Source organism: Derxia gummosa DSM 723, from assembly GCF_000482785.1.
Taxonomy (GTDB): domain Bacteria; phylum Pseudomonadota; class Gammaproteobacteria; order Burkholderiales; family Burkholderiaceae_E; genus Derxia; species Derxia gummosa.
Window position 1 is genome coordinate 753,902 of the sequence record NZ_KI519499.1, and the last position, 56,980, is coordinate 810,881.

At 67.8% G+C, this 56,980-nt stretch carries 52 protein-coding genes and 3 tRNA genes (2 of these 55 cut by a window edge); 18 read left to right on the top strand and 37 right to left on the bottom strand.

The window, feature by feature from the left end:
- The 6 genes from H566_RS0120630 to purT all read left to right on the top strand — a co-directional run.
- Positions 1-1,001 carry the 3' portion of a formate dehydrogenase beta subunit gene (locus tag H566_RS0120630; protein ID WP_034412323.1) on the top strand. Its footprint begins 595 nt before the window's first position, so 1,001 of the gene's 1,596 nt are visible here — the last part of the coding sequence; its start codon lies beyond the left edge, outside the window; its stop codon occupies positions 999-1,001.
- Between the two features lie 86 nt (positions 1,002-1,087).
- Positions 1,088-3,961 carry a formate dehydrogenase subunit alpha gene (gene fdhF, locus H566_RS0120635; RefSeq protein ID WP_028312926.1) on the top strand — a complete coding sequence of 958 codons (2,874 nt, stop codon included), beginning with the start codon at positions 1,088-1,090 and terminating at the stop codon, positions 3,959-3,961.
- The gene (gene fdhD, locus H566_RS26755; protein ID WP_245591418.1) at positions 3,961-4,938 is read left to right on the top strand and encodes a formate dehydrogenase accessory sulfurtransferase FdhD; all 978 of its coding nucleotides are present in this window, start codon (positions 3,961-3,963) and stop codon (positions 4,936-4,938) included. Before fdhF ends, fdhD begins: the two co-directional genes overlap by 1 nt.
- 17 nt (positions 4,939-4,955) lie before the next feature.
- On the top strand, positions 4,956-5,183 hold the full coding sequence (locus H566_RS0120645) for a formate dehydrogenase subunit delta (protein WP_028312927.1): 228 nt from the start codon (positions 4,956-4,958) through the stop codon (positions 5,181-5,183).
- Between the two features lie 281 nt (positions 5,184-5,464).
- Entirely contained in the window at positions 5,465-5,842 is a 378-nt protein-coding gene (locus tag H566_RS0120650) for a thioredoxin family protein (RefSeq protein ID WP_028312928.1), read from the top strand.
- A complete protein-coding gene (gene purT / locus H566_RS0120655) occupies positions 5,839-7,107 on the top strand; it encodes a formate-dependent phosphoribosylglycinamide formyltransferase (protein WP_028312929.1) in 1,269 nt (422 codons plus the stop codon). Before H566_RS0120650 ends, purT begins: the two co-directional genes overlap by 4 nt.
- Before the next feature lie 11 nt (positions 7,108-7,118).
- Here the strand turns inward: purT and H566_RS0120660 are convergent, their stop codons facing one another.
- From H566_RS0120660 to H566_RS0120690, 7 genes are all read right to left on the bottom strand, one after another.
- A complete protein-coding gene (locus tag H566_RS0120660) occupies positions 7,119-7,868 on the bottom strand; it encodes an HAD family hydrolase (RefSeq protein ID WP_156924531.1) in 750 nt (249 codons plus the stop codon).
- A tRNA-Arg gene (locus H566_RS0120665) sits at positions 7,841-7,917 on the bottom strand. The genes H566_RS0120660 and H566_RS0120665 overlap by 28 nt, the downstream gene beginning before the upstream one ends.
- Before the next feature lie 89 nt (positions 7,918-8,006).
- On the bottom strand, positions 8,007-8,600 hold the full coding sequence (locus tag H566_RS26760; protein ID WP_051379078.1) for a TetR/AcrR family transcriptional regulator: 594 nt from the start codon (positions 8,598-8,600) through the stop codon (positions 8,007-8,009).
- Positions 8,601-8,991: 391 nt separating this feature from the next.
- Positions 8,992-9,084: transfer RNA gene (locus tag H566_RS0120675), tRNA-Ser, on the bottom strand.
- Between the two features lie 43 nt (positions 9,085-9,127).
- On the bottom strand, positions 9,128-10,384 hold the full coding sequence (locus tag H566_RS0120680) for an aspartate kinase (RefSeq protein ID WP_028312931.1): 1,257 nt from the start codon (positions 10,382-10,384) through the stop codon (positions 9,128-9,130).
- A gap of 202 nt (positions 10,385-10,586) precedes the next feature.
- The gene (locus H566_RS0120685) at positions 10,587-10,937 is read right to left on the bottom strand and encodes a DUF4144 family protein (protein WP_028312932.1); all 351 of its coding nucleotides are present in this window, start codon (positions 10,935-10,937) and stop codon (positions 10,587-10,589) included.
- The gene (locus tag H566_RS0120690; protein WP_028312933.1) at positions 10,934-13,354 is read right to left on the bottom strand and encodes a heavy metal translocating P-type ATPase; all 2,421 of its coding nucleotides are present in this window, start codon (positions 13,352-13,354) and stop codon (positions 10,934-10,936) included. The genes H566_RS0120685 and H566_RS0120690 overlap by 4 nt, the downstream gene beginning before the upstream one ends.
- Before the next feature lie 178 nt (positions 13,355-13,532).
- Here H566_RS0120690 and H566_RS0120695 point away from each other — a divergent pair, with 178 nt between their 5' ends.
- On the top strand, positions 13,533-13,787 hold the full coding sequence (locus tag H566_RS0120695; protein WP_028312934.1) for a hypothetical protein: 255 nt from the start codon (positions 13,533-13,535) through the stop codon (positions 13,785-13,787).
- Between the two features lie 46 nt (positions 13,788-13,833).
- On the opposite strand, the gene H566_RS0120700 is transcribed toward H566_RS0120695, so the two are convergent.
- From H566_RS0120700 to uvrC, 3 genes are all read right to left on the bottom strand, one after another.
- Positions 13,834-13,909 (bottom strand) — tRNA-Gly (locus H566_RS0120700).
- A gap of 117 nt (positions 13,910-14,026) precedes the next feature.
- Positions 14,027-14,620 carry a CDP-diacylglycerol--glycerol-3-phosphate 3-phosphatidyltransferase gene (gene pgsA, locus H566_RS0120705; RefSeq protein WP_028312935.1) on the bottom strand — a complete coding sequence of 198 codons (594 nt, stop codon included), beginning with the start codon at positions 14,618-14,620 and terminating at the stop codon, positions 14,027-14,029.
- A 155-nt stretch (positions 14,621-14,775) separates the two neighbouring features.
- Positions 14,776-16,656, bottom strand: a complete 1,881-nt coding sequence (gene uvrC / locus H566_RS0120710) for an excinuclease ABC subunit UvrC (RefSeq protein WP_028312936.1) — start codon at positions 16,654-16,656, stop codon at positions 14,776-14,778.
- A gap of 31 nt (positions 16,657-16,687) precedes the next feature.
- Between uvrC and earP the strand changes: the two genes are divergently transcribed.
- Both earP and efp read left to right on the top strand, forming a co-directional pair.
- Positions 16,688-17,779, top strand: coding sequence for an elongation factor P maturation arginine rhamnosyltransferase EarP (gene earP / locus H566_RS26765; protein ID WP_034412666.1), 1,092 nt, complete (start codon positions 16,688-16,690; stop codon positions 17,777-17,779).
- Between the two features lie 71 nt (positions 17,780-17,850).
- Positions 17,851-18,411: an elongation factor P gene (gene efp, locus H566_RS0120720; protein ID WP_028312937.1), complete on the top strand. Its 561-nt coding sequence runs from the start codon at positions 17,851-17,853 to the stop codon at positions 18,409-18,411.
- 179 nt (positions 18,412-18,590) lie between these two features.
- Here efp and nagZ read toward each other — a convergent pair whose 3' ends face one another.
- The 19 genes from nagZ to H566_RS26770 form a co-directional block, all read right to left on the bottom strand.
- Positions 18,591-19,634, bottom strand: a complete 1,044-nt coding sequence (nagZ, locus tag H566_RS0120725; RefSeq protein WP_034412326.1) for a beta-N-acetylhexosaminidase — start codon at positions 19,632-19,634, stop codon at positions 18,591-18,593.
- Positions 19,635-19,840: 206 nt separating this feature from the next.
- Complete coding sequence (gene pdxJ, locus H566_RS0120730) at positions 19,841-20,593, bottom strand: pyridoxine 5'-phosphate synthase (protein ID WP_034412328.1); 753 nt, start codon at positions 20,591-20,593, stop codon at positions 19,841-19,843.
- Entirely contained in the window at positions 20,590-21,414 is an 825-nt protein-coding gene (recO, locus tag H566_RS0120735) for a DNA repair protein RecO (RefSeq protein ID WP_051379080.1), read from the bottom strand. Before recO ends, pdxJ begins: the two co-directional genes overlap by 4 nt.
- Before the next feature lie 88 nt (positions 21,415-21,502).
- Positions 21,503-22,411 (bottom strand): GTPase Era, encoded by a 909-nt coding sequence (gene era / locus H566_RS0120740; RefSeq protein WP_051379081.1) that lies wholly within the window; start codon positions 22,409-22,411, stop codon positions 21,503-21,505.
- Entirely contained in the window at positions 22,408-23,142 is a 735-nt protein-coding gene (rnc, locus tag H566_RS0120745) for a ribonuclease III (protein ID WP_034412329.1), read from the bottom strand. Before rnc ends, era begins: the two co-directional genes overlap by 4 nt.
- 10 nt (positions 23,143-23,152) lie before the next feature.
- Positions 23,153-23,509 carry a DUF4845 domain-containing protein gene (locus tag H566_RS0120750; RefSeq protein WP_028312942.1) on the bottom strand — a complete coding sequence of 119 codons (357 nt, stop codon included), beginning with the start codon at positions 23,507-23,509 and terminating at the stop codon, positions 23,153-23,155.
- Between the two features lie 2 nt (positions 23,510-23,511).
- On the bottom strand, positions 23,512-24,396 hold the full coding sequence (lepB, locus tag H566_RS0120755; protein ID WP_028312943.1) for a signal peptidase I: 885 nt from the start codon (positions 24,394-24,396) through the stop codon (positions 23,512-23,514).
- Between the two features lie 4 nt (positions 24,397-24,400).
- Positions 24,401-26,194, bottom strand: coding sequence for a translation elongation factor 4 (lepA, locus tag H566_RS0120760; RefSeq protein WP_028312944.1), 1,794 nt, complete (start codon positions 26,192-26,194; stop codon positions 24,401-24,403).
- A gap of 108 nt (positions 26,195-26,302) precedes the next feature.
- Positions 26,303-26,695: an RseA family anti-sigma factor gene (locus H566_RS0120765; protein WP_028312945.1), complete on the bottom strand. Its 393-nt coding sequence runs from the start codon at positions 26,693-26,695 to the stop codon at positions 26,303-26,305.
- Positions 26,692-27,312: an RNA polymerase sigma factor RpoE gene (gene rpoE, locus H566_RS0120770; protein WP_028312946.1), complete on the bottom strand. Its 621-nt coding sequence runs from the start codon at positions 27,310-27,312 to the stop codon at positions 26,692-26,694. The genes H566_RS0120765 and rpoE overlap by 4 nt, the downstream gene beginning before the upstream one ends.
- Positions 27,313-27,554: 242 nt before the next feature.
- Complete coding sequence (locus H566_RS0120775) at positions 27,555-28,055, bottom strand: hypothetical protein (protein ID WP_028312947.1); 501 nt, start codon at positions 28,053-28,055, stop codon at positions 27,555-27,557.
- 3 nt (positions 28,056-28,058) lie between these two features.
- A complete protein-coding gene (gene fabF / locus H566_RS0120780; RefSeq protein ID WP_028312948.1) occupies positions 28,059-29,291 on the bottom strand; it encodes a beta-ketoacyl-ACP synthase II in 1,233 nt (410 codons plus the stop codon).
- Between the two features lie 157 nt (positions 29,292-29,448).
- The gene (gene acpP, locus H566_RS0120785; RefSeq protein ID WP_028312949.1) at positions 29,449-29,691 is read right to left on the bottom strand and encodes an acyl carrier protein; all 243 of its coding nucleotides are present in this window, start codon (positions 29,689-29,691) and stop codon (positions 29,449-29,451) included.
- A gap of 141 nt (positions 29,692-29,832) precedes the next feature.
- Positions 29,833-30,597, bottom strand: coding sequence for a 3-oxoacyl-ACP reductase FabG (fabG, locus tag H566_RS0120790; RefSeq protein WP_028312950.1), 765 nt, complete (start codon positions 30,595-30,597; stop codon positions 29,833-29,835).
- Positions 30,598-30,613: 16 nt separating this feature from the next.
- Positions 30,614-31,543: an ACP S-malonyltransferase gene (gene fabD, locus H566_RS0120795; RefSeq protein ID WP_028312951.1), complete on the bottom strand. Its 930-nt coding sequence runs from the start codon at positions 31,541-31,543 to the stop codon at positions 30,614-30,616.
- Between the two features lie 31 nt (positions 31,544-31,574).
- Positions 31,575-32,552: a beta-ketoacyl-ACP synthase III gene (locus H566_RS0120800; protein ID WP_034412331.1), complete on the bottom strand. Its 978-nt coding sequence runs from the start codon at positions 32,550-32,552 to the stop codon at positions 31,575-31,577.
- A 22-nt stretch (positions 32,553-32,574) separates the two neighbouring features.
- Positions 32,575-33,711 (bottom strand): phosphate acyltransferase PlsX, encoded by a 1,137-nt coding sequence (gene plsX, locus H566_RS0120805; RefSeq protein WP_028312953.1) that lies wholly within the window; start codon positions 33,709-33,711, stop codon positions 32,575-32,577.
- Between the two features lie 53 nt (positions 33,712-33,764).
- Positions 33,765-33,941 (bottom strand): 50S ribosomal protein L32, encoded by a 177-nt coding sequence (gene rpmF / locus H566_RS0120810; RefSeq protein WP_028312954.1) that lies wholly within the window; start codon positions 33,939-33,941, stop codon positions 33,765-33,767.
- 207 nt (positions 33,942-34,148) lie between these two features.
- Entirely contained in the window at positions 34,149-34,703 is a 555-nt protein-coding gene (locus H566_RS26770) for a YceD family protein (protein ID WP_084545344.1), read from the bottom strand.
- Positions 34,704-34,717: 14 nt separating this feature from the next.
- On the opposite strand from H566_RS26770, the gene H566_RS0120820 reads away from it, so the two are divergent.
- Positions 34,718-35,329 (top strand): Maf-like protein, encoded by a 612-nt coding sequence (locus H566_RS0120820; RefSeq protein ID WP_028312955.1) that lies wholly within the window; start codon positions 34,718-34,720, stop codon positions 35,327-35,329.
- A complete protein-coding gene (locus H566_RS0120825) occupies positions 35,326-36,069 on the top strand; it encodes an SAM-dependent methyltransferase (RefSeq protein WP_028312956.1) in 744 nt (247 codons plus the stop codon). The genes H566_RS0120820 and H566_RS0120825 overlap by 4 nt, the downstream gene beginning before the upstream one ends.
- A gap of 31 nt (positions 36,070-36,100) precedes the next feature.
- On the opposite strand, the gene H566_RS0120830 is transcribed toward H566_RS0120825, so the two are convergent.
- From H566_RS0120830 to H566_RS26775, 4 genes are read right to left on the bottom strand one after another with little or no spacing between them, the layout of a single operon-like run.
- Positions 36,101-37,093, bottom strand: a complete 993-nt coding sequence (locus tag H566_RS0120830) for a S49 family peptidase (protein WP_028312957.1) — start codon at positions 37,091-37,093, stop codon at positions 36,101-36,103.
- Entirely contained in the window at positions 37,086-37,490 is a 405-nt protein-coding gene (locus H566_RS0120835; RefSeq protein ID WP_084545345.1) for a Rieske (2Fe-2S) protein, read from the bottom strand. The genes H566_RS0120830 and H566_RS0120835 overlap by 8 nt, the downstream gene beginning before the upstream one ends.
- Entirely contained in the window at positions 37,487-38,164 is a 678-nt protein-coding gene (locus H566_RS0120840) for an HAD family hydrolase (protein WP_028312959.1), read from the bottom strand. Before H566_RS0120840 ends, H566_RS0120835 begins: the two co-directional genes overlap by 4 nt.
- The gene (locus tag H566_RS26775) at positions 38,157-39,173 is read right to left on the bottom strand and encodes an RluA family pseudouridine synthase (protein WP_084545346.1); all 1,017 of its coding nucleotides are present in this window, start codon (positions 39,171-39,173) and stop codon (positions 38,157-38,159) included. The genes H566_RS0120840 and H566_RS26775 overlap by 8 nt, the downstream gene beginning before the upstream one ends.
- A gap of 711 nt (positions 39,174-39,884) precedes the next feature.
- Between H566_RS26775 and H566_RS0120850 the strand changes: the two genes are divergently transcribed.
- On the top strand, positions 39,885-43,238 hold the full coding sequence (locus H566_RS0120850) for an Rne/Rng family ribonuclease (RefSeq protein ID WP_028312960.1): 3,354 nt from the start codon (positions 39,885-39,887) through the stop codon (positions 43,236-43,238).
- 127 nt (positions 43,239-43,365) lie between these two features.
- On the opposite strand, the gene fumC is transcribed toward H566_RS0120850, so the two are convergent.
- Positions 43,366-44,763 (bottom strand): class II fumarate hydratase, encoded by a 1,398-nt coding sequence (fumC, locus tag H566_RS0120855; RefSeq protein ID WP_028312961.1) that lies wholly within the window; start codon positions 44,761-44,763, stop codon positions 43,366-43,368.
- A gap of 156 nt (positions 44,764-44,919) precedes the next feature.
- Between fumC and moaA the strand changes: the two genes are divergently transcribed.
- Entirely contained in the window at positions 44,920-46,107 is a 1,188-nt protein-coding gene (gene moaA / locus H566_RS0120860; protein ID WP_084545347.1) for a GTP 3',8-cyclase MoaA, read from the top strand.
- A gap of 80 nt (positions 46,108-46,187) precedes the next feature.
- Here the strand turns inward: moaA and H566_RS26780 are convergent, their stop codons facing one another.
- Positions 46,188-47,114 carry a transglutaminase-like domain-containing protein gene (locus tag H566_RS26780; protein ID WP_084545348.1) on the bottom strand — a complete coding sequence of 309 codons (927 nt, stop codon included), beginning with the start codon at positions 47,112-47,114 and terminating at the stop codon, positions 46,188-46,190.
- Positions 47,115-47,403: 289 nt separating this feature from the next.
- On the opposite strand from H566_RS26780, the gene moeA reads away from it, so the two are divergent.
- Positions 47,404-48,729 (top strand): molybdopterin molybdotransferase MoeA, encoded by a 1,326-nt coding sequence (moeA, locus tag H566_RS0120870; protein WP_028312963.1) that lies wholly within the window; start codon positions 47,404-47,406, stop codon positions 48,727-48,729.
- On the opposite strand, the gene rraA is transcribed toward moeA, so the two are convergent.
- Together rraA and H566_RS0120880 are read right to left on the bottom strand one after the other, a co-directional pair.
- On the bottom strand, positions 48,730-49,227 hold the full coding sequence (gene rraA, locus H566_RS0120875) for a ribonuclease E activity regulator RraA (RefSeq protein ID WP_028312964.1): 498 nt from the start codon (positions 49,225-49,227) through the stop codon (positions 48,730-48,732).
- 182 nt (positions 49,228-49,409) lie between these two features.
- The gene (locus H566_RS0120880) at positions 49,410-50,726 is read right to left on the bottom strand and encodes an MFS transporter (protein ID WP_028312965.1); all 1,317 of its coding nucleotides are present in this window, start codon (positions 50,724-50,726) and stop codon (positions 49,410-49,412) included.
- Between the two features lie 169 nt (positions 50,727-50,895).
- Here H566_RS0120880 and H566_RS26785 point away from each other — a divergent pair, with 169 nt between their 5' ends.
- The 4 genes from H566_RS26785 to H566_RS30265 all read left to right on the top strand — a co-directional run.
- Positions 50,896-53,124 (top strand): ABC transporter substrate-binding protein, encoded by a 2,229-nt coding sequence (locus H566_RS26785; RefSeq protein WP_034412681.1) that lies wholly within the window; start codon positions 50,896-50,898, stop codon positions 53,122-53,124.
- Positions 53,125-53,128: 4 nt separating this feature from the next.
- A complete protein-coding gene (locus tag H566_RS0120890) occupies positions 53,129-54,106 on the top strand; it encodes an ABC transporter permease (protein ID WP_028312966.1) in 978 nt (325 codons plus the stop codon).
- A gap of 7 nt (positions 54,107-54,113) precedes the next feature.
- A complete protein-coding gene (locus H566_RS0120895; protein WP_028312967.1) occupies positions 54,114-55,526 on the top strand; it encodes an ABC transporter permease in 1,413 nt (470 codons plus the stop codon).
- A gap of 65 nt (positions 55,527-55,591) precedes the next feature.
- A protein-coding gene (locus tag H566_RS30265) for an ABC transporter ATP-binding protein (protein ID WP_051379083.1) crosses the window boundary here: on the top strand, positions 55,592-56,980 show its 5' portion. 618 nt of this gene lie beyond the right edge of the window; the window shows 1,389 of its 2,007 coding nt (coding positions 1-1,389); the start codon lies at positions 55,592-55,594; its stop codon lies off the right edge, out of view.

Here is a 56,980-nt window from a genome sequence, read left to right on the forward strand (position 1 = left end):
GCGACCGCATGACGATGGAGGGCGACCCCTTCATGCTCATCGAGGGCGTGGCGATCGCCGGCCTCGCGGTGGGCGCGACGCGCGGCTACATCTACATCCGCTCCGAGTACCCGCACGCGCTCGCCACCATGGACGAGGCGATCCGCCGCGCCGAGGAATGCGGCTGGCTCGGCGAGAACGTCGCCGGCTCGGGCCGCGCCTTCCGGCTCGAAACCCGCAAGGCCGCCGGCGCCTATGTGTGCGGCGAGGAAACCGCGATGCTCGAAAGCATCGAGGGCAAGCGCGGCGTGGTGCGCGCCAAGCCGCCGATCCCGGCGCTCGTGGGCCTGTTCGGCCAGCCGACCGTCATCAACAACGTCATCAGCCTCGCCTCGGTGCCGATCATCCTGGCGAAGGGCGCGCAGTTCTACCGCGACTACGGCATGGGCCGCTCGCACGGCACGCTGCCCTTCCAGCTGGCGGGCAACATCCGGCACGGCGGGCTGATCGAGAAGGCCTTCGGCATCACGTTGCGCGAACTGATGTTCGACTTCGGCGGCGGCAGCGCGAGCGGCCGGCCGATCAAGGCGGTGCAGGTGGGCGGCCCGCTCGGCGCCTATCTGCCCGAGTCGCAGTGGGACATCCCGCTCGACTACGAGCAGTACGCGGCGGTCGGCGCCGTCGTCGGCCACGGCGGCATCGTCGTGCATGACGACCGCGCCGACATGAGCCGGCTCGCGCGCTACGCGATGGAATTCTGCGTGGCCGAGAGCTGCGGCAAGTGCACGCCCTGCCGCATCGGCTCGACGCGCGGCGTCGAGGTCATCGACCGCCTCAAGGCCGCCGATACGCCCGAGAAGCACGAGCAGCAGACCGAGCTGCTGCGCGACCTCTGCGACACGATGCTTGCCGGCTCGCTGTGCGCGATGGGCGGCATGACGCCCTACCCCGTGCTGTCGGCGCTCAAGCACTTTCCGGCCGATTTCGCGGCCCAACCGGCGCAGGCCAAGCAGCCCGCCTGATGCGACGCGGGCCGCGCCGGCGCGCGCGGCCTCACCCCATTGCCCGGCATGACGGCCGCCGAAGCGCCGTCGGAGGAGACAGAACCATGTCCACCGTTTTCCGCGAAATCGAGATCGACTACGGCACGCCGAAGCGCGTGTCCGACAAGACCGTCACCCTCGACATCGACGGCGTGAGCGTGACCGTGCCCGAGGGCACGTCCGTGATGCGCGCCGCCGCCGAGGCCGGCATCAGCATTCCCAAGCTGTGCGCGACCGACACGCTCGAAGCCTTCGGCTCCTGCCGGCTCTGTCTGGTGGAGATCGAAGGCCGGCGCGGCACGCCCGCGTCCTGCACCACGCCGGCCGAGGCCGGCATGAAGGTCAAGACGCAAACCGACCGCCTCGCCAAACTGCGCCGCGGCGTGATGGAGCTGTACATCTCCGACCATCCGCTCGACTGCCTGACCTGCCCCACCAACGGCGATTGCGAATTGCAGGACATGGCCGGCGCCGTGGGCCTGCGCAACGTGCGCTACGGCTACGAGGGCGACAACCACCTCAAGGCGCAGAAGGACGAGTCGAACCCGTACTTCACCTATGACGCCTCGAAATGCATCGTCTGCAACCGCTGCGTGCGCGCCTGCGAGGAGCAGCAGGGCACCTTCGCGCTGACGATCAGCGGTCGCGGCTTCGAGTCGCGCGTGTCGCCGGGCCAGGACCAGCCGTTCATGGAGTCGGAATGCGTGAGCTGCGGCGCCTGCGTCAACGCCTGCCCGACCGCCACGCTGGAGGAAAAGACCGTCATCCGCATCGGCCAGCCCGAGCACAGCGCGATCACCACCTGCGCCTATTGCGGCGTGGGCTGCGGCTTCAAGGCCGAGATGAAGGGCAACACTGTCGTGCGCATGACGCCGTGGAAGGACGGCCAGGCCAACGAGGGCCACAGCTGCATCAAGGGCCGCTTCGCCTGGGGTTACGCCACGCACAAGGACCGCATCACCAAGCCGATGATCCGCAAGAGCATCAGCGATCCGTGGCGCGAGGTGAGCTGGGAAGAAGCCTTCGCCTACACGGCGAGCGAGTTCCGCCGCATCCAGGCCAAGTACGGCCGCGACAGCGTGGGCGGCATCGTCTCCAGCCGTTGCACGAATGAAGAGGGCTATCTCGTGCAGAAGCTGGTGCGCGCGGCCTTCGGCAACAACAACGTCGATACCTGCGCCCGCGTCTGCCATTCGCCCACGGGCTATGGCCTGGGCCAGACCTTCGGCACCTCGGCCGGCACCCAGACCTTCAAGTCGGTCGAGCAGAGCGACGTGATCCTCGTGATCGGCGCCAACCCGACCGACGGCCATCCGGTGTTCGGCTCGCGCATGAAGAAGCGGCTGCGCGAGGGCGCGCGCCTCATCGTCATCGACCCGCGCCGCATCGACATGGTCAAGTCGCCGCACGTGAAAGCCGACTTTCATTTGCAACTTAAGCCCGGCACCAACGTGGCGGTGCTGACGGCGCTGGCGCATGTGATCGTGACCGAGGGCCTGCTCGCCGACGAGTACATCGCCGAACGCTGCGACCCCAAGGCCTTCGGCGAGTGGAAGGCATTCGTCGCCCGCGCCGACAACTCGCCCGAGGCGATGGCCGACACCACCGGCGTGCCGGCCGAACTCGTGCGCGGCGCCGCGCGGCTGTACGCGACCGGCGGCAATGCTGCCATCTACTACGGCCTCGGCGTGACCGAGCACAGCCAGGGCAGCACGGCCGTCATGGCGATCGCCAATCTCGCGATGGCCACCGGCAACGTCGGCCGCGAAGGCGTGGGCGTGAACCCGCTGCGCGGCCAGAACAACGTGCAGGGCTCCTGCGACATGGGCTCCTTCCCGCACGAGCTGCCGGGCTATCGCCACATCAGCGACAGCACGACGCGCGCGCTGTTCGAGGACGCCTGGGGCGTGACGCTCAACCCCGAGCCGGGCCTGCGCATTCCCAACATGTTCGAGGCGGCGATCGGCGGCAGCTTCAAGGCGCTGTACTGCGAGGGTGAGGACATCGTCCAGAGCGACCCCAACACCCAGCATGTGGCCGAAGCGCTCATGAGCATGGAGTGCATCGTCGTGCAGGACCTGTTCCTGAACGAGACCGCCAAGTACGCGCATGTCTTCCTGCCGGGCTCGTCCTTCCTGGAAAAGGACGGCACCTTCACCAACGCCGAGCGCCGCATCTCGCGCGTGCGCAAGGTGATGCCGCCGCTCGGTGGCTATTCCGACTGGGAAGTGACCTGCAAGCTGGCCGAGGCGCTCGGCTATCCGATGCCCTATCGCAACCCGGAAGAGATCATGGACGAGATCGCGCGCCTGACGCCGACCTTCCATGGCGTGAGCTACCGCAAGATCGACGAGCTGGGCAGCGTGCAATGGCCCTGCAACGAGAGCGCGCCCGAGGGCACGCCGACGATGCACATCGGCGGCTTCGTGCGCGGCAAGGGGCGCTTCATCATCACGCAGTACATCGGCACCGACGAGAAGGTGACGCGCATGTACCCGCTGCTGCTCACGACCGGCCGCATCCTCAGCCAGTACAACGTCGGCGCCCAGACCCGCCGCACCGACAACAACCAGTGGCACGAGGAAGACCGGCTCGAAATCCATCCGCATGACGCCGAGGACCGCGGCATCAACGACGGCGACTGGGTCGGCATCAAGAGCCGCGCCGGCGAGACGGTGCTGCGCGCCGTCGTGAGCGAACGGATGCAGCCGGGCGTCGTGTACACGACCTTCCACTTCCCCGAATCGGGCGCCAACGTCATCACGACCGACAACTCCGATTGGGCCACCAACTGCCCCGAGTACAAGGTGACCGCCGTGCAGGTGATGCCGGTGACGCAGCCGTCCGAATGGCAGCAGGGCTATACGCGCTTCAACAAGCTGCAGGAGCAGCTGCTGCGCGAACGCGAGTCGGCCGACGCCGCCGCGACGGTGAAGTGATGCCCGACGGGCTCGACGCGATGGTGCCGGCCGGCGGCGTTGCAAGCGATTGCAATGCCGTGGGCGGTGCGTCGGCGGGCGGCGGCTCGTCGGCCTTGCCGGTCGGCGACGACCGGGCGGCCTGCGTCGTCACCGGCGCCCGTGACGAGGCTGTGCCGCCGCGCTGCGAGGCCGTGATCGACGCCACGCCGTCGCGCACGGTGACGGTCGGCGGCTGGCGCGGCGACGCGGCCTTCGCGGGCTATGACACCGTCGTGGAAGAAGTGCCGGTCGCCCTGGAGTTCAACGGCATCTCGCATGCGGTGATGCTCGCGACGCCGGCCGACCTGGAGGATTTCGCGCTCGGCTTCGCGCTCACCGAAGGCATCGTGCGCGACGCGACCGAGGTGCGCGACATCGAAGTCGAGCCGCGTTGCGAAGGCATCGCCGTCAAGCTCGACATCGCGTCGGAGCGCTTCGCTGGCCTGAAGGAACGCCGCCGCAGCATGACCGGCCGCACCGGCTGCGGCCTGTGCGGCACCGAAAGCCTGGCCCACGCGGTGCGCTCGCTGCCTGCGGTCGCGTCGCGCGCCGTCACCTCGCGCGCGGCGATTGCAAGCGCTCTCAACACCCTGCCCGCTCGCCAGCCGCTGCAACGCGCGACTGGCGGCGCCCACGCCGCCGCCTGGTGCGATACCGACGGCCGCGTGCTGCTCGTGCGCGAGGACGTCGGCCGGCACAACGCGCTCGACAAGCTCGCCGGCGCACTCGCGCGCGGCGGCTTCGACGCCGATGCCGGCTTCGCGCTCGTGACCAGCCGCGCCAGCGTCGAGATGGTGCAGAAGGCGCAGGCGCTCGGCATCGGCATCCTCGTCGCAGTGTCGGCGCCGACCGCGCTCGCCATCGACATCGCCACGCGCGCCGGCATCTGCCTGGCCGGCTTCGCGCGCGGCCGCAATCTCAACCTCTACAGCGGCGCCGCGCGCATCCGCGCCTGAGCGCCACGGAGACAGCAATGGACAACAGCAAGCTCGTGCGCATGGCCAACCAGATCGGCGCCTTCTTCGCCGCCATGCCCGACCGCGCCGAGGCGCTCCAGGGCATCGCCCAGCACATCCACCGCTTCTGGGAACCGCGCATGCGGCGCGACCTGTTCGCGCACATCGACGCCACCAACGGCGACGGGCTCGACGAGATCGTCACCGTCGCGCTGCGCGAGCACCGCGAGGAACTCGCGGCCTGATGTCTTGCCGCCCGCGCTCGCCGCCCGGCGAGTACGGGCCTTCAACCGCGAGCCGCGAACTGCGGCGCGGCAATCCCGCCACCGCATTCACCCCGCGCCGACTGCCCGCCGCGACCGATCGCCCTGCCTCGCGACCGGTCGCGGCAGACGGGGGCAGCCCTCGCCTCTCCTCCCACCACAAGCATCGGCGGCGCCACACCGGGCGACCGCTGGTCAGGGGCCTTGCCGCGACGCGGCCCGGCAATGCGCCAGAATCGGGGCTTCAACAGAACGGAGCGCCCATGGCCACCATCGAAGTCACCGACGACAGCTTCAAGGACGTCATCGACAACAATCCCATCGTCATCCTCGATTTCTGGGCGACGTGGTGCGGGCCGTGCAAGGGTTTCGCGCCGGTGTTCGAGGCCGCGTCCGAGAAGCATCCGGACATCGTGTTCGGCAAGATCGACACCGACCAGCAGCAGGAGCTGTCGAGCGGCTTCCAGATCCGTTCGGTGCCCACGCTCATGATCCTTCGCGACCGGATCATGATCTACCGCGAGGCGGGCGCGCTCGGCGCCGGCGCGCTCGAAAAGCTCATCGAGGAAGCGCGCGCGCTCGACATGGACGCGATCCGCGCCGAACTGGCCGAGCTGCAGAAGAAGGAAGGCCAGGCATGACGAAACCGCTCGGTACGCCGCTGTCGCCCTCGGCCACGCGGGTCATGCTTCTCGGCTCCGGCGAGCTGGGCAAGGAAGTGCTGATCGCGCTGCAACGTCTGGGCGTCGAGACGATCGCGGTCGATCGCTACGACAACGCGCCGGGCCATCAGGTCGCGCACCGCGCACACACGATCGCGATGACCAACGGCGCCCAGCTCAAGGCGCTGATCGAAGCCGAGAAGCCCGACCTCGTCGTGCCCGAGATCGAAGCCATCGCCACGCCGATGCTCCAGGAACTGGAAGCCGCCGGCGTCGTGCGCGTCGTGCCCAACGCCCGCGCCGCGCGCCTGACGATGGACCGCGAAGGCATCCGCCGCCTCGCCGCCGAGACGCTCGGCCTGCCGACCAGCCCCTACGCCTTCGCCGACACGCTCGAACAGCTCCAGGCCGCGATCGACGGCGGCATCGGCTATCCGTGCATGGTCAAACCGGTGATGAGTTCGTCGGGCAAGGGCCAGAGCAAGCTCGACGGCCCCGACGACGTGAAGAAGGCTTGGGAGTACGCACAGGCCGGCGGCCGCGTGGGTGCGGGCCGCGTCATCGTCGAAGGCTTCATCGACTTCGATTACGAGATCACGCTGCTCACGGTACGCGCGCATGCGGCACCGGCGGTGGACGGCGCAGACGGCAGCACGCCGGCCAACACTGGCTTGACTCGGCCCATCGACACGCATTTCTGCGAGCCGATCGGCCATGTGCAGGTCCACGGTGACTACGTCGAAAGCTGGCAGCCCTGCGCAATGGCGCCGCTCGCGCTGCAACGCGCGCAGGACATCGCGAGGGCGGTCACCGCCGCGCTCGGCGGCGACGGCGGCTGCGGCATCTACGGCGTCGAGCTGTTCGTGAAGGGCGACGCGGTGTGGTTCAGCGAAGTGTCGCCGCGCCCGCACGACACCGGACTCGTCACGCTCGTCACGCAATGGCAAAACGAGTTCGAACTGCATGCACGCGCCATCCTCGGCCTGCCGGTGGATACATCCCTACGCAGCCCGGGGGCATCGGCCGTCATCTACGGCGGTGTCGAGGCAAAGGAGATCGTCTTTGACGGTGTCGCCGAAGCGCTCGCCGTGCCGGGCACGGAACTGCGCCTGTTCGGCAAACCGGAGAGCTTTGTTCGCCGGCGCATGGGCGTGGCACTCGCACATGCCACGGCTGTCGAGGCGGCCCGCATCAACGCAAAGACTGCGGCCAGCCATGTGAAGCCACGCAGGCCGCTCGTCTGACGCGCCACCGCTCAGGCGAGATCGAGGATCCGCCAGCCGCGCTCGATTGCCACCGCGCGCAATCGAGCGTCCGGCGTGACGGCCACCGGGTGACTCACGTACTCAAGCAACGGCAGATCATTGAACGAATCGCTGTAGAAGACGCTTTCGTCAAAACTCGACCAATCCAGTCCCTGGGCCAGCAACCAGTCGCGCACATTCGCTATCTTGCCTTCGCGATAGTTGAGCAAACCCTCGACTTCCCCTGAAATGAAACTGCCTTGCGGGCCTTCAGCCATCGCAATCCGGGTAGCGACCATGTGCTCGAAGCCGAAAATTTCGCGATAGGCGGACGCGATGAACTCGCTGGTCGCCGTCACCAGGCAGCAAAGATCTCCGCTTGCATGATGCGAATGCACGAGACGCATTGCAGCAGCAGAAACATGCTTGCCGCTTTCCTCACGCCATTCATTTCGCCACGCAGTCAATGATTCGACCGGATAACGCATTAGCAGGGCGTAGTACTCACGGTTCAACTGCCTGAGATCGACCCGGCCCGCAACGTATTCGATGCAGTGCTCGGTATAACGGTCGACAAAGCCAGCATCGACCAACTCTCGGGCAACGAGAAAACGGAGGAGATCAGCGCCGCTGTCATAGGAGATCAGCGTGTGATCTAGGTCGAAGAGTGCAAGTCTGCGTTTCATGCCAAAAACAAAAGGTCCATTCAGATAATCTGAATGGACCTTGAATTTGGTGCGGCTGGCAGGATTCGAACCCACGACCCCCTGGTTCGTAGCCAGGTACTCTATCCAACTGAGCTACAGCCGCTCAAGAATTAAATTGTAGCATGAAAATTTGTTTTCAAACTACATTTTTTGCTTTGCTTTGTTTCGCACGCCGCAAAGCAGAAAACGAGATCATACGCATTCGCGGTGATTTTGCAAGTCCTCAGCGGCATAAATTTTCAAGAACGCGTCTGCTGCAGCCAACGTCGTCCGTTCCAACTCCCGACTCTTGACGTTCAAACCCAGCAGAAGTCGGGTCAGCGCATTGTCCCGCACCATTCCTATGAACTGGCTTGCGGCCATTCCTGGATCTTGGACCGACAGGCGCCCCTCCTGCCCGAGCTTTTCGAGCAACTTGGTCAGACGTACCTTGGCTGACTGAAAGGGGCTGTTCCGATGAAACGCCTCGGCAAGCTGTGGAAATCGCGGACTCTCCGCAATCACATTGCGCATCAACGACAGTGACTCCGGATCCGACAAGGCCTGCAGCAGGTTTCGCCCGATCGTTTCGAAGGTGCGACGGAGATCGCTGCTGTCGTCAGGGATGAGTCCATCCTCCGCAGCACGGCGACGCGCCGTTTGTGATACTGCGAGTTCATACAACTGCTCCTTCGAACTCACGAACTTGTAAACCGTGGTTTTCGATACACGCGCCTCTCGTGCAACGCGCTCAATCGTGACGGGGCCGTAGCCCTCGGAAATGAACAGCCTGGAGGCAATCTCCATGATTCGGATGCGCGACTGCTCCAGTGGCGCGGACGACTTTCGGATTTCAGTCCTGACTGACGACTTTCGAGGGAGTTCCAGTGACTCCGCTTTTCCAAGACTTTTTGGCATGCGTACCTCAATAGAAGGTCGCAAGAAAGTACCCGAAGCATTGCTTGGCGATACTGGCTGCGAAGCAAAGCAGCGCAAGGTTTCACACATGCCACCATCAGGTGATGCCAAGTCACTACAGACTGCAACTCACAAGGTCGGAATTATCCTTGCAAAGACATGTTGCGCCATTCGAATTGCGACCGTCCGGAGCTTGGATTGATTCGAAGTGAATGCAAAATGAAAAACCCCCGAAACTCGACGGACTGCATGTCGGATTCGGGGGTTTTTTACTGATCATTGGCGGAGACGAAGGGATTCGAACCCTTGATGCAGCTCTTCACCGCATACTCCCTTAGCAGGGGAGCACCTTCGGCCTCTCGGTCACGTCTCCAGCTGAGCGCGTGACTATAGCCGCTTACAGACTCGCTGGCAAATCAGGCGGCTGTGGTTTCGAGGCCGAAAGCCTTGTGCAGCGCGCGAACCGCCAGCTCCATGTACTTGTCGGCGATGACGACCGAGATCTTGATTTCCGACGTCGAGATCATCTGGATGTTGATGCCCTCGTTGAAGAGCGTCTCGAACATCTTGCTGGCGATGCCCACATGCGAGCGCATGCCGATCCCGACCGCGCTCACCTTGCACACCGCCGGATCGCCGACGATTTCCTTCGCGCCGATCTCCGGCTTGACCTTGGTGTTGAGCACGTCGAGCGCCTTGGCCAGCTCGCCACGCGCGACCGTGAACGAGAAGTCGGTGAAGCCTTCCACCGACTGGTTCTGGATGATCACGTCGACATCGATGTTGGCCTCGGCGATCGGGCCGAGGATCTTGAACGCCACACCCGGCTTGTCGGGCACGCCGAGCACGGTGACCTTGGCTTCATCGCGGCTGAAGGCGATGCCGGAGATGACAGCGGTTTCCATCTTTTCGTCTTCCTCGAAGGTGATCAGGGTGCCCGAAATCATTTCGTCTTCGAGCGGCATGAGCGGGTCGGTCAGGCTCGACAGCACGCGGGTACGCACGCGGTACTTGCCGGCGAATTCGACCGAGCGGATTTGCAGGACCTTGGAGCCGAGCGAGGCCATCTCCAGCATTTCTTCGAAGCTGATGACCTTGAGGCGGCGGGCTTCCGGCACGACGCGCGGATCGGTCGTGTAGACGCCGTCCACGTCGGTATAGATGAGGCATTCCTCGGCCTTGAGCGCGGCGGCGACCGCGACGGCGGAGGTGTCGGAGCCACCACGGCCGAGCGTGGTGATGCTGCCGAGTTCGTCGATGCCCTGGAAGCCGGTGATGACGACGACCTTGCCCGCGTCGAGATCGGCGCGCACTCGCGTGTCGTCGATCGAGCTGATGCGTGCCTTGGTGTAGGCGGAGTCGGTCCTGACCGGTACCTGCCAACCGGCATAGCTGACGGCCGGCACGCCTTCGGCCTGGAGCGCCAGCGCGAGCAGACCAACCGAGACCTGTTCGCCGGTCGACGCGATCATGTCGAGTTCGCGCGGATCGGGATTGCTCGTCAGTTCCTTCGCGAGGCCGAGCAGGCGGTTGGTTTCGCCCGACATCGCGGAAGGGACGACGACGATCTGATGCCCGGCGCGCACCCATTTGGCGACGCGGCGCGCGACATTGCGGATGCGTTCCGTCGAGCCCATCGACGTGCCGCCGTACTTGTGAACGATCAAAGCCATGATGTTGCCGAGTGAAAGGTGATCGACGCACCAATCGAAGCCACGAGGGCAAGGCAGACCGGCGCGTCACACAAAAAGCCTTTGATTATAAGACGGCCGCGTGATGCGTCTTTTCGGGCTTGCGCCTGCGGGCCGCAAGGCGTCAGCGCGGGCACGAACATCGGCGCGCTCATGCATTCGCGGCGAATCGATCCCGCAGGGCTCAGTCGGCGGTTTGCGCAACAAGCGCGATGCCTTCCGCAAAGCTCGCAAGTTCGATCTTGCTAACGCAGCACTGCCCCGCCATCGACAGGTGGCGCCGCACCAGTTCGGAAAATTTGCCCAGCGACATGAGGGACCCGTCGCCACGCGGCACGATGGCCGGCGGACATGCCGACACAGGCAGTACCGCATCGAACACGACGCCGTTCGAGTCGATGACACAGTCGCCGTCATGCGGTCGCCAATGCCGGAAATCGAGATCGCTCGTCCAGTGACCGACATCCCTGACGGGCAGAAGCTCGTCGATGCCGCGCTGTCGCAGCACGCCGGGCCAGCAGGGCGTCCGCGTCATTTCGTCCCCTTCCAGCGCCGCAGCGTCAGGGCGTTCGTCACGACGCTCACGCTGCTGAAGGCCATTGCCGCGCCGGCGACCACCGGACTCAGCAAGCCCGCCGCGGCAAGCGGGATCCCGATGACGTTGTAGGCGAAGGCCCAGAACAGGTTCTGGCGGATCTTGGTGTAGGTACGCCGCGAAATGTCGATTGCGTCGGCGACGAGGGCCGGATCGCCGTGCATGAGCGTGATGCCCGCGGCATGCATGGCGACATCGGTACCGGTGGACATCGCAATTCCCACGTCGGCGGCCGCGAGTGCCGGCGCATCGTTGATGCCATCGCCCACCATTGCGACCCGGCCGCCGGCCGAGCGCAGTTCGCCGATGATGCGCGCCTTGTCCTCGGGAAGTACCTCGGCGCGCACATCGTCGATGCCGAGCGTGCGCGCGACCGCGCCGGCGCTACGCGCGTTGTCGCCGCTGATCAGCACGGTGCGCACGTCGATGGCATGCAATGCGCGGATCGCACCGGCGGCCTCGGGCTTGATCTCGTCGCCGAAGGCCAGCAAGCCGAGCGGACACCGAGCCGCGCCGTCCTCGGCCAGCCATGACACGGTGCGCCCAGCCGCTTCATGCGGCCCCGCAAGCGCTTGCATCGTCATCGCGTCGATGCCGGTTTCGATCATCCAGCGCGTGCTGCCAAGACGCAGGACACGGCCCGCGACCACGGCCGACATGCCGCGTCCGGGCAGGGCGCGCAGGTCACTCGCTCCAGTCACCGGCGCGCCACCGCGTCGCGCTGCCTCGGCGACGGCGCGCGCCAGCGGATGCTCGCTGCCGGACTGGATCGCAGCCGCGAGACCGAGTAGTTCCCCCGCGCTCGTGGCCGCATCGACCGGCTCGCAGGCGAGCAGTTCCGGATGGCCGCGCGTGAGCGTGCCGGTCTTGTCGAAGGCGACGATGCGCAGCTCGTGCGCGAGTTCGAGCGCCTCGGCGTCCTTGATGAGGATGCCGCGCCGCGCCGCCGCGCCCGTGCCGACCATGATTGCCGTCGGTGTCGCGAGACCCAGCGCGCAGGGGCAGGCAATCACCAGCACGCCGACCGCGTTGAGGATCGCGCGCTCCCAGTCGCCACCGGCCAAGCCCCAGCCCAGCAGCGTGAGCAGCGCGATGCCCATCACCACCGGTACGAACACCGCCGCCACCCGATCGACCAGCTGCTGGATCGGCGCCTTGGCGGCCTGGGCGTTCTCGACCAGTCGGACGATGCGCGCGAGCGTCGTCTCGGCGCCAACGGCGGTTACCGTCACCAGCAGCAGGCCGTCGCCGTTGACCGCGCCGCCCGTGACCCGATCGCCGACAGCCCGCGCGACCGGCAGGCTTTCGCCCGTCACCAGCGACTCGTCAACCTGGCTCTCGCCTTCGAGCACCGTGCCGTCCGCCGGCAGGCGCTCGCCCGGCCGCACGACCAGCGTGTCGCCCGTGCGCAGTTGCGCGAGCGAAATCTCGACATCGCCATCCGGCCGCCGCACCCGCGCCGTGTCGGGCCGCAGCGCGTTGAGCGCCCGGATCGCCTCGGTCGTCTGACGCTTGGCGCGCGTCTCCAGCCACTTGCCGAGCCGCACCAGCGTGATCACGACCGCCGACGCCTCGAAGTACAGATGCGGCATCGCCTCGCGCGACGCGGCCAGCTGCCACAGGCTGAGCCCGAACGCCGCCGACGTACCCAGCGCGACCAGCAGATCCATGTTGCCGGCCCCCGCGCGCAAGGCCTTCCAGCCCGCACGGTAAAAGCGCGCGCCCAGCCAAAACTGCACCGGCGCGGCCAGCGCGAATTGCAGCCAGCCATCGAGCATCCAGTGCCTGCCGGCGAGTTCCGCGAGCATCGGCAGCACGAGCGGCAAGCTCAGCGCCGCGCTGATCGCGACCCGCGCGCCCTCGCCGATCGCAATCCCGGCGGCCGGAGGCGGCGCATCCGCGGGCGACTCGGCGGCCAGCAGCTCGTAGCCCGCGCGCTTCACCGCCGCCATCAGCTCCGACGACGACGACTGCCCGGGCACGAGACGGATCTCCGCAATTTCCGTCGCGAGATTCACCGTCGCCGACACGACGCCGGGCTGGCGCATCAGCACCTTCTCGATACGTGCGGCACAAGATGCGCAGGTCATGCCACGCACGGCGAAGCGCAGCTCCTGCTCGCCCACGCGGAATCCGGCCTTCTCCACCGCGCCGCGCAAGGCATCGAACCCGACATCGCCCGCCGTGCGCACTGCGGCCGACTCCATGGCCAGATTGATGCTCGCCGACTCGACGCCCGGCACACGGCGCAGCACCTTCTCGATGCGCGTCGCGCAGGCGGCACAGGTCATGCCCTCGACCGGAAAGCTCCAGTCGCGCGACGCGGAAGCGGGCTTGCTGTCGGTAAGGCTGTCCATGCGGGCGCTCCGTGTTGCCAGTCGGCATTGCTGGCGGAAACGACATTGTGCGGCGCGCGAAAACCGGACGCTCGACAAGCAGCGTCACCGCGGGTGCTGACGAATCGTCACTGTGAAGGCGATATCCCGCAGGCAGCTTGGCACATCGGCGAGGTCGTCACACGCGGCGAGGAGTGGCATGCAAGCAACCCTGAATCTGCTGCAATGGCCTGCGATGGCCGTCACGCTGCTCGCGGCATGGCTCGTCGCATCGGCATCACAGCAGCGCCGCAGGATCGGCTTCTGGTGTTACCTGGGCAGCAATGCGCTGTGGGTGACATGGGGCGTGACCACGGGTTCGTGGGCGCTGGTCCTGCTCCAGTTCGGTCTGGCAGCCATGAACTTGCGGGGCATGCGCAAGAACTCGCGCAGCTCGAAGCAAACAAAAGACTAGGCACAAAGCAAAAGAGGGAAGCGGAAGCTTCCCTTTTTGCCGAACTTGGAGCGGGAGACGAGTCTCGAACTCGCGACCTCAACCTTGGCAAGGTTGCGCTCTACCAACTGAGCTACTCCCGCATTGCTCCGCAACTTTTGGTTGCTTGCCGAATTGGCGCTCGGCGTTGAGCAGAGATTGCGATTATAGAACGCATTCTCGACTTGTCAAACCTATGCGCTTTTGAAGATCAATCAGTGTCATTTATGCGACTGCGTACGCTCGGCGATCTGAGGCCAAGCGCGGCGCAGGTAATACAGCATGCTGATCACGGTCAGCACCGCCGCAAGCCAGGCAAGCGCATCGCCGACGCGTCCGGTATCGATCGACTCACCGGCAATCACCAATGGGTCGTAGTACAGCAGCATCGGGATCGCGACCATCTGCGCGGCGGTCTTTACCTTGCCGATCATGTTCACGGCCACCGCCTTCGAGGCGCCGATCTGCGCCATCCATTCGCGCAGCGCGCTGATGGTGATCTCGCGGCCGATGATGATCAGCGCGATCAGCTCGTGCACGCGCTGGAGCTTGAGCAGCATGAGCAGCGCCGCCGCGACCATGAGCTTGTCCGCGACCGGATCGAGGAAGGCGCCGAACTGCGAAGTCTGGTTCCAGCGCCGCGCCAGATAGCCATCGAACCAGTCGGTGAGCGCGGCCGCCGCGAACATGGCGGTCGCGACGAGGTTCTGCATCTGCCGCGAAAGCAGGTCTTCGGGCAAATAGAAGATTCCGACGATGAGCGGAATCAGCACGATGCGCGCCCAGGTCAGAAAGATGGGGAAGTTGAATGGCATAGGGGCGCGATTCTAGCGACGGGCCGCTTGCGGCAATCCGTCGTTGCGTCGTGGCGAAAATGCGGCACGCGCAGCGAGCGGGCAGCAGCAGGCCGCCCGACGAGGATGCGGCCAACCGCTTGCTCGCGGCGCCCCCTGCCGCGGGCTCTCGCCGCTCAATGCAGCCGCCGATAGATCTCCTCGGCCAGCGTGCGCGAGATGCCGTCCACCGACGCGAGGTCGTCGATGCTCGCGTTGGCCACGCCGCGCAGCCCGCCGAAGCGCGTCAGCAACCGCTGGCGCCGCTTGGCGCCGACGCCCTCGATCTCCTCCAGCGCCGACACCTGCCGCGCCTTTGCGCGCTTGCTGCGCATGCCCGTGATCGCGAAGCGGTGCGCCTCGTCGCGGATCTGGGCGACGAGCATGAGCGCCGCGCTCCCGCCGCCGAGCAGCAGCTCGGGCCGGCCGTCGGCGAAGACGAGCGTCTCTAGCCCCACCTTGCGGTTCTCGCCCTTCTTCACGCCGACCAGCACCGACATGTCGAGCCCGAGTTCGGCGAACACCTGGCGCGCCATCTCCACCTGCCCCGTGCCGCCGTCGATGAGCACGATGTCTGGCAGTTCCATCTCGCCGTCGGCCACCTTCGTGTAGCGGCGCATGAGCACTTGGCGCATCGCGGCGTAATCGTCGCCGGGCGTGATGCCGGTGATGTTGAAGCGCCGGTACTCGGCGTTCTGCATCGCGTGATGGCAATACACGACGCAGGACGCCTGCGTGGCCTCGCCCGCCGTGTGGCTGATGTCGAAGCATTCGATGCGCAGGTTTTCGAGGTCGTCGGCGCCGAGTTCCATGCCGAGCGTCTCGGCGAGCGCGGCGGTGCGCGCCTGGGCCGAGCCCTGCTCCGCGAGGTTGCGCGCAAGCGCGATTTCGGCGTTGCGCGTGCATTGCTCCAGCCAGGAGCGGCGCTGGCCTTGCGGCTGCTTCAGCCAGCTCACGCGGCGCTGGGCCACTTCGGTGAGCGCGTCCTGCACGGCCTGCATCGCGGGCGTGAACTCGGCGATGACGACGGCGGGCAGCGGCTGGTCGGCGTAGTGCTGGACCATGAAGGCTTCGAGCACGCGCTCGGCGAGCGGGCGGTCGTCGTCGAGCGCGTCGGCATCGACGATGTGCTTCGGGAAGTAGGCGCGGTCGCCCAGATGCCGGCCGCCGCGCACCATCGCGAGATTGACGCAAGCACGCCCGCCGCCCACCGCCACCGCGAGGATGTCGATGTCGGCCTCGTCGGCCACTTCCATCGACTGCTGGTGCAGCACCTTGCCGAGCGCCGACAGCCGGTTGCGCACCACCGCCGCCTCCTCGAAGCGCAGCTCGTCTGCAAACGCTGTCATGCGCTGCTCAAGCTCGCGCATCACCTCGGCATGGTCGCCGCGCAGGAAGCGCATCGCCTCCCGCACGTCGCGCGAGTACTCGTCGGCACTGATCTTGTCGACGCAGGGCGCGGTGCAGCGCGCGATCTGGTGCAGCAGGCAGGGCCGCGTGCGGTTGCTGTAGACCGAGTCCTCGCAGGTACGCAGCTGGAACACCTTCTGGAGGATCTGGATCGACTGCTTGACCGCCCAGGCGCTCGGATAGGGACCGAAGTACTGGTTCTTCTTGTCCACCGAGCCGCGGTAGTAGGCCATGCGCGGGAAGCGGTGCGCCGTGAGCTTCAGGTAGGGATAGCTCTTGTCGTCGCGGAACAGGATGTTGAAGCGCGGCGCGAGCGTCTTGATGAGGTTGTTTTCGAGCAGCAGCGCCTCGGCCTCGGAGCGCGTGACCGTGGTCTCGATGCGCGCGATGCGCTCGACCATGCGCGCGATGCGTTCGCTGCTCGGCCGCTTCTGGAAGTAGCTCGACACACGCTTCTTCAGGTCGCGCGCCTTGCCCACGTAGAGCGCGGTGCCGGCCTCGTCGAAGTAGCGGTACACGCCCGGCAGGTGCGGCAGGCTGCGCACGACCGGCTTCGGGTCGAAGGCGGGCGCGGATTCGGGCAGTTCGGTGGGAGCGGAATCGGACATGGACAATGACGCGAAAGGACTGCCGCCGATTATGACCACCGCCCTGCCCCCCGTTCCGCCCGCGCGTTGCGACCTGTTCTGCCGCGTCATCGACAACCTCGGCGACGCGGGCGTGTGCTGGCGGCTCGCGCGCAATCTCGCGCATGACCACGGCGTGGCGGTGCGGCTCGTCATCGATGATCTGGCGAGCCTCGCCTTCATCGCGCCGGACGTGCGCGCGGAGCGGGCAGTGCAGCGCGTGCGCGGCATCACGGTCGAGCGCTGGCATGACGGCGTGCTGCCCGATGCCGGGGTGAGGCTCGTGATCGAGGCCTTCGCCTGCGAGCTGCCGGCGGACTATGTCGAGGCGCTCGCCCGCCTGCCCGCGCCGCCGCGCTGGATCAATCTCGAATACCTCACCGCCGAGCCCTTCGCGCGCGACTGGCACGGGCTGCCGAGCCCGCATCCGTGGCTGCCGCTGGTGAAGCACTTTCACTTTCCGGGCTTCGAGGCGGGCGGGGGCGGGCTGATCGTCGAGCCGGGGTTGCGAAGGTCGTGCGCCGTTGCGGTCGAATCCGCGCCGCCGGATGCCGGAGCCCCGGCCGCAAGCCGGGCGCTGAAGCTGTTCGTCTTCTGCTACCCGACGGCCGCGCTCGACAGCCTCGCCCGCGCGATCGACCACGACGCGCGCCCGGTGGAAGTCACACTCGCGCCGGGCCGCGCGCAATGGCCGACGACATCGCGGCTCGACGTCATCCGCCCCGCGCCCGTGGCCCAGGAAGCCTTCGACGACTGGCTGCGCGCCGCCGACCTCAGCATCGTGCGCGGCGAGGATTCGGTGGTGCGCGCCCAGCTGCTCGGCCGGCCCTTCGTCTGGCACATCTATGCCCAGGACGACGGTGCGCACTGGGCCAAGCTCGAAGCCTTCGAGGCGCTGTATTCGCGCGGCCTGCCGCCGACCGCCGCGTCGGCGTGGATCGGCTTCCAGCACGCCTGGAATGCCGGTGCCGATGTCGGCGCGCACTGGCCGGCGCTGCGCGCCGCCCTGCCCGACCTCGCGCGCCATGCGCTCGTCTGGCGCGACCGCCTGCTCGCCCTGCCCGACCTCGGGCGCCAACTCGCGGCCGACATTGCCGCAGGTTAGAATCGCGGGCTTTGTCAACTCTGGCGCCGACGCGTTTCCTGCGGGCGCCCTACCCGCAAGGTTTCCCCCGTATGAAGACCGCTCAGGAACTGCGCGCCGGCAACGTGATCATGGTCGGCACCGAGCCGATGGTCGTGCAAAAGGCCGAGTACAACAAATCCGGCCGCAATGCCGCCGTCGTCAAGCTCAAGATGAAGGGCCTGCTGTCGGGCTCCGGCGCCGAAACCGTCTACAAGGCCGACGACAAGTTCGACGTGCTGGTGCTCGACCGTAAGGAAGTCACCTACTCGTACTTCGCCGATCCGATGTACGTCTGGATGGACGCCGAGTACAACCAGTACGAGATCGAGGCCGAGAACATGGGCGACGCCCTGAGCTACCTCGAAGAAGGCATGCCGGCCGAAGTCGTGTTCTACAACGACCGCGCCATCTCGGTCGAACTGCCGACCTCGCTCGTGCGTGAAGTCACCTACACCGAACCCGCCGTCAAGGGCGATACCTCGGGCAAGGTGCTCAAGCCCGCCAAGCTCGCGACCGGCTTCGAGATCTCGGTGCCGCTGTTCGTCGATACCGGCGACAAGATCGAAATCGACACCCGCACGCACGAATACCGCAGCCGCGTGAAGGGCTGATTCTTCGATAGGTTCGCCGGATCATTTCCGGCGGAGCTCCAACAAAAAAGCCGCCCTGCAATGCACGGCGGCTTTTTTGTTGGCTGACGAATTTGGCCGGCAAATTCGGCGCCGGATCGGCGAATTGGTGGCTCCGTCGATCCGATTCACCACCGACCCGCCGATCGGGCCGGCGCGATTCAGAGCGACTTGAGAATCTTGAATGCCGCCGCGTAACGATCGCTCGCGCGCAGCGTTTCCCAATCGGGAATGGCCGCCGTCGGCTTGAGCGTCGAAATGCGGCCCAGGCTCGCGGCCGACATCGTGTGGTCGAGGCCGTCGAGCAGGCGGTCGAGTCGATCGGGCTTGTTGCACGCGAGGAGCATGTCGCAGCCCGCGCGCAGCGCCGCATGTGCCGATGCGACGAGGTCGCCCGCGACACGCGCGCCTTCCATGTTGAGGTCGTCGCTGATGATGACGCCGAGGAAGCCGAGCCTCTGGCGCAGCACCTTCTGCAACCAGGTGGCCGAGAAGCCCGCCGGCAGCTCATCGACCGCCGGATACACCACATGCGCCGGCATCACTGCCGCCAGACCGATGCCGAACCAGCCATAAGGCGCTGCATCGCTGTCGAGGATTTCATCGAGCGTGCGCTCGTCGGTCGGCAGGTCGAGGTGAGAATCGGCCTCGGCCCAGCCATGCCCTGGAAAATGCTTGCCGCAATTGGCCATTCCAGCGAGCGACATGCCATGCGTGAGTGCCTGGGCCAGCAGCGTGACCGTGCGTGGATCGTCATGGAATGCGCGATCGCCGATCACTTCCGAATGGCCGTAATCGAGATCGAGTACCGGTGCGAAACTCAGATCGACACCGCAGGCGCGCAATTCGCTGGCGAGCACATAGCCGACGGCCGATGCGGCGCGCACCGCTTCAAGCTTGCTCGGCGATTCATCGCGATCCCAGAGCTTGCCGATGCGGCGCATCGGCGGAATCGACGTGAATCCGTCGGCGCGGAATCGCTGGACCCGACCGCCCTCATGATCGACCGCGATGATCAATTCCGGCCGCAATTCGCGGATGGCTGAAGTGAGCGAAATCAGCTGGGCGCGCGATTCGAAATTGCGCGCAAAAAGAATGACCCCGCCGGTATGGGGATGAAGCAATCGCCGACGATCGGCCTCGCTGATTTCCAGCCCTTCGAGGTCGATCATGACCGGCCCGAGCGCAGGAATTGAGGAACTCATCGTGCTGGCAGACATGAAAGGGTAAGAAAAGAAGTCAAGCACTCTATCGGGAAAGCCCGGGGCCGCAAAGCATCCTGTCACGCTGTCGGACATATGGCGAAACGCGGTTGCAACCGGCATTGCGATGCAAATGCGCGACGGCATCGGAGGCTGGCGAAGCCTTCATCCGATGTCGCTCGGCCGACCCGTGCCCGGGATTTCGAGCTTCAGCTGCCGGCGAAGCCGCGCTGCCCCGGACGCGCCGCGATCATCAGCGCCTTCATCTCGCGCACCGCCGCCGCCCAGCCAATGAACAGCGCCCGGGCCACGACGGCATGACCGATGTTCAGCTCGGCAATGCCGTCGAGCGCGGCGATCGGCGTGACGTTTTCGACATTCAGGCCATGGCCGGCGTTCACCTTGTCGAAGCCGAGCTTCAGGCCCGTGAGCACGCCGGCGCGAATGCGCTCGAACTCGCGGTCGCGTTCGGCCGCGTCGTGGGCATCGGCATAGCGGCCGGTGTGCAGCTCGATGACCGGCGCGCCGGCCGCGCGCGCGGCCTTGATCTGGCGTTCGTCGGCGTCGATGAACAGCGAGACGCGGATGCCCGCCTCTGCCAGCCGCGCCGCCACCGACTTCACGCGCTCGAACTGACCGGCCACGTCAAGGCCGCCTTCGGTCGTCAGCTCTTCGCGCCGCTCGGGCACAAGGCAGACGTCCTGCGGGCGCACTTCCAGCGCGAAGGCGACCATCTCTTCGGTGACGGCCATCTCCAGGTTCATGCGGGTGCGCAGGCGGGCGCGGATGGCGCGCACGTCGTCGTCGCGGATGTGACGGCGGTCCTCGCGCAGGTGCAGCGTGATCGCCTCGGCGCCGGCGTCCTCGGCCAGCAGCGCCGCGTCGAGCGGACTGGGATAGACGGTGCCGCGCGCGTTGCGCACGGTGGCGACGTGGTCGATGTTGACGCCGAGTTCGATCATAGGGATTGCAGCTCCGTGAGTATCTGGCGCGAATTGAGCGGCCGGCCGGCGAGCACGGCGGCCAGCATCTGGCGCATGAGGATCTTCGCCTGCTGGCGCGTGCGCGGGTCGGAATAGTCGCCGGCTTCGATGTCGAGCAGGGTCTTGCCGTCGACGACGACATGGTCGGCGTGGTCGCCGCGACGCGCCTCGCGCACGCCGACGCCGGGCATGAGCAGGTAGCGGCGCTCGGGCTCGACCGGCGTGTCGGCGGCGGTGCGGTCCATACGCGGGCCGTAGCCGATCTCGCGCAGCAGCAGCAGTTCGAAGCGTCGCAGCACCGCGTCCTGCGGCAGGCCAGCGGCGAGTTCGTTCAGCGCGAGCAGATAGCCGGCGAACAGGAAGGGATGGGCATCCTCGCGCGCGAGCAGCTTGAGCAACAGCTCGTTCATGTAGAAGCCGCAGAGCAGCGCGGCCTCGCGCAGCGCCGGCTGGCCGCCGACCCAGGTCGCGCCGGTAAGCGTCTTGACCTCGCCGCGGCCGCTCCACGACAGCATCAGCGGCTGCATCGACACCAGCACCGTGCGCAGCGCCGAATGCGGCCGGCGCGCGCCCTTGGCCACCAGCGCCACGCGGCCGTGGTCGCGCGTGAAGGCCTGGAGGACGAGGCTGGTTTCCTTGTAGGGCGTGGCGTGGAGGACGTAGCCCGGTGCGTCGGTGACGCGCTCGGGGCGACCGCTGGCGGAGGAAGCGGCGCGGCGCGCGCGCGGTCGGGCGGAAGGCTTGGCGGGGACGGCCGCGATAGGCGTCGCGGCCACGGTCACGATGGGGACGGCGGTCAAGTCCGGTGAATCGGTGGCAGGCGGCTCGGCCGCCGAGGCAGGCGCGGACGGCGCACCGCCGTCAGGGCTTGCGAGGGCGTCGCCGCCCTCAGTCGTAGCCATAGGCGCGCAGGCCGGCCTCGTTGTCGGCCCAGCCCGACTTCACCTTCACCCAGAGTTCGAGATGCACGCCGCACTCGAACATCGCTTCCATGCCCTTGCGGGCCTCGGTGCCGATGCGCTTGATGCGCTCGCCACCGGCGCCAATCATGATCGCGCGCTGGCTTTCGCTCGCCACGAGCAGGTTGGCATGCACCTCGATGCGGCCCGGCTGCGAGGTCTCGTCGAAGCGCTCGATGACGACCGTGCTCTCGTAGGGCAACTCGTCGCCGACGAGGCGGAACACCTTCTCGCGGATGAGCTCGGCAGCCATGAACCGCATGCTGCGATCGGTCACCTCGTCTTCCGGGAACATCGCCTCGCCTTCGGGCAGCTGCTTCGCCGTCTCGGCGCGCAGCACGTCGAGCTGGATCGGCTTGGTCGCCGACACCGGCACGATCGCGGCGAAGTCGCGCAGCTTGCTCACCTCGGCCACGAAGGGCAGCAGGTCGTTCTTGCGCTCGACGCGATCGACCTTGTTCATCACGAGGATGACCGGCTTGTTCGCGGGCAGCAGCGACAGGAGCTTGCGATCGTCGGGGCCGCAGCGCAGCGCCTCGATCACCCACAGCACCACGTCCACATCGGCCAGCGCCGTCGTGACCGCGCGGTTCAGCACGCGATTGAGCGCGTTGCTGTGCTTGGTCTGATAGCCCGGCGTATCGACGAACACGAACTGCACGCCCGGCTGGGTGTCGATGCCGAGGATGCGATGCCGCGTGGTCTGCGCCTTGTCGGCCGTGATGCTCACCTTCTGGCCGACCAGCGCATTCAGCAGCGTCGACTTGCCCACGTTAGGCCGCCCGACGATGGCCACATAGCCCGCGCGCGACACCGGCGCCTGTTCCGCTTCACTCATGACTTCCTCCGCTCGCCGGCCACGCCCGCGCGGCGTGTCCTGACCCGCCCGTCGGGCAGTGCCGCCGCGAGCTGTTCCAGCACCTGTCGTGCCGCATCCTGTTCCGCGGCGCGCCGGTTGGCACCCGTGCCGACCGCGCGCAACTGCAACTTCGCGATCGCGCACTCGACCTCGAACTGCTGCTCATGCGCCGCGCCATGCGTCGCGAGCACCTTGTAGACCGGCAACGGCAGATGCCGCCCCTGGAGTTGCTCCTGCAACTCGGTCTTCGCATCCTTGCGGATCGCCGCCTCGCCGAGTTGGGCGATCAGCGGCTGGTAGAGCCGCTCGATCACCGCGTAGGCGACGTCGAAACCGGCGTCGAGCAGCACCGCGCCGAATACCGCTTCAAGCGCATCGGCCACGATCGACGGCCGGGTCGCGCCACCGCTGCGCAATTCGCCCTCGCCGAGGCGAAGGTACTGACTCAGGCCGAGCTTCTGGCCGATCTCGGCCAGCGCTTCCTGCCGCACGAGATTCGATCGCACGCGCGAAAGATCGCCCTCATCGATCGACCGGTAATGCCCGAAAAGCAGCTTGGCGATCGCGCAGCTCAGAACCGCGTCGCCGAGAAATTCGAGCCGCTCGTTGTGCTCGGCGGCAAAACTGCGATGGGTCAACGCCTGGACAAGCAGCGCCGGATTGGCAAATTCATGCCCGAGCGGCTTGGCAAATAGCCTTGGGTCGAACATCACTCGATACTCATCGGGACTTGCTGCTGCCCGAATAATCGATCACCAGACTGACCGGGCCGGCAAGTTCCATCTTCTTCTCGTAGGCAAAGCTCACCACGACATTGCCGGCCGAATCCTTGGTGATCTCGATATCGCGGGCGCCAATGGAATTGATGTCGTCGATCTGCGCCTGCTTGGTGAAAAGCTCCCGCACCTCGGCCGGCGTCGAACCATTGGCAGCCCGCACAACCGCGCGCTTGACCGCCTGATACTCGAAGAATGACGGCACTATCTTCATGCTGGTAACAGCAATGAAGCCAATCACTGCGGCCAGAAAGATCAGGCCGATCAGGCCGATGCCCTGCTGCTTGCGCTTGTTCATCATGGTCAATGGAAACTGCCGATCCGTGACAGATCGGAAAGATTCATCCAGACAAAGAAAGCCTTGCCGACGATATTGGCATCAGGCACGAAACCCCAATAGCGCGAATCGAGACTGTTGTCGCGATTGTCGCCCATCATGAAGTAATGCCCGGCCGGTACCTTGCAGCGAAAGCCGTGCACGTCATAGCTGCAATTCTCGCGCCCCTCGAAATTCTCGGGATTGACCTCGGCCGGACGGCGCTCATCCACCAGAACACGATGCGTCAGGCTGCCGACCGTCTCCTGGTATTGCTGAAGATAGGAAACGCGGTCGCCGTCGAAATAGTCATCGACACGCTCCGTCGGGTAATCGACGCCATTCACAGTCAGGCGCTTGTCGCGATAGACCACCTCATCACCGGGCACGCCGACCACGCGCTTGATGTAGTCGACGCTCGGATCCTTCGGATAGCGAAATACCATCACGTCGCCACGCTGAGGATTGCCGTTGTCGATCACCTTGGTGTTGAGCACCGGCAAGCGGATACCGTAGCTGAACTTGTTCACCAGAATCAGGTCGCCGACCACGAGCGTCGGAATCATTGAACCTGAAGGAATGCGAAACGGCTCGACCACAAAGGAACGCAGCAGGAAGACCGAAATGATCACCGGAAAGAAACCGCCGGTGTATTCGACCCAGGCCGGCTCGCGCATGAGCCGATCGCGCAATGCCGAACGCTCCTTGGTCACAGCTTCGGGATTGACCGCCGCACTGCGTGAACGGGCGTCGAATTCATCCAGCGCCGATTTGGCCGCCGCGAAACGCCGACCGCGCAGATGCCAGCGGTCATAGGCCCAGACCACGCCACTCACGATCGAGAGGACGAAAAGAATCAGCGCGAAATTCATGAATTTATTTGTCTTCGACCTGGAGAATGGCGAGGAAGGCTTCCTGCGGAATCTCGACCGTGCCGACCTGCTTCATGCGCTTCTTGCCGGCCTTCTGCTTTTCGAGCAGTTTCTTCTTTCGCGTGATGTCGCCGCCATAGCACTTGGCAAGCACGTTCTTGCGCAAGGCCTTGATGTTTTCGCGCGCGATAATATTGCTGCCGATCGCCGCCTGGATTGCCACGTCGTACATCTGGCGCGGAATCAGCTCGCGCATCTTGGCGGCAACCTCGCGGCCCCGGCTTTGCGAATTGGCGCGGTGCACGATGATGGAAAGCGCATCGACTTTTTCGCCATTGATGAGCATGTCCACCTTCACCACTTCGGCCGCGCGATATTCCTTGAATTCGTAATCCATCGAGGCATAGCCGCGCGACACGCTTTTCAGCCGGTCGAAGAAATCGAGCACGATTTCCGCGAGCGGAATGTCGTAGGTCAGCATGACCTGGCGACCGTGGTATTGCATGTTCAATTGCACGCCGCGCTTTTGCGTCGCGAGCGTGATGACCGAGCCGACATGCTCCTGCGGCATGTACAGATGCACCTCCACGATCGGTTCGCGGATTTCCTCAATCTTGTCGGTCGGCGGCATCTTCGACGGATTGTCCACGTCGATGATCGAGCCGTCGGTCATGACCACCTGATAGACGACCGACGGCGCGGTCGTGATCAGGTCCATGTCGAATTCGCGCTCCAGCCGCTCCTGCACGATCTCCATGTGCAGCAGGCCGAGGAAGCCGCAGCGGAAGCCGAAGCCCAGCGCCTGCGACACCTCGGGCTCGAATTGCAGCGCCGCGTCGTTGAGCTTGAGCTTTTCGAGCGAGTCGCGCAGCGCGTCGTACTGGTTGGCCTCGACCGGGAACAGGCCCGCAAACACCTGTGGCTTCACTTCCTTGAAGCCCGGCAGCGGCGCTGGCGCGGCCTTGCCTGCGACGGTCAGCGTGTCGCCCACCTTGGCATCCTTGAGTTCCTTGATGCCCGCGATCACGAAGCCGACCTCGCCCGCGTTCAGGCGCTCGCGCTGGCGCGAATGCGGCGTGAACACGCCGACCTGCTCGCACAGATGGGTCGCGCCGGTGGCCATGAACAGGATCTTGTCCTTGGGCTTGAGCGAGCCGTTGACCACGCGCACCAGCATCACGACGCCGACGTAGTTGTCGAACCAGGAGTCGATGATGAGCGCCTGCAGCGGCGCATCAAGCTGGCCCCGGGGCGGCGGCATGCGGGCTATGACGGCTTCGAGGATGTCGTCGACACCCATGCCGGTCTTGGCGCTGGCGGGGATGGCGTCGGTCGCGTCGATGCCGATCACGTCCTCGATCTCGGTGCGCGCCTGATCGGGGTCGGCTTGGGGCAGGTCCATCTTGTTCAGGACAGGAATGATTTCCACGCCGAGTTCGATGGCGGTGTAGCAGTTGGCCACGGTCTGGGCCTCGACGCCCTGCGAGGCATCGACGACAAGCAGCGCGCCCTCGCAGGCGCTGAGCGAACGGGAGACTTCATAGCTGAAGTCGACGTGCCCCGGCGTGTCGATGAGATTGAGGTTGTAGACCTTGCCGTCGCGCGCCTTGTAGTCGAGCGCGGCGGTCTGGGCCTTGATGGTGATGCCGCGCTCGCGCTCGATGTCCATCGAGTCGAGCACCTGCGCTTCCATCTCGCGATCGGACAGGCCGCCACAGCGCTGGATGATCCGGTCGGCGAGCGTGGACTTGCCGTGGTCGATGTGGGCGATGATGGAAAAGTTGCGGATGTGCTGCATCGAAGCTCGGTAGTGGAAGACTCCGACGGGCGCGCGGAGAACCGGCGATTCTAGCCGATGGGTCGAGGCAAGAGCCTTGCCCGCCAGCGCGCCGGGCCGTGGAGTCGATCAGCGGGACGCGGCGTCCACGAGCAGCAGCGTCTGGTCGGTCGCGCCGGTCCACGCGATCCACGCGAGCAGCCCGACCAGCGCCGCGACGCCGAGGCTCGCGAGCGCGAGCATGGCGGGGGCGTGCTTGCGCGAGGGTTCCGAGGGCGCATGTGCGGCGGCGATGCGCCGTGCCAACTCGGTACCGGCTTCCAGTCGACGCTGCTCTCCCGCCACGGCGGCAGCATCGGTAATCGCATCGCGGCAGCGCAGCAGTTCAGCCCAGCGCGCACGCAGGGCGTCGTCGTGGCTCAGGCGGTCGAGCAGCGGCCCGACCTCTTGCGCTGGCAGTTCGGCATCGATGAAGGCCGACAGCTTCTCGTCGTCCTCGCGGTCGATGCCGTCGTGATTCACCAGCGTTTCTCCTTGGATGTGTCGAGCAATGGGCGCAGTTGCGCGGCGATCGCATCACGGGCGCGGAAGATGCGCGAGCGTACCGTGCCGATCGGACAGCCCATCGATTGCGCGATCTCTTCGTAGCTCAGACCTTCGATCTCGCGCAGCGTGATCGCTGTGCGAAGTTCGTCGGGCAGGTCGAGCATCGCGCGGTTGACGGTCTCCGCGATCTGCTTGGTCATCAGCTCCGCCTCCGGCGTCGCGACTTCCCTTAGGTGCGAAGCGTCCTCGAAAGTTTCCGCTTCCTCGACCGTGCTGTCGGCCAGGGTCGCCGCCCGTCGCCCCTGCGAGGCGAGGAAGTTCTTGGCGGTGTTGACGGCGATCCGGTAGAGCCAGGTATAGAAGGCCGCGTCGCCGCGGAATCGCGGTAGCGCGCGATAGGCCTTGATGAAGGCTTCCTGGGTGATGTCTTCGATCTCGACGGGGTCGCGCACGAAGCGGCTGAGGAGCCGGTTCACCTTGCGCTGGTACTTCACCACCAGCAACTCGAAGGCACGGTTGTCGCCGGCCTGGATGCGCTCAACCAGCAGTTGGTCGGCCGCTCGGTCGGCACCAGGCTGGGCAGCCTCGGGCAGGGCCGCGACCGCCTCGGCGTAGAGATGCTCGTCGGTGTTGGCGGCGGGATCCGCTTGCGCATCCGACACGACAGCCGGCGCAACTCCGGCCACCCTGGCGGCACCTGCCGTCAGTCCAGCTGCTGCCTGTCCGAGGCAATGTTCAAAGATCCGAGCGGTCTTGGCGGCCATGGCGTCCAACCCGTGTCCAGTAATCGGGACTTGGAGTCTAGACCAGTTTTGTCCAGGACAGAACGATATATTCAATCGGACTTCAGTCTATTCATTGCCTTATCGTCCTGAACAAATCCGGCGGAACCAATCATCAAGGCCCAGTTTGTCCAGCGCAGCAGACGCCGCCTGTCCGGCTCGGATTCGATGTCGAACTCGAGCAGGAGAGGACATGCCGTACCCCCTTCCAACGGGCGCAGCGCCAGCCACGCCCACGGACCGAAGCGAAGGGGACGAGCGACCGGCAGCATCGGCCGGCCAGCCAGACGCAGCAACGAATCCCCACCGACGGCCAGCGGTAGCGCGACTCGCCGCGACGCCCGCAGGGAGCGCACCGCGAGCAGCAGCAACAGCCCCTGCGCACCCGCGCCGGCAAGCAGGCGGGCATCCATGCCCGCGATGCGCCAGTGTTCCCAACCGGAATACGCGGCGACGAGAACCGCCACCACGAGAAGTGCCCGTGCCAGCCATTGCAGCCGGCGGGGCGGCGCGGCCACGAACGCGAAGGGTTCGGGCCAGCGCCGCCGCGTCATGTGTCAGACGCGCTTGAAGATGATCGAACCGTTGGTGCCGCCAAAGCCGAAGTTGTTCTTCAGCGCTGCGTCGATCTTCAGGTCACGCGCGGTGTTCGCGCAGTAGTCCAGGTCGCACTCGGGATCCTGGTTGAAGATGTTGATGGTGGGCGGAACAATCTGGTTGTGGATCGCGAGCACGGTGAACACCGATTCGAGGCCGCCAGCGCCACCGAGCAGGTGGCCGGTCATCGACTTGGTCGAGTTCACGACCAGCGACTTGGCGTGATCGCCGAAGGCCAGCTTGATCGCGTTGGTCTCGTTGATGTCGCCGAGCGGCGTCGAGGTGCCGTGGGCGTTGATGAGTTGCACGTCTTCCGGATTCAGGCCGGCATTGCGCAGCGCATTGACCATCGAGCGGCGCGGGCCGTCCGTGTTGGGCGCGGTCATGTGATAGGCGTCGCCGCTGCGGCCATAGCCGGTGATCTCGGCATAGATGCGGGCGCCACGCGCCTTCGCATGCTCGTACTCCTCGAGCACCATCACACCGCTGCCCTCGCCGAGCACGAAGCCGTCGCGATCCTTGTCCCAGGGGCGCGAAGCCGTGGCCGGATCATCGTTGCGCTGCGACAGCGCGCGCGCCGCCGCGAAACCGCCGATGCCGAGCGGCGAGACGGTCGATTCGGCGCCACCGGCGACCATCACGTCGGCATCGCCGTATTCGATCATGCGCGAGGCCTCGCCGATGCAATGCAGGCCGGTCGTACAGGCGGTGACGATCGCGATGTTCGGGCCCTTGAGGCCGAAGCGGATGCTCAGATGGCCCGAGATCATGTTGATGATCGAACCCGGCACGAAGAAGGGCGAGATGCGGCGCGGACCACGGTTGGTGTAGTCGGCGTGCGTGTCCTCGATCATCGGCAGGCCGCCGATGCCGGAGCCCACGATGACGCCGATGCGCTCGGCGTTCTCTTCGGTCACGGTCAGCCCCGAATCCTGGAAAGCCTGAATGCCGGCCGCCATGCCGTAATGGATGAAGGTGTCCATGTGCCGCGCTTCCTTCGCGGGCACATAGCGTTCAAGTTCGAAGTTCTTCACCTCGCCCGCGAAACGGGTCGAGAAGTTGGTGGCATCGAACTTGGTGATCGGAACGATCCCGGACTTGCCGGCGACCAGATTCGTCCACGCCTCGGCAACCGTGTTGCCAACGGGGGAGATAAGGCCGAGGCCTGTGACAACTACACGGCGTCGAGACATGCTGGGCTTGGGAAAACTTGGGGGGATGCGCCGGCACCGGACGGTGCGGCGGAAATCGCGCGTGCCTACCGGACCGGAGGATGGTCCGGCGGCGACCAGCGCGCGCAAGCTGCCTTCAGGCAACCCGCCGGCTGGTTCTGCCGCGCGGGAAGACCGCTTACTGCTTTTGACCAGCAGCGCGGACGTAGTCGATCGCTTGCTGAACGGTCGTGATCTTTTCGGCTTCTTCGTCGGGGATTTCGGTCTCGAAGGCGTCTTCGAGGGCCATGACGAGTTCGACCGTGTCGAGCGAATCAGCACCGAGGTCGTCGACGAAGATCGATTCGTTCTTGATGTCGCCTTCGGCAACGCCGAGTTGTTCAGCCACGATCTTCTTGACGCGGGCTTCGATGTCGTCCATTTGCTCTCCTGGATGTGGAACGGCAAGACCTGATAACGGTGCTTGCATGACGGCTTGCAGGGGAAATTCCCGGGAAATGCAAACCGAATCTAACCGCCGGATTTTAACAGTCTGCGTCGCGTGTCACCGGCTACGACACGCTCACATGTACATGCCGCCGTTGACGTGCAGCGTCGTACCGGTGATGTAGGCAGCGGCCGGCGACGCCAGGAAGGCGACGGCGGCGGCAATGTCCTCGGGCTGGCCGAGACGGCCGAGCGGGATCTGGCCGAGGAGCGCGGCGGTCTGCTTCTCGCCGAGTTCCTTGGTCATGTCGGTATCGATGAAGCCCGGCGCCACACAGTTGACGGTGATGCCGCGGCTGCCGACCTCGCGCGCCAGCGCGCGCGACATGCCGGCCACTCCCGCCTTCGCTGCGGCGTAGTTGGCCTGGCCCGGATTACCGGATTCACCCACCACCGAGGTGATACTGATGACGCGGCCCTGGCGCTGCTTCATCATCGGCTTGAGCGCGGCGCGCGCGAGGCGGAAGACGGCCTTGAGGTTGGTATCGATCACCGCGTCCCAGTCGTCGTCCTTCATGCGCATTGCGAGCGTGTCGCGCGTGATGCCAGCGTTGTTGACGAGGATGTTGAGCGCGCCGAGCGAGGCCACGATCTCGTCGACGGCCGCCTGTGACTTCGCGCCGTCGGTCACGTCGAGCACGATGCCTTTCGAGCCGGCGGCGGCGCCTGCCTCGGCGAGCGCGGCGCTGATGCCGGCCGCGCCCGATTCCGACGTGGCGGTGCCGACGACGGTGGCGCCGAGGCGCGCGAGTTCGAGCGCGATGGCCTTGCCGAGGCCGCGCGAGGCGCCGGTCACGAGAGCGATCTGACCCGTGAGCGACCTGCGGTTTTCAGTGGTCATGGATTGGCTTCCTGATTCAGCTGAGCGCGGCGCGCGTCGCTTCGAGCGAGGCCGCGTCGAAAATATTGAAGACTTGGAGTCCCGGCGCGATGCGCTTGACGAGGCCCGCGAGCACCTTGCCCGGACCGCATTCGACGACATGGGTCACGCCCATCGCCTCGAACTGCCTGACGGTCTCGACCCAGCGCACCGGGCCGGCCGCCTGACGCACGAGCGCGTCCTTGATGCGGGCAGGATCGGTCTCGACCGCGACATCGATGTTGTTCACGAGCGCAGCGCCCGGCACGGCGAAGTTCTCTTCGGCGAGGCGGCCGGCGAGGCGCTCGGCCGCCGGCTTCATGAGGCTGGAATGGAACGGCGCCGACACCGGCAGCGGCAGCGCGCGCTTCGCACCGGCCGCCTTGGCCGCCACGCAGGCGCGTTCGACGGCCGCCTTGTGGCCGGCGATCACGGTCTGGGCGCTGTCGTTGAAGTTGACGGCCTCGACCACCTCGCCCTCGGCCGACGCGGCGCAGACCTCGCCGACCTTGACGCCATCGAGACCGAGGATCGCTGCCATCGCGCCCACACCGACCGGCACTGCCGACTGCATTGCCTCGGCGCGGAAGCGCACCAGCGCCGCGCCTTGCGCGAGCGTGAGTGAACCGGCCGCGACCAGCGCCGAATACTCGCCGAGGCTGTGGCCGGCCACGACCTCGGGCATCGCGCCGCCGGCTTCGCGCCAAGCGCGGAAGAAGGCGGCCGAGCCGGCCAGCATGATCGGCTGGGTGTTGGTCGTGAGGTTCAGGTCTTCGGCCGGGCCGTCGGCCGCGAGCTTCCAGAGATCGACGCCGATCGCCTGCGAAGCCTCGGCGATCGCGCCTTCGACGACGGCATTGCCCGCGAAGCCGTTGAACATGCCGACGCTCTGCGAGCCCTGGCCGGGGAACACGAATGCGAGTTTCATGGGGTCTTCCTGTGGTCGTGAGGGTCGCGCGTCAGAACGTGACGATCGCGCCGCCCCAGGTGAAGCCGCCGCCCACGCCTTGCAGCAGCACGTTGTGGCCCGGCTTGATGCGGCCGTCGCGCACTGCCTCGTCGAGCGCTAGGGGCACCGACGCGGCCGAGGTGTTGCCGTGACGATCGACCGTCACCACCAGCTTGTCCATCGGCAGACCGAGGCGCTTGCTGGTGGCCTGGAGGATGCGGATGTTGGCCTGATGCGGGATCGTCCAGTCGAGCTGCTCGGCGGTCAGACCCGACGCACTGAGCAGTTCGCGCGCGTTCTGTTCCAGCACCGTGACAGCAAGCTTGAACACCGCCTGGCCTTCCATGCGCAGGAAGGGATCGCCGGTGACGACGCCACTGTTCACGCTGCCGGCAGTACAGAGGATCTTGGAGTACGAGCCGTCGGCATGCAGCTTGGTCGCGCGCACACCCGGCGTCTCGCTGGCTTCGAGCACCACCGCGCCCGCGCCGTCACCGAACAGCACGCAGGTCGTGCGGTCGTTCCAGTCGAGAATGCGCGAGAAAGTTTCCGCGCCGATGACGAGTGCGCGCTGGTACATGCCGGTGCGGATCAGTGCGTCGGCCGTCGCAAGGCCGTACACGAAGCCGCTGCACACGGCCTGGATGTCGAAGGCCGGTCCGCCCTTGATGCCAAGCTCGGCCTGCACGAGGCAGGCAGTGCTCGGGAAGATCATGTCGGGCGTGGACGTGGCCAGCACGATGAGGTCGATGTCGCCCGGTTCGCGACCGGCGGCTTCGAGGGCCTTGCGTGCGGCGGCAACGGCGAGTGTCGAGGTCGTCTCGCCCGGTCCGGCCAGATAGCGCTGGCGGATGCCGGTGCGCTCGCCAATCCAGGCGTCGGAGGTCTCGATGTCGCGCGTGGCAAGGTCGGCCGCGAGCTGCTCGTTCGTCACGCAGCGCCCGGGCAAGGCGCTTCCGGTACCCGTTATGCGAGTGAAGCTCATCATCGTTGTCGTGTGCGCCGCCGCGTCAGACGGCGGCGGATTGCGAGGAGGCAGGACCGGTCGGTCGCGCGCCCGTTTCCGGTGCGCCGGACTGCCCAAACGGCCCGAGGTCGGCGGCAGCAGCCATCGCAGCTCCGTCGCCAACCGCTTGGTGGGTCGCGCGATAGGCCGCGATTTCCGAAGCCACGCCATCGAGCAGCCTGCCGCGCGCAGCATCGAAGCCGCGCTTGAGCGCCCAACCGAAGGCATAGGCATCGGCCGAGCCGTGACTCTTGATGACTACGCCGCGCAGACCGAGCAGCGCCGCGCCGTTGTAGCGGCGGTGATCAACCCGCTTCTTGAAGCGCGACAGGATGGGCCTGGCTAGCAGCGCGACGAGCTTCGAACCGAAGCTGCGCGTGAATTCCTCGCGGATGAAGGCTCCGATCATCTGGGCGAGGCCCTCGCTCGTCTTGAGCGCGACATTGCCCACGAAGCCGTCGCAGACGATGACGTCAGTGCGGCCCGTGAAGATGTCGTTGCCCTCGACATTCCCGAAGAAATTGAGGTTGGACGAGCGCAGCAGCTCGGCTGCCTGCTTGACTACTTCGTTGCCCTTGATCACTTCCTCGCCGATGTTGAGCAGGCCCACGGTCGGCTTCGCCTTGCCTTCGAGCGTCGCGACAAGAGCCGAGCCCATGATCCCGAACTGGAGCAGGTGATCGGCGCTGCAATCGACGTTGGCGCCAAGGTCGAGCATCGTCGTGGCGCCACCGCGAGCATTGGGCATCGAGAACGCGATTGCCGGCCGGTCGATACCGTCAAGCGTCTTGAGCACGTAACGCGAAATGGCCATCAGCGCGCCGGTGTTGCCGGCCGAGACGGCCGCATCGGCGACGCCCTTCTTGACGAGTTCGACCGCGACCCGCATGGACGAATCGCGCTTGCGGCGCAGGGCCACCTCGATCGCGTCATCCATCGCCACGACTTCCGACGCGTGATGGATGCTCACGCGCGGATCGCCGCGCAACTCGGCCGGCAGCGCCGCCTCAATGGCGGCCTGCTGCCCGACCAGGATGAAGCGAGCTTCGGGCTCGCGGGAGAGGAATTGCGTGACTGCTGGCAGCGTGACCACGAGACCGTGATCACCGCCCATGCAATCGACGGCCAGTGTGATCGCCAAGGGCAGTCGGAGGGGGGTTGGAAGAATCGGGGAGTGCCCGGAGGCACCCGACATCATTCCTTGGTCTTGAGGACCTTCTTGCCGCGGTACATGCCGTTGGGGCTGATGTGGTGCGGGCGATGAACTTCGCCGCTGTTCGGATCGACCGACAGCGCAGGATTGGTCAGGAAGTCGTGCGAACGGTGCATGCCGCGCTTCGACGGCGTCTTCTTGTTTTGCTGAACGGCCATGAAAAGCTCCCTACGGATGAGTCGGCGTCGAAGCATTCGGGCCATCCGCATTCGCTGCCCCCCCGACAGCCCGTCCGACTGATCGGAGCTGACTGCCGCAAGCACTGGCATTGCGCCTGGATTCCCGGCCCCTCGGCCATCTGCGCGGACGCGCAGGAGTTCCAAAAAAGATAACCGTCGATTCTAGCACCCATCGACGGATGTGGGTCACCCTTCGTCGCGCGACGGGCGCAGATTGCGCAGCACGTCGAATGCCGAAGGCGCCTCCTCGATGCGCGCGACGCCCTCGTCGACCGGCACCAGCCCCAATCGCGCCAGCGCCTCGGGCGGACAGGACTCATGCACGCCGGCCGGATCGACCGCGAGCAGAAGCTCGTCCTCGAGCAATTCGCGCAGGTCGAGGCTGCGGCGCGCGACCACAGGATCGAAGCGATCGTCATCGAGCGGCGCGGCATCAGCGGCCTCGTCGGTCTCGAACACCACATAGCGGCGTTCGACCGTCACTTCGGCGCGACGCGGTTCGAGGCAGCGCGCGCAGGCCACGCTCAGGCTGGCCGTCAACTGGAGCCGCAGACCGACCTGCCCCGAATACTCGGGCGCATCGCCGCGCTCGATGATCTCGCCCTCAATGCGCCACTCGACCGGCGAATCGGCGCTGGCATCGGCGGCCACGCGCGGGAGTTCGCCCACGGGCGTGCTGCCCGCGAGCATCTGTTTGCCACGCCCGAAGGCGGTGATGTCCGTAATCGTCAAATCTGCCATGACATAATTTTCCCATGCCTGCCGAGAACAACGCCGAAACCCGACTCATCCTCGCCTCAACTTCCGCCTACAGGCGCGAACTGCTCGCCCGCCTGCGTGTGCCCTTCGACACCGCGCGGCCCGAGGTCGACGAAACCCCGCTGCCCGGCGAATCCGCCGAAGCCACCTCGCTGCGCCTCGCCATCGCCAAGGCCCGCGCCATCGGCGACCACACACCGGGCGCGCTCATTATCGGCAGCGATCAAGTCGCCACGCTGGACGGCCGTCAGATCGGCAAGCCAGGCAGCCACGAACGCGCCCTCGAACAGCTGCGCTCGATGCGCGGCCGCGACGTGCTCTTCCACACTGCCGTCGCGCTGCATGACACCCGCGACGACAGCATCCGCCACGCCGTCGTCACAACGGCCGTGCGCTTCCGTGACCTGCCTGACGCCGAACTCGACGCCTATCTGCGCATCGAGCAACCATACGACTGCGCCGGCTCGGCCAAGAGCGAGGGGCTTGGCATCGCGCTCATCGAGTGCATGACCTCCGACGACCCGACCGCGCTCGTGGGCCTGCCGCTCATCACCGTGGTCGGCATGCTGCGCGAAGCCGGCTTCCCGTTCTTTGGCGGCGCGGCATGACGGCCGGCACGCTCTGGCTGGTGCCGAACACGCTCGGCGCGCCCGAACCCGCGCTCGACGGCGAAGCCCGCGCCGCCTGGCTTGCGAGCCTGCTGCCCGCCGGCGTAATGGAAACCGCCGGCCGGCTCGACTACTTCATCGGCGAACACGCCAAGTCCACGCGCGCCTTCCTCAAGCTCGTCGGCACGCAGCGGCCGGTGCAGGAAATCGAGATCGCCGAACTCAACATCAACACCCGCGCCGAGGCGCTGCCGGCTCTGCTCGCGCCGCTGCTGGCTGGGCGTGACGCCGGCCTCGTGTCGGAAGCCGGCGTGCCTGCCGTGGCCGATCCGGGAGCGATGCTCGTGCGGCTGGCCCACGCCAAGGGTGTGCCGGTGCGGCCGCTCGTCGGCCCAAGCTCGATCCTGATGGGCGTGATGGCCAGCGGACTCAACGGCCAGAGCTTCGCGTTCAACGGCTATCTGTCGACCGATCCGGCCGCGCGCGCCCAGCGTCTGCGCGAACTCGAAGCCCGCTCGCGCGCCGAGGGCCAGACCCAGGTCTTCATCGAGACGCCCTATCGCAATCAGGCGCTGCTCGACGCACTGATCGCGACGCTCGTGCCCTCGACCCTGCTCTGCCTCGCCACCCATCTCGCGCTGCCCGACGAGGCGGTCGAGATGCGACCTGTCAAGGCATGGAAGGGTGCGAAGCCCGCCTTCCACAAGAAACCGACGGTCTTTCTTTTTCTCGCCCAGTAGCACGGTTAGGGCCGTGCCGGCCCACCCGCCTTCAGCGCCAGCCAGGCTGACCGCTGCCTGCCGTCGTGCGCGCGAGCACCTGACCGATGACCGTGCCCATCTCGGCGCCGAGCCGCTTGGTGATTCGGTCGAACGGGCTTTCCTGGACCGTGTAGTCGATAACGTCCTCGGCCTTGAACACGTCACGGGCCACGGTATTGACCGTGCCATAGCCGTCGGCCAGCCCCAGTTCCACCGCCTGCTCGCCGTTCCACACGAGGCCCGAGAACATGTCGGGCGTCTCCTTCAGGCGCTGGCCGCGCCCTTCGCGCACCACGCCGATGAACTGCCGGTGCACCGTGTCGAGGATCGATTGGATGTGCTCGCGCTGCTTGTCATTCACCGGCGTGAAGGGATCGAGGAAATCCTTGTTCTCGCCCGCCGTGTACACGCGCCGCTCGACGCCGAGTTTCTTCAGCAACTCGACCGCGCCGAAGGAATCCATGATCACGCCGATCGAACCGACCAGACTTGCCTTGTCCACATAGATGTTCTCGGCGGCCGCCGCGATGTAGTAACCGCCCGAGGCACACATCTCCTGCACCACCACATGCACCGGCTTGTCCGGATGCAGGCCGCGCAGCCGCTTGATCTCGTCGGCCACCATGCCCGCCTGCACCGGCGAGCCGCCCGGGCTGTTGATGAGCAGCACCACTCCCTTCGCGAACTTGTTGTCGAAGGCATCGTCGAGCGCCTCGATCACGCGATCGGCCGAGTTGCGGCCGCGCGAATCGATCTCGCCGTCGATCGTGACCAGCGCCGTGTGCTCGGTCGTGGGCGATTCGAGCGTCGTGGCCATGTGCGCGCTGCGCAGTCCCGACGACAGTGCCCAGACGATCACCACCAGCGTCACCACGCGAAAGAAGATGCGCCAGCGGCGCGCCGCGCGCTGTTCGGCCAGCGTGCCCAGCACGAGCTTTTCGAGAACCTCGCGTTCCCACTTCGGGTCGTTGCGACCGGATTGCGGCTCGTTCGCGTCAGTCATGGCGGTTTGTTGTTGTGATCGGAGGAAGAAGGTTGCCGCGCGAAATCCAGCCGATCACGCCCTCGCGGATCTCGATCGGCACAGGCAGCAGACGGTCGCGCACGCAGGGCCCGCTCACGCAGATTCCCGTGTCCGGGGCGTAGGCGGCACCGTGAACCGAGCATAGCAAGTAATCCCCGGCGCTATCGAAGAACTGCCCGGGCACCCAGTCGAGTTCGACGGCGACATGTCGGCACTGATTCACCCAGCCATGCACGACGCCGCGATGACGCACGACGAAGCCCGTCACCGCCTCCGGCCCGCGCGGCATGCGCAGGCTCATATCGAAGCGGATGCCCGCACCGCGCTCGGTCAGCTCACCCTCGGGCGCGATTGGAATCCAGTCGGGCGTGTTCAAGCGTTCGCCTCCAGCCAGCCGGCCAGTTCCGGCACCGACGCGAACACGCCGAGCGACGGACTGGCCTCCAGTTCGGCCCTCGGATGCGCGCCCCAGGCCACACCCAGACCGTCGACACGCGCATTCGCCGCCATCTGCAGGTCGTGGGTCGTGTCGCCGATCATCAGCGCGCGACCGCGCTCGACGCCGAGCAGGTCGGTCAGGTCGAGCAGCATGCCGGGATGCGGCTTGGAAAAGCTCTCGTCGGCGCAGCGCGTCGCGTCGAACAGCTGGCCGATGCCGGCCACGCCGAGCGCCCGCGTCAGCCCGAGCCGCGACTTGCCCGTCGCCACGCCGAGAAAGAAGCCGCGCTCCTTCAACCGCAGCAGCATCTCGTGCGCGCCCGCGAACAGCACCAGCTCATGGTCACGGCCAAGGTAGTGGAAGCGGTAGCGCTCGACCAGCTCGGGGATGCGCGCCTCGTCCAGATCCGGCACCGCGTAGCGCAGCGCGTCATGCAGTCCGAGGCCGATCACATGCGAGGCCCGCTCGCGCGACGGCACCGGCAGGCCGAGATCGCGGCAGGCGAGCTGGATGCTCTGCGCGATGGTCGGCGTCGAGTCCATCAGGGTGCCATCCCAGTCGAAAACGATCAGGTCGTATCGGCGCGGACGTCCGGCGCTCGCTTCAGGCATGGCGCAGCTTCTCCAGGTAGTTAAGGCATTCGGCGGGCAGCGGTGCCTCGATCGCAAGCCGCTCGCCCGTCACCGGATGGTCGATCCCGAGACGCGCCGCGTGCAGGAACATGCGCTTGAGGCCATGGCGCGCGAGCAATTTGTTGAGCGCGAAGTCGCCGTACTTCGGATCGCCGAGAATCGGATGACCGCTCGATGCCAGATGCACCCGGATCTGATGGGTGCGGCCGGTCCTAAGGTCGCACTCGACCAGCGTCGCGTCCGCCGGATCGACCGGCAATGCGGCGAAGCGTTCATTCACCGACACGATCGTGTGCGCGGTCATCGCGTTCGGATCGCTCGCGTCGGTCACGCGCACCTGGCGCTCGCCATTCGCGTCGGTGAACTTGAACAGCGGCATGCGCAGATGCTGGCGCGGGTTCACCACCCGGCCCGACACCAGCGCGAGATAGCGCTTGTCGGTCGTGCCGGCCTTGATCTGCTCGTGCAGGTTGACGAGCGCCGAACGCTTCTTGGCCAGCATGAGGATGCCGCTCGTCTCGCGGTCGAGCCGATGCACCAGCTCCAGATAACGCGCCTGCGGCCGGGCCGCGCGCAGCTGCTCGATCACGCCGAAGCTCACGCCCGAGCCTCCATGCACCGCCACGCCCACCGGCTTGTTGACGATGAGCAACTCGGCGTCCTCGTGCAGCACCGGGAATTCGGCGCCGGGCACGACTTGGGGGGCACGCACGGCGATACGGATCGGCGGGACGCGGAGCTGGTCGCCCGCGACGAGCCGATAATCGACCGTCACGCGGCCGCGGTTGACGCGCACCTCGCCATCGCGGATCACGCGATAGACGTGGCTCTTGGGCACGCCCTTGCACACGCGCATCAGGAAGTTGTCGAGGCGCTGACCTTCGTCTTCGCTGCCGATTTCGAGCATGTTGACCTTGTCGGCCCGCAATTCGAGGCCACCGGCGGACGCCCTGCCCGGGATGGGTTGACTTTTGCCCAAGTGATTCATTTACCTTATAGTCTGCCGGTTGCTTCAGCGCCTTGAACGCCTTTTGCAAGCGAAAAGGCGGAACCCGCCAAAGCCGGTTTCCCATTCAATTCCTGCTGACAATTGCCGCAGGAAACCCCGGGAAATCGCGCTGGCCGCGTCATTTCCCCGCCGCTTTGCCGCTCAGGCGCCCTGTCGAATGCGAAAAAAAAAGCAATTGGGTAGGCCCGTTCCCAGCAATCCAGCGGCCCGGGTCGTTCACCGCAAAGAACGAGATTAACTTAGCAAGCCCGTTTGTTTGGCGTTCGCGCGAAGGCCGATACCGCAATGCAGTATCGGCACGCTGCGGGCGTACCGGATGATTACCGCAAAGGTCAGGTTGTGCCCGATGCGCCCGAATGGCGGCATCGGTTGCGTTGCTTGGATGTTCCCGGGATGCCGGGACCCACGCCGTCCGCAGAATGCACCGCCGGGAGTTTCCGCCGCGTCCGTGAAGGCTGCATGTGCGATTCCCGAGCCGTTCGTTGCTTCGCGACGGCAGTCATGACGTCGTTTTCTGGCGTCGCGGGTCCGTCTTTCCGTCGTTCGCCCGGCATTACGCTCGACACCTGACCGCAAGGCCCGGGGACGCGATCGGCGCGATCGCCTCTCCCCGCCCCAGCGACTCCGGCGCGCCGCCGCAGCCTTTCCCGCCAGCACCGCTCGCGTGGCTTGCCCCAACCGAGGGGACCCATGAAGCGCATGCTTTTCAATGCGACGCAGGCCGAAGAGCTTCGCGTCGCGATCGTCGATGGACAGAAACTCGTCGACATCGATATCGAGACGGCCGGGCGCGAACAGCGCAAGTCCAACATCTACAAGGGTGTCATCACCCGCATCGAGCCATCGCTTGAAGCGTGCTTCGTCAATTACGGCGAGGACCGGCACGGCTTCCTGTCGTTCAAGGATGTGGCGCGCAGCTACTTCCGTGACGGCGTCAATCCGCGCGAAGCCACCATCAAGGAGGCGCTGCGCGAGGGTCAGGAACTGATCGTCCAGGTCGAGAAGGAAGAGCGCGGCAACAAGGGCGCGGCGCTGACCACCTTCATCTCGCTGGCCGGCCGTTATCTGGTGCTGATGCCCAACAACCCGCGCGGCGGCGGCGTGTCACGTCGCGTCGAAGGCGAGGATCGCCAGGAACTGCGCGAGGCGCTCGACCAGGTCGAGGTGCCGGAAGGCATGTCGATCATCGCGCGCACGGCGGCCATCGGCCGCAGCGCCGAAGAGCTGCGCTGGGACCTGAACTACCTCCTCCAGCTCTGGACCGCGATCGAGAGCGCCGCGAACGAGAACCGCGCGCCGATCCTGATCTATCTGGAATCGAGCCTGGTGGTGCGCGCGATCCGCGACTACTTCCAGCCCGACATCGGCGAGATCCTGGTCGATACCGACGACATCTTCGAGCAGGCCAAGAGCTTCATGTCGGTGGTGATGCCCGACCTGATCCATCGCGTGAAGCGCTACCGCGACGACGTGCCGTTGTTCTCGCGCTTCCAGATCGAGCATCAGATCGAGACGGCCTATTCGCGCGAGGTGCGCCTGCCGTCGGGCGGCGCGGTGGTCATCGACCACACCGAGGCGCTGGTCGCGATCGACGTGAACTCGGCGCGCGCGACGCGCGGTTCCGACATCGAGACGACCGCCCTCAACACCAACCTCGAAGCCGCCGACGAAGTGGCGCGCCAGCTGCGGCTGCGTGACCTGGGCGGGCTGATCGTCATCGACTTCATCGACATGGAGTCGAGCAAGAACCAGCGCGAGGTCGAGCAGCGTCTGAAGGACGCGCTGCGCGTGGACCGCGCGCGCGTGCAGATGGGCAAGATCAGCCGTTTCGGGCTGATGGAGCTGTCGCGCCAGCGCCTGCGTCCGTCGCTGTCCGAAGGCAGCCATGTGACCTGCCCGCGCTGCAACGGCACCGGCGTCATCCGCGACACCGAGTCGAGCGCGCTGCACATCCTCCGGATCATCCAGGAGGAAGCGATGAAGGAGAACACCGCGGCGGTGCACTGCCAGGTGCCGATCGATGTGGCGGCCTTCCTGCTGAACGAGAAGCGCAACGAGATCTCTCAGGTCGAGGCGCGTCACAAGGTCGAGATCGTCCTCATCCCCAACAAGCATCTCGAAACGCCGCACCACACGCTGGAGCGTCTGCGTCACGACGATTCGCGTCTGGAAAGCGGCAAGGCCAGCTACGAGATGGCGGTCGAGCCGGAGCACACCGGCTATTCCAAGCGCGAGGAGCGCGAGGCCAAGCCGCGCCAGGAAGCCGTCGTGAAGGGCGTGCTGCCCGAGCAGCCCGCGCCGACGGCGGCCGTGCCCGCGCCGGTCGAACCGGTGGTCGAGGCGCCCGTGCTGGCGCCGGCCGCCGTGCCGGCGCCCGTGGCGCTGGTGCTGCCCGTGCCCGCGCCGCAGCCGGCCGGCCTGATCGACCGCATCTTCGGCTGGTTCCGCCGTCCGGCGCCCGCGCCGATGCCGGCGCCGCAGCCGGTCGTGCCAGGTCCGGCGCCGGCGCCAGCCGTGGCCGCTTCGGTGCCCGCCGCCGCGCCGGCCGCGCGCGATGCCGCCGCGCCGCGTGATCGCAGCACGCAAGCCCGTGACGGCCGTGGCCGCCGCGAACGTACCGAAGGCGAAGGCCCGCGCCGCGAAGGCCGTGGCGCCGAAGGCCGCGAACCGCGCGCCGAGGGACGTGGCGAAGCCCGCAACGGCGAGCCGCGCAATGGCGAGGCCCGCAACGGCGAAGGCCGTGGCAGCCGTGGCGAACGTCCGCCGCGCGCCGAGCGCGAACCGCGCGAAGGCCGCGAGCCGCGTGAAGCCCGCGAACCGCGCGAGCCCCGTGCCGAACGCGAGCCCCGTGCCGAGCGTGAACCGCGCGCCGACCGTGACGCCAACGCCGAGCGCGATGGCCAGCCGCGTGGCGAACGCGAAGGCCGGGGTCGTCGTGGCGAACGCCGCCCGCGCCCCGAAGCCGCCGTCGAGGCCATCGAGCCGACGACGGTCGCCGAGGCCGTCGTCGCGACCGAGGTCGTGATCGCCGAAGGCATTGCCGGCGCGCCGGCTCCCGCCGCCGTCGAGACAGCCGTCGCCGACACCGGCGCCGAAGTCCTGGCCGGCGATGACGCCGCCGACGGTACCGAAGGCGCCGAAGGCCGTGACGGTGAGGTCCGCCGTCGTCGCCGTGGCCGTCGCGGTGGCCGTGGTCGCGGCGAGCGTCGCGAAGGCGCAGCCGATGGCCTCGACGCCGCCGAGGGCGAAGACGCGGTCGCACCGACCGCCGAGCTGTCGCCCGCCCAGGCCGGCACGCTCGAACTCGCCCACGCGAGCCTCGAAGCCGGTGCCGCGCCCGACGCGGTGGGCACGCCCGCCGCCGAGCCGGCAGCCAGCGTCGCAGACGCGCCGGCCCTGCCCGCGACCACCGTCACCGAGCCGGACGTGACCGAAGCCGCTGCGCCGACCCCGGCCGTCGCGCCGGTCGCCGAGACGCCCGCTGTCGAGCTGGCAACCGCCGAACCGGTCACGGATGCGGCTCCCGCAGAGTCGGTGATCGTCGTCGCACCGGCAGCCACCACGTCGGTCGTCGAGGCGCCGGTCGCGGTCGAGCCAGTCGTGATCGCGGCTGGTGCCGAGCTGGCCGATACGCCGGCGATCGAGCCCACGGCCACGCCTGACCCGGTTGCCGTCACCCAGACCGAGGCCGCTCCCGCGGCGGTCGAGACGCCGGCAGTCGAAGCTGCCTCCGCGCCGGCCGAAGCCGGCACCGAGGCGGCCGTCGAGACGATCAGCTCGGCCCCCGCCGCAAGCGAAGCGCCCGTCGCGCCGGCCACCCGCAGCGATGCCGTCGGTGACCTGCGCACGATGCTGGCCTCGGCCGGCATGGCCCTGGTCGAGACCGACTCGGCCAAGCTGGCCGCCGCGCGCGCCTCGGCCGCCGCCGCCCCCGCGCCGGCGCGCGTGCCGCGCGAGCGCAAGCCGGTCGTCGTCGAGGACACGGGGCCGCTCGTGCTGGTCGAGACCCGCGCCAGCGGCAGCCAGCCGCCGGCCCAGCCCTGAGGCACGGCCCGCCGCGCGCGGGCCGTGAACCGCACCGCACGAAAAAGGGCGATCCTCGGATCGCCCTTTTTCATTTCCGCCGGTCGCCCGGCCCTTCCGAGCACCGGACTTACGGCAGCCGCGCCGCCTACACCATCCGAGCCGGATTCACCCAGGCATCGAACTCCTCGGCCGTCACATGGCCGAGCGCGAGCGCAGCGGCCTTCAGCGTCGTGCCTTCGGCATGCGCCTTCTTGGCGATCTGCGCCGACTTGTCGTAGCCGATGTGCGGGTTGAGCGCCGTCACCAGCATCAGGCTGCGCTCGACCAGCTCGGCGATGCGCGCCTCGTTGGGCGTGATGCCCGCGACGCAGTGGGTCGCGAACGATTCCATCGCGTCGGCCAGCAGCACCGCGCTGTGCAGGAAATTGCGCGCGATGAGCGGCTTGAACACGTTCAGCTCGAAATTGCCGCTCGCCGCGCCGATGGCGAGTGCCGCGTCATTGCCCATCACTTGGGCCGCCACCATCGTCAGCGCTTCGCACTGTGTCGGGTTGACCTTGCCCGGCATGATCGAGCTGCCCGGCTCGTTCTCGGGAATGCTCAGTTCGCCCAGGCCGGAGCGCGGCCCGCTCGCGAGCCAGCGGATGTCGTTGGCGATCTTCATGAGCGCGACCGCCAGCGTGCGCAACGCCCCATGCGCGAAGCTGGCCGGCTCGTGCCCCGCGAGCGCGGCGAACCTGTTGGGCGCGGTCACGAAGGGCAGCCCGCTCAGCCGCGCGACCTCGGCCGCGACCCGCTCGCCGAACTGCGGATGCGCATTCAGCCCGGTGCCGACCGCCGTCCCGCCGATCGCCAGTTCGTGCAGCGGCGGCAGCGTCGCCTCGATCGCCCGGCGCGCGATGTCGAGCTGGGCCACATAGCCCGAGAACTCCTGGCCGAGCGTGAGCGGCGTCGCGTCCTGCAGGTGGGTGCGACCGATCTTCACGATATGGACGAAGGCCTGGCTCTTGTCGGCCAGCGCCGCGCGCAGCGTCTGGAGCGCCGGCAGCACGCGCTGCGCGAGCGTCTGGGCAGCTGCGATGTGCAGAGCGGTCGGAAAGGTGTCGTTCGATGACTGGCCGCGGTTGACGTCGTCGTTCGGATGCACGAGCCGCGTCTCGCCGCGATCGCCGCCGAGCAGCTCGCTCGCGCGGTTGGCGATCACCTCGTTGACGTTCATGTTCGTCTGCGTGCCCGAGCCGGTCTGCCAGACCGAGAGCGGAAATTCGTCGTCGAGATGGCCGGCGATCACCTCGTCGGCCGCCTCGGCGATGGCGGACGCCTTGTCGGCCGGCAGCTGGCCGAGCGCATTGTTGACGCTCGCCGCGGCGCGCTTGACCAGCGCGAGCGCACGCACGATCTCGCACGGCATGCGGTCGTCGCCGATCGCGAAATGCTGGAGCGAACGCTGGGTCTGCGCGCCCCAGAGTCGGTCGTCGGGCACGGCGATCGGACCGAAGGAATCGCTCTCGGTGCGCGTCGGCTCGGATGAAAAGGCTTGCATCGTGAATCTCCCGCGAGCCGTCGCGCGGCCCGTCCGGAATTGTCCCGGCTGGCGGGATGCGCCGGCGCCAGGCGAAGCATCGCGTTGCATTCGCGCGCGCCTTCCCGCACTTGTCCGGAGAGCGCGCCGACGCGCGGCCGCTACACTCGCCGGCTCATGAGCAAGCGCCGAATACCCATCGTTCCTGTCAGTGCCGCGATCGCGGAAGCGGCCGGCCAGCCGTCGCTGACACCACACCCGGCCGACGGGGGCGCCGCACCCGCGCGCCGTTCCGCTCCAGCCGCGCCGGGCGGCATCGAACCGCTCAGCCCGGCCACCGCGCCCGGCGCCCTGCTCGACCGGCTCGGCCGTCCGCTGCGCGACCTGCGCATCAGCGTGACCGACCGCTGCAACTTCCGCTGCACCTACTGCATGCCGCGTGAGCAGTTCGGGCCGGACCACGAGTTCATGCCGCATTCCGAGCTGCTGAGCTTCGAGGAGATCAGCCGGGTCGCGGCCCTTTTCGTGAAGCTGGGCGTGCGCAGCATCCGCCTCACCGGCGGCGAGCCGCTGCTGCGCCGGGGCGTCGAGAAGCTGGTGGAAATGCTCGCCGCGCTGCGCACGCCCGAGGGCGAGCCGGTCGAGATCGCGATGACGACCAACGGCTCGGTGCTCGCGCGCAAGGCGGCCGCGCTCAAGGCCGCCGGCCTCGCGCGCGTGACGGTCTCGCTCGACGCGCTGGACGACGCGGTATTCCGTGCGATGAACGACGCCGACTGGCCGGTCGCCGACGTGCTCGCCGGCATCGACGCGGCGGCGGCCGCCGGACTCGGGCCGGTCAAGATCAACATGGTCGTCAAGCGCGGCACCAACGACGACCAGATCGTGCCGATGGCGCGGCACTTCCGCGGCTCGGGCCACACGCTGCGCTTCATCGAGTTCATGGACGTGGGTGCGACCAACGGTTGGCGCATGGACCATGTGGTGCCGAGCACCGAGGTCATCCGGCGCATCGACGCCGTCTTCCCGCTGGAACCGATCGGCCGCGACGATCCCGCCGCGCCGGCCGAGAACTGGCGCTACCGCGACGGCGCCGGCGAGGTGGGCGTGATCTCCAGCGTGACGCGTGCCTTCTGCGCCGACTGCACCCGCGCCCGGCTCGCCACCGACGGCCGTGTCTTCCACTGCCTGTTCGCCAGCGACGGCCACGACCTGCGCTGGCCGCTGCGCAACGGCGCCGACGACGACCAGCTCACCGGCATGATCGCCGGCGCCTGGTGGGCCCGCGCCGACCGCTATTCGCAGCTGCGCGGCGAAGGCGGCACGCGCGACGGGCGGGTGGAGATGAGCTTCATCGGCGGTTGAGGCGGGCGCCGACGGCGGCACGCGCTGCCGCGCACCTGAAGCCGTCGCGGATCGCGCCGCTCACGCCAGCCGGCGCCGCTTCACGCCGCGATCGCTCCCGGCATCAGCCGCACCGGCCGCGCCGCCTCCACGTCCTGGCCCAGATCGCCGAGCGCGTGGATGCTGGTCGAGGCCCCGTGCGTCGGCGGCAGCGGCACCGGCGTCGTGCCCGCCACGCGGCGCATCTCGACGCGCGGCGCGGCGCACTTCACCGCGCCGAAGATGCTCGCGAAGGCCACATCGGCCGCGTCGCGCCCGGTGCCGATGCGGATCAGGTCGGTCACGGCGCACAGGCCCGTCGGGTCGAACAGGTACCAGCGCTCGCCGAGCCAGCACTCCACGTAGGCGTGGAAATCCATCGGGTCATCGCGCGGGCCGTCGCTGTAGTCGATGCCCGCGACGAAACGCGCCGGTATCGACAGCGCGCGGCACAGCCCGATCATCAGATGCGCGAAATCGCGGCACACGCCGCGCCGGTCCACCAGCGTGTCCACCGCCGAGGTGGACGGATTGGTGAAGCCGGACTGGAAGCGCACATGCTTGCGCACCCAGTCGCGCACCGCCATCACGCGCACGTGGCCCGGCGGCAGCTTGCCGAACTCGGCCTGGGCGAATTCGCCGAGCCGGTCCGACTGGCAGTAGCGGCTCGGCAGCAGGAAGCGCACGGTGTCCACTGGCAGATCGGCCACGCTGCGCTCGCCCAGCTGCTCGATCGGCGTGAAATCTGCCGCGAGCGCGATGCGGCAGGCGTACTCGATGCTCAGCTCGCCCTTGCCGGCGTTGATGCGCAGGAAGCGGTTGGCGTTGAGCCGGTCGGTGTACCAGTCGCTGTGCTCGGCGCCGAACAGCGACAGCGATTCGCCGGTGACGATCTGCGCCGCCGTGCGGGCCGGGGCGATGTTGAGGATGAGGGTGGCCTTGTCGGCGACCTCGTAATCGAGGCCGAGCTGAAGTTCGAATTCGGTCATGACCGTTCCGTGCGGAGCGGGGCGCTTGCCCGACGGCCAGGGCCGGCGCCGCCGCGAGCTGCCGGCCGACGCCCGCGCGCCGCGCCTCGGGGCGCCGGTCGGGATGCTGGCATCCTAGGCAGCCCGCGCCGGCCTCGCCGTCGGCCGCCGGCGCCGCGAACTGTCGGTGCCGGCCCACGCGGGCCGCTTGCCGTCGCCGGTCCGGCGCGCGGCCGCAAGCGGCCCGAGGCGCCAGGGCGGCCGGCACCGCCGCCCGGCCATCGCCCCCGAACACAACCTCGCTCCCGCCATGACCACCAAGACGCTCGACGACATCGTTTCCTGCCTCAACGGCTACGACCCCGACGCGCTCGGCGCCGACCTCGCGCGCCAGGCCATCCTCGACTTCGTGCGCCCGGTGGCCGCGACCGAGACCGTGCCGCTGCGCGCCGCGCTCGGCCGCATCCTCGCCGCCGACGTGACCAGCCCGATCAACGTGCCCGGCCACGACAACTCGGCGATGGACGGCTATGCCTTCGCCGGCAGCGCCCTCGCCGCCCGCGCCGCCGACGCGCCGCTCGAACTGCTGCTCGGCGCCACGCTGCACGCCGGCGCCGCGCCCGCCGCCCTGCCCGCGCCCGACCAGTGCCTGCGCATCATGACCGGCGCCGTCATCCCGTCCGGCTGCGACACCGTCGTGCCCCAGGAATTCTGCGAACTGGCCGACACGCCCGCCGGCCGCGTCATGCGCGTGTCGCCCGCGCTGTGCGGCCAGCTCAAGCCCGGCGACAACGTGCGCCTGCGCGGCGAAGACCTCGCCACCGGCAGCCGCGCGCTCGCCGCCGGCCGCCGCCTGCGCCCGGCCGACCTCGGCCTGCTCGCCTCGCTCGGCATCGCGCAGGTGGAGGTGAAGCACCGGCTGCGCGTGGCGTTCTTCAGCACCGGCGACGAGCTGGTGCCCGTCGGCGAGCCGCTGCGCCCCGGCGCCATCTACGACAGCAACGGCACGACGATCGCCGCGATGCTCGCGCGCCTGGGCGTGGACGTGATCGACCTCGGCAACGTCAGGGACGATCCGGCGCTGCTCGAAGCCGCGCTGCGCCGCGCCGCCGGCGAGGCCGACGCGGTCATCACCTCGGGCGGCGTGAGCGTGGGCGAGGCCGACTTCACCAAGCAGGTGATGGCGCGCTGCGGCGAGGTCGCGTTCTGGAAGATGTCGATCCGCCCGGGCCGGCCGATGGCCTTCGGCCGCATCTGGGCCGATGACGCGCGCGCGGGCGACGGCGCGGTGATGTTCGGCCTGCCGGGCAATCCGGTCGCGGTGATGGCGACCTTCTACTGCTTCGTGCGCGACGCGCTGCTGACGATGGCCGGCGAGGCCGTCAGGCCGCTGCCGCGCTTCAAGGTGCCGCTCGCCACCGCCGTGAAGAAGAAGCCCGGCCGCACCGAATTCCAGCGCGTGCGGCTGGTGGCGGACGAGGCCGGCGTGCTGCGCGCCCACCTCACCGGCGCCCAGGGCTCGGGCATCCTGCGCTCGATGAGCGAGGCCGACGGGCTGATCGTGCTGCCGCAGGACCAGGGCGGCATGGCCGTCGGCGAGCTGGTGGACGTGATTCCGTTCGAGGGGCTGGTCTGATCAGCCGAGGCTGATGTCGCTGACGAGCACGCCGTCCTCGTCGGCATAGACCCAGTCGCCCGGGCGCACGACGCCGCCCGGGAACTGCACGGCGATGTCGCGCTGGCCGCCGTTGGCCTTGACGCTCTTCTGCGGATGGGTGGCGAGCGCGTAGATGCCGACCTCGCAGGCGGCCAGTTCGCGGGTGTCGCGCACGCAGCCGTTCACGAGCACGCCGGCCCAGCCGTTCTTGGCGGCGAGCACGCCGAGGTTGCCGCCGACCATCGCGCAGCGCATCGAGCCGCCGCCGTCCACGACCAGCACGCGGCCCTCGCCCGGCTCGCCGAGGATGGTGCGCACCTGGGTGTTGTCCTCGAAGGCCTTGAGCGTCACGGCTGGGCCGGCAAAGCCCTTGAGGCCACCGAAGCTGCGCCAGCCCGGCGCGAGCACGCGCAGCGCGCCGGTGGCGATGCGGTCCTCGTTCGCGTCGCAGAGGTCGGTGGTGGCGGGATAGGTCATGGCGTTCTCCTGTGAGGGTGGGATGCGCTGCGCCCCGCTCGCGTGGCGGGCGGCGAAGGCCGTCTTTTGCCCGTCGCGGCCGACGCCTCGCTTACACGGGCGTTACGCCGGGCGGCGGGCATCGCGGCCCGGCAACGGTCCGCCGGTTCCGGCCAGCCCGGCACGCGCGCGGTACGGAAAACTCAGGCCGACGCCAGCCGCGCCGCCCGCGCGCGTCGGCCTTCGCCCACGCGCCAGGCGCTCGCGACCGCCAGCGTCTGCCCGACCGCCACGCACACCAGCACCGTGCGGAAATGCCCCGCGTCCATCGCGCCGCCGAGCAGCAGCGGCGTGACGCCGAGGCCGATGTCGAGCCCCGAATACACGAAGCCGTACACCCGCCCGTAGCTCGCCGCCGCGAAGCGCCCGGCCGCCGCCCGCCGCACCAGCAGGTCGCGGTTCGGCATCGCGATGCCGACCGAGAAGCCGATCGCCGCCAGCATCGGCAGCACCGCCCAGGCCGGCGGCAGACCGGTCGCGAGCAGCGCCGCGAGCGCGGCCGAGATGAGCAGCACGATCGCGATCGGCCGGTCGTTGTTGTCGGTGCGCGCGGCGACGAAGCCGCCCGCGAAGGTGCCCGCCGCGCCCGCGAGCAGGAAGAGCGTGATCGCGAAGGTCGAGGCCGAGCGCGCGAGGCCGAACACATGCTCCAGCGTCGGCGCGCCGAAGCTCTGCAACAGCCCGAAGGCAGCCGCCGAGGTCATGAAGAAGGCAAAGCACAGCCAGATCGCCGGCACGCGCAGGAAGGCGAAGGCGCCCTCGGCGACCGGCTCGGCACGCGTCGCGCTGGTCGCACCCGCAGCCGCCACCGGCCTGCCGCCCGCCCCGGCCGTGCCCTTGTCCGCCGCCCCGGCCTTGCCGTCCGCCCGCTCCTCCAGCAATCCGCGCCCGAACCACAACGCCAGCCACGACAGCACCGCCACGCCCGCCGCCACCAGCGCCGCCGTGCGCCAGCCCGCCACGCCGGCCACGCCCGCGAGCAGCGGCGGCGACGCCGCCCAGCCCAGATTGCCCGCCAGCGAATGCACCGAGAACGCATGCCCCAGCCGCGCCGGCTTCACCCGCCGGTTCAGCAGCGAAAAGTCGGCCGGATGGAACACGCAATTCCCTGCGCCCGCGAGCATCGCCGCCACCATCAGCGCCGGATACGACTGCGCCGACGCCAGCACCAGCGCCGCGAGCACGAAGCTGGCCGTGCCCGCCAGCAGCACCGGCACCGAGCCGAAGCGATCCACCACGAAGCCGGCCATCGCCTGCCCCATCGCGCTCACCGCGAAGAACAGCGTCACCAGAAAGCCCAGCTCGGCATAGCCCACACCGAAGGCCGGCATCAGCCACGGAAACAGCGGCGCCAGCAACAGGTGGAAGAAGTGGGACACGCCATGCGCGAAACCCACCAGACCGATGACCGCGGCATCCCGCGAAGGCGCCATCGGCGGCGCCTCAAGACTGATCGACATGAAACTCCGGAACTCCAGTGGCGCCGGCCGCCAGCGCGACGCCCGATTGCAACCGCTTGCCGTTCCGGAGCCCGTGCTGGCACGGAACCCGCAAGCGCGAGGGCCGCATCCTAGACGCTTCATGTCAACATCGCGCGCCCAGAAACACCTGCACAGGATGACGACAGCCATGCCGCTCCACCGCTGGTCACGACGCCTTGCCCTCCTCCTCGCCGCCAGCCTGCTGCTGCTTGCCGGCTGCTCCGGCAACGCGCCCTATCCCGACGACTGGATCCGCAGCAACACGCTGTTCACCACCTTCAACGAGCGGCCGAAGTACTTCGACCCGATCAGCTCCTACAGCACCAACGAGACGCCCTGGACCTACGGCGTGTTCGAGCCGCTGTACCAGTACCACTACCTCAAGCGGCCCTACGAGCTGATCCCGCGCACCGCGCTCGACCTGCCCGAGCCGCGCTACTACGCCAAGGACGGCCGCGAGCTGAGCGGCGATCCGCCCGCGAGCGAGGTGGCCGAGAGCGTGTACGTCATCCGCATCAAGCCGGGCGTGCGCTATGCGCCGCATCCTGCCTTCGCAAAGGACGAGGCCGGCAACTACCGCTACCACGCGCTCGCCGAGAGCGACCTCGACGGCAAGTACTCGCCCTGGGACTTCCAGTACACCGGCACCCGCGAGCTGACCGCCGACGACTACATCTACGGCATCAAGCGCCACGCCAGCCCCTGGAACGGCACGCCGGCGCGCTTCTACCCGGTCATCGCGCAGTTCGTCGTCGGGCTGCGCGACCTCGGCAACCGGCTCAAGGCCCAGCAGGAAGCCGAACTCAAGTCGGGCAAGGCGCCGCAATGGCATGACCTGCGCGAGGCGCCCTTCAGCGGCGCGCGCGCGCTCGATCCGCACACGCTGGAACTGCGCATCGTCGGCAAGTACCCGCAGACCAAGTACTGGCTCGCGATGACCTTCTTCGCGCCCGTGCCCTGGGAGGCCGAGCGCTTCTACAGCCAGCCCGGCATGGCGGGGCACAGCCTGTCGCTCAACACCTGGCCGGTCGGCACCGGGCCTTTCATGATCGAAAGCCAGCGCCCCAACCAGTACGTGATGGTGCGCAACCCCAACTTTCACGGCATGACCTACCCCTGCGAAGGCAAGCCCGGCGACAAGGAAGCCGGCCTGCTCGACGACTGCGGCAAGCCCCTGCCCTTCGTCGATCGCGTCGTGTCCACCAACGAGAAGGAAAGCGAGCCGGGCCAGACCCGCCTGCTCCAGGGCTATGCCGACGTGCTCGACATCGACCGCTCCGACCGCGGCTTCGTGTTCCAGCGCCAGCTCATCGAGAAGACCGGGCGCTGGAAGCTGCTGGTCGATCACGGCGTGCAGCTGCCGTCGGCCTTCGACCCGACGGTCTGGTACATCGGCTTCAACATGCTCGACCCGGTGGTCGGCAACGGACGCACTCCGGCCGAGGCCGAGCGCAACCGCAAGCTGCGGCAGGCGCTGTCGATCGCGACCGACTGGGAGGAGTACGCGAGCGTCTTCTTCGACGTGTACGGCGACGCGCGCGCGGCGATGGGTCCGGTGCCGCCCGGCCTGTTCGGCTACCGCGACGGCGAGGCCGGCCTCAACCCGGTCACGCATGTGTGGAAGCACGGCCATGCCGAGCGCCGCCCGCTCGACGAGGCGAAGAAGCTGCTGGCCGAGGCCGGCTACCCGAACGGCATCGACAGCAAGACCGGCCGCCCACTCGTCCTCTACTACGACAGCAACGGCGCCGGCCCGGCCTCGCAGGCGCGCTTCGACTGGCAGATCAAGCAGGCCGCGCGGCTCGGCATCCAGCTGGAGGTGCGCGCGACCGACTACAACCGCTACCAGGACCGCATCCGGCAGGGGCAGGTGCAGATCTTCGTGCGCGGCTGGAATGCCGACTATCCCGACCCGGAGAACTTCCTGTTCCTGCTCTATGGCCCGAACGGCAAGGTCAAGCACGAGGGCGACAACGACACGAACTACGAGAACCCCGAGTTCGACCGCCTGTTCGAGAAGATGTCCACGATGACCGACGGCCCCGAGAAGCAGGCCATCATCGACCGCATGGTCAAGATCGTGCGCGACGACGCGGCCTGGATGTGGGGGCTGTGGCCAGCCTCGGCGGGCAACTACCAGCAATGGGTGCACAACGGCTTCCCGACCATCATCAACCGCAACACGCCGCTCTATCTGCGCATCGACCCCGAGCTGCGCGCGAAGCGCATCGCCGAATGGAACCGGCCGGTACTGTGGCCGCTGGCGGTGCTGGCGCTGATCGCGGCGCTCGTGGCCTGGCCGGTATGGCGCGCCTGGCAGCGGCGCGAGAACGCGACCGGCCGCGCGCCGGCCATCGACCTGAACGCGCGAGGCTGACGCCATGCTCACCTACCTCATCCGCCGCGTGCTGTACGCCGTGCTCGTGCTCATCGGCGTCAACCTGCTGACCTTCGTGCTGTTCTTCAGCGTCAACACGCCCGACGACATGGCGCGGCTCACGCTCGGCGAGCGGCGCGTCAGCCCCGAGGCCGTCGCGCGCTGGAAGGCCGACCGCGGCTTCGACAAGCCGACCTACTACAACCCCGAGGCCGAAGGCGTCGCGAAGCTGACCGACACCATCTTCTTCAACACCAGCGCCGACAGCGCGCGCTTCCGCTTCGGCCATGCCAACGACGGCCGCGAGATCCGCCACCAGATCGCCGAGCGCCTGCCCGCGTCGCTGGCGATCGCGCTGCCGGTGTTCCTGGCGACGGTGGGCATCTCGATCGTGTTCGCGCTGGCGCTCGCGCTGCTGCGCGGCACGCGGCTCGATTCGGCGGGCGTGGTGACGCTCGTGGGGCTGATGTCGGTGTCGTCGCTGTTCTTCATCATCCTCGGGCAGTACCTGTTCTCGAAGATGCTGAGGCTCATGCCCGCGTCGGGCTTCGCGCCGGGGCCGGCGATGTTCACCTTCGTGCTGCTGCCGGTGGTGTGCATGATCCTCGCGCGGCTCGGGCCGGATTCGCGGCTCTACCGCTCGATCTACATTGAGGAGCTGGGCAAGGACTACGTCCGCACCGCGCGCGCCAAGGGCCTGTCCGAAGCCGTGGTGCTGGTGCGCCATGTGCTGCGCAACTCGATGATCCCGATCATCACCGCGTCGAGCCTGCTGCTGCCGGCGCTGTTCGTCGGCTCGATCGTGACCGAGAGCTTCTTCTCGATCCCGGGCCTCGGCAGCCTGACCATCGAAGGCATCAACACCCAGGATTTCAACATCGTGCGGGCGATGGTGTTCTTCGGCTCGCTGCTGTACGTGGTGGCCTTCCTGCTTACCGACATCGCCTATTCCTGGGCCGATCCGCGTATCCGCCTGCACTGAGCCCGCCATGAAGATCGTCATCCTCTGGACCGACGCGGTGATGTTCGCCCTCGTGATCGCCGTGCTCGGCTACGTGGCGCTGGTGCGTGCGACGCCGCATCTGGCGCAGACCTGGCGCCGCGCCTTCCGCAACGCGACCGGCGCGGTCACGGCCACCGTGCTGCTGCTGTTCGTGGCCGTCGGCCTGCTCGACTCGCTGCACTACCGGCCGCTGCTGCCGCAATCGACGGCGGCCGCGCCGGTGTTCACGCCTGTCACCTACTCGGCGCTCGATGCGCTGCTGCAAACGCTTGCAGATTCGCGCGAGCGCAGCTACTCGGCGCCGCTGGCCTGGCAGGGCTTCCAGAAGGAAGCCGTGCCCGGCGAGGGCGGCGAGGTGCTGCGCGACTTCCCGCGCCTCGACCACGGCGGCGCGCATCTGGCCGATCCCGACGCGCAATGGGCCGGCGACGTGACGCGGCGCGCACTCGGCGGGCTGGCGCTCGGCGGGCTGGCGGCGGTGCTCGCGGCGGCGCTGGCGACGGCGCTGGTCGCGCGCGGGCAGGAACATGCCCGCAACCCCTTCGCCACCGCCTGGGCCGACATCCTCGCCCGCCGCACCGACTTCCCCGTGCGCGCCGTCATCGCCACGCTCGCCGTCGTCGCCTTCATCGCCGGGCCGGTCATCGCGCTCGCGGGCCACTATCACGTGCTCGGCACCGACCGCACCGGCCAGGACCTGCTCATGCTCGCGCTCAAGAGCATCCGCACCGCGCTCGTGATCGGCACCATGACCACGCTCGTCACGCTGCCGATCGCGGTCGGCCTCGGCATCCTCGCGGGCTATCTGCGCGGCTGGGTCGATGAGGTGGTGCAGTACGTCTACACCGTCATCAACTCGATTCCCTACGTGCTGCTGATCGCGGCGGCGGTGCTGATCCTGCTGATCTTCATCGACCGCAACGCGGCGCTGTTCGCCACCCAGGCCGAGCGCACCGACGCGCGGCTGTTCTTCCTGTGCGTGATCCTCGGCATGACGAGCTGGACCGAGCTGTGCCGCCTCGTGCGCGGCGAGGTGCTCAAGCTGCGCGAACTCGAATACGTGCAGGCGGCGCAAGCCTTCGGCACCAGCACCTGGCGGATCATGACCGCGCACCTGCTGCCCAACGTGATGCACCTCATCCTCATCAACATCGTCATCAGCTTCTCGGGGCTGGTGCTGGCCGAGGCGGTGCTCACCTACGTGGGCGTCGGCGTCGATCCGACGATGGCGAGCTTCGGCAGCCTCATCAACACCTCGCGCAGCGAACTCGCGCGCGACCCCGTCATCTGGTGGACGCTCGCGACCGCCTTCGGCTTCATGTTCACGCTCGTGCTGTCGGCCAACCTGTTCTCCGACGCCGTGCGCGATGCCTTCGATCCGCGCTCGGTGCGGCGCTGAGCCGCGCACCGCGCCCGTCACGCCCACTGTCACCGATCCACGCCGCCCCACGCCCAGGACGCCGCATGTTCTCGCTCCGCCACCTCAGCACGCGCATCGCTTCCGAGCACGGCACGGTCACGCCCGTCGATGACGTGAGCCTCGACCTGCACCCCGGCGAAACCTTCGCGCTCGTGGGCGAATCGGGCAGCGGCAAGTCGGTCACCGCGCTCACGATCGCGCGCCTGCTGCCCGACAACGCCTGGATCTCGAACGGCCAGGTGCTCGACGGCGACACCGACCTCGTCGATCTGCCCGAGCACCTGATGCGCGCCGTGCGCGGCCGGCGCATCGCCTTCATCTTCCAGGAGCCGGCCACCAGCCTGAACCCGGTCATGACCATCGGCCGCCAGATCTGCGAGGCGATCGAGACCCATACCGAACTGCGCGGGGCCGCCTCGAAGGCGAAGGCGATCGACTGGCTGCGCCGCGTCGGCATTCCCGAGCCGGAGCGCCGCTTCGACAGCTATCCGTTCCAGATGTCGGGCGGGCAGAAGCAGCGCGTGATGATCGCGATGGCGCTCGCGCTCGAACCCGAGCTGCTCATCGCCGACGAGCCGACCACCGCGCTCGACGTGACGGTGCAGAAGCAGATCCTCGACCTGCTCATGGACCTGCGCCGCGAGCACCGCATGGCGATCCTGCTCATCACCCACGACCTCGGCGTCGTGGCCCAGGTGGCCGACCGCGTGGCGCTGATGTACGCCGGCCAGATCGTCGAGACCGCGACCGCGCGCGACTTCTTCGCGCGGCCGCTGCATCCGTATGCGTCGCAACTGCTCGACGCCCTGCCCGACACGGGCAAGCGCGGTCATGCGCTGGAGGCGATCGCGGGCAGCGTGCCGGCGCTGAACCGCGAGTTCACCGGCTGCCGCTTCGCGCCGCGCTGCCGCTTCGCGGCCGAACGGTGCGAGGGCGAGGTGCCGGCGCTGTTCGATCCGGCGCCGCTGCTGGCCGACACAACGGCCGCCGCGACGACCGACGCGTCGGCGGCAGCCCGGCACGGCAGCGCGGGCACCGGACGCATCCCGGCTACCGACCGCGCCGTGCGCTGCTTCGGCTTCGACCCGGCGCACCCGCTGCCGCTCGTGCGCCGGCAGGCGCCTTCGCCGGAAAGCGGCATCGGCAATGCGGCTTCAGGCCCGGCATCGGCGACAGTCGCCGCATCGCTCCCCGCCGCGGCAGGCGCCGCCGCGATCCAGGCCAAGCCCGCAAGCTCCGCCCCGCTGCTCGCCGTTAACGACCTCTGGGTCCGCTTCCCCACGCGCGGCGGCCTGCTGCGCCGGATCACCGGCAGCTTCGACGCGGTGCGCGGCGTGAGCTTCGAGCTGCGCGCCGGCGAGACGCTCGCCCTCGTCGGCGAATCGGGCTGCGGCAAGACCACAACCGGCAAGGCGTTGCTGCAACTGCTGCGC

Bases quoted from the DNA above. Each gene is read 5' to 3' on its own strand.
- fdhF (WP_028312926.1), top strand. From the start codon at position 1,088: ATGTCCACCGTTTTCCGCGAAATCGAGATCGACTACGGCACGCCGAAG.
- fdhD (WP_245591418.1), top strand. From the start codon at position 3,961: ATGCCCGACGGGCTCGACGCGATGGTGCCGGCCGGCGGCGTTGCAAGC.
- H566_RS0120645 (WP_028312927.1), top strand. From the start codon at position 4,956: ATGGACAACAGCAAGCTCGTGCGCATGGCCAACCAGATCGGCGCCTTC.
- H566_RS0120650 (WP_028312928.1), top strand. From the start codon at position 5,465: ATGGCCACCATCGAAGTCACCGACGACAGCTTCAAGGACGTCATCGAC.
- purT (WP_028312929.1), top strand. From the start codon at position 5,839: ATGACGAAACCGCTCGGTACGCCGCTGTCGCCCTCGGCCACGCGGGTC.
- H566_RS26760 (WP_051379078.1), bottom strand. From the start codon at position 8,600: ATGGAGATTGCCTCCAGGCTGTTCATTTCCGAGGGCTACGGCCCCGTC.
- H566_RS0120680 (WP_028312931.1), bottom strand. From the start codon at position 10,384: ATGGCTTTGATCGTTCACAAGTACGGCGGCACGTCGATGGGCTCGACG.
- H566_RS0120685 (WP_028312932.1), bottom strand. From the start codon at position 10,937: ATGACGCGGACGCCCTGCTGGCCCGGCGTGCTGCGACAGCGCGGCATC.
- H566_RS0120690 (WP_028312933.1), bottom strand. From the start codon at position 13,354: ATGGACAGCCTTACCGACAGCAAGCCCGCTTCCGCGTCGCGCGACTGG.
- H566_RS0120695 (WP_028312934.1), top strand. From the start codon at position 13,533: ATGCAAGCAACCCTGAATCTGCTGCAATGGCCTGCGATGGCCGTCACG.
- pgsA (WP_028312935.1), bottom strand. From the start codon at position 14,620: ATGCCATTCAACTTCCCCATCTTTCTGACCTGGGCGCGCATCGTGCTG.
- uvrC (WP_028312936.1), bottom strand. From the start codon at position 16,656: ATGTCCGATTCCGCTCCCACCGAACTGCCCGAATCCGCGCCCGCCTTC.
- earP (WP_034412666.1), top strand. From the start codon at position 16,688: ATGACCACCGCCCTGCCCCCCGTTCCGCCCGCGCGTTGCGACCTGTTC.
- efp (WP_028312937.1), top strand. From the start codon at position 17,851: ATGAAGACCGCTCAGGAACTGCGCGCCGGCAACGTGATCATGGTCGGC.
- nagZ (WP_034412326.1), bottom strand. From the start codon at position 19,634: ATGAGTTCCTCAATTCCTGCGCTCGGGCCGGTCATGATCGACCTCGAA.
- pdxJ (WP_034412328.1), bottom strand. From the start codon at position 20,593: ATGATCGAACTCGGCGTCAACATCGACCACGTCGCCACCGTGCGCAAC.
- era (WP_051379081.1), bottom strand. From the start codon at position 22,411: ATGAGTGAAGCGGAACAGGCGCCGGTGTCGCGCGCGGGCTATGTGGCC.
- rnc (WP_034412329.1), bottom strand. From the start codon at position 23,142: ATGTTCGACCCAAGGCTATTTGCCAAGCCGCTCGGGCATGAATTTGCC.
- H566_RS0120750 (WP_028312942.1), bottom strand. From the start codon at position 23,509: ATGATGAACAAGCGCAAGCAGCAGGGCATCGGCCTGATCGGCCTGATC.
- lepB (WP_028312943.1), bottom strand. From the start codon at position 24,396: ATGAATTTCGCGCTGATTCTTTTCGTCCTCTCGATCGTGAGTGGCGTG.
- lepA (WP_028312944.1), bottom strand. From the start codon at position 26,194: ATGCAGCACATCCGCAACTTTTCCATCATCGCCCACATCGACCACGGC.
- H566_RS0120775 (WP_028312947.1), bottom strand. From the start codon at position 28,055: ATGACGCGGCGGCGCTGGCCCGAACCCTTCGCGTTCGTGGCCGCGCCG.
- fabF (WP_028312948.1), bottom strand. From the start codon at position 29,291: ATGTCTCGACGCCGTGTAGTTGTCACAGGCCTCGGCCTTATCTCCCCC.
- acpP (WP_028312949.1), bottom strand. From the start codon at position 29,691: ATGGACGACATCGAAGCCCGCGTCAAGAAGATCGTGGCTGAACAACTC.
- fabG (WP_028312950.1), bottom strand. From the start codon at position 30,597: ATGACCACTGAAAACCGCAGGTCGCTCACGGGTCAGATCGCTCTCGTG.
- fabD (WP_028312951.1), bottom strand. From the start codon at position 31,543: ATGAAACTCGCATTCGTGTTCCCCGGCCAGGGCTCGCAGAGCGTCGGC.
- H566_RS0120800 (WP_034412331.1), bottom strand. From the start codon at position 32,552: ATGATGAGCTTCACTCGCATAACGGGTACCGGAAGCGCCTTGCCCGGG.
- rpmF (WP_028312954.1), bottom strand. From the start codon at position 33,941: ATGGCCGTTCAGCAAAACAAGAAGACGCCGTCGAAGCGCGGCATGCAC.
- H566_RS26770 (WP_084545344.1), bottom strand. From the start codon at position 34,703: ATGGCAGATTTGACGATTACGGACATCACCGCCTTCGGGCGTGGCAAA.
- H566_RS0120820 (WP_028312955.1), top strand. From the start codon at position 34,718: ATGCCTGCCGAGAACAACGCCGAAACCCGACTCATCCTCGCCTCAACT.
- H566_RS0120825 (WP_028312956.1), top strand. From the start codon at position 35,326: ATGACGGCCGGCACGCTCTGGCTGGTGCCGAACACGCTCGGCGCGCCC.
- H566_RS0120830 (WP_028312957.1), bottom strand. From the start codon at position 37,093: ATGACTGACGCGAACGAGCCGCAATCCGGTCGCAACGACCCGAAGTGG.
- H566_RS0120840 (WP_028312959.1), bottom strand. From the start codon at position 38,164: ATGCCTGAAGCGAGCGCCGGACGTCCGCGCCGATACGACCTGATCGTT.
- H566_RS26775 (WP_084545346.1), bottom strand. From the start codon at position 39,173: ATGAATCACTTGGGCAAAAGTCAACCCATCCCGGGCAGGGCGTCCGCC.
- H566_RS0120850 (WP_028312960.1), top strand. From the start codon at position 39,885: ATGAAGCGCATGCTTTTCAATGCGACGCAGGCCGAAGAGCTTCGCGTC.
- fumC (WP_028312961.1), bottom strand. From the start codon at position 44,763: ATGCAAGCCTTTTCATCCGAGCCGACGCGCACCGAGAGCGATTCCTTC.
- moaA (WP_084545347.1), top strand. From the start codon at position 44,920: ATGAGCAAGCGCCGAATACCCATCGTTCCTGTCAGTGCCGCGATCGCG.
- H566_RS26780 (WP_084545348.1), bottom strand. From the start codon at position 47,114: ATGACCGAATTCGAACTTCAGCTCGGCCTCGATTACGAGGTCGCCGAC.
- moeA (WP_028312963.1), top strand. From the start codon at position 47,404: ATGACCACCAAGACGCTCGACGACATCGTTTCCTGCCTCAACGGCTAC.
- rraA (WP_028312964.1), bottom strand. From the start codon at position 49,227: ATGACCTATCCCGCCACCACCGACCTCTGCGACGCGAACGAGGACCGC.
- H566_RS0120880 (WP_028312965.1), bottom strand. From the start codon at position 50,726: ATGTCGATCAGTCTTGAGGCGCCGCCGATGGCGCCTTCGCGGGATGCC.
- H566_RS26785 (WP_034412681.1), top strand. From the start codon at position 50,896: ATGCCGCTCCACCGCTGGTCACGACGCCTTGCCCTCCTCCTCGCCGCC.
- H566_RS0120890 (WP_028312966.1), top strand. From the start codon at position 53,129: ATGCTCACCTACCTCATCCGCCGCGTGCTGTACGCCGTGCTCGTGCTC.
- H566_RS0120895 (WP_028312967.1), top strand. From the start codon at position 54,114: ATGAAGATCGTCATCCTCTGGACCGACGCGGTGATGTTCGCCCTCGTG.